This window comes from Desulfosporosinus meridiei DSM 13257 (genome assembly GCF_000231385.2).
GTDB lineage: Bacteria > Bacillota > Desulfitobacteriia > Desulfitobacteriales > Desulfitobacteriaceae > Desulfosporosinus > Desulfosporosinus meridiei.
On the sequence record NC_018515.1, the window covers coordinates 603,873 to 661,543 of the forward strand.

52 protein-coding genes and 2 riboswitches (1 of these 54 only partly in view) are annotated in these 57,671 nt (G+C 46.2%); of the genes, 40 read left to right on the forward strand and 12 right to left on the reverse strand.

The window, feature by feature from the left end; genetic code table 11:
* Positions 1 to 112: 112 nt before the first annotated feature.
* The 7 genes from DESMER_RS02815 (at position 113) to DESMER_RS02845 (ending at position 16,191) form a co-directional block, all read left to right on the forward strand.
* The gene (locus tag DESMER_RS02815; RefSeq protein ID WP_014901548.1) at positions 113 to 4,855 is read left to right on the forward strand and encodes an outer membrane protein assembly factor BamB family protein; all 4,743 of its coding nucleotides are present in this window, start codon (positions 113 to 115) and stop codon (positions 4,853 to 4,855) included.
* Between the two features lie 11 nt (positions 4,856 to 4,866).
* The gene (locus tag DESMER_RS02820) at positions 4,867 to 8,181 is read left to right on the forward strand and encodes an outer membrane protein assembly factor BamB family protein (RefSeq protein WP_014901549.1); all 3,315 of its coding nucleotides are present in this window, start codon (positions 4,867 to 4,869) and stop codon (positions 8,179 to 8,181) included.
* Positions 8,156 to 11,368, forward strand: coding sequence for a cell wall-binding repeat-containing protein (locus DESMER_RS02825; protein WP_014901550.1), 3,213 nt, complete (start codon positions 8,156 to 8,158; stop codon positions 11,366 to 11,368). The genes DESMER_RS02820 and DESMER_RS02825 overlap by 26 nt, the downstream gene beginning before the upstream one ends.
* A gap of 80 nt (positions 11,369 to 11,448) precedes the next feature.
* Entirely contained in the window at positions 11,449 to 13,461 is a 2,013-nt protein-coding gene (locus DESMER_RS02830; protein ID WP_014901551.1) for a cell wall-binding repeat-containing protein, read from the forward strand.
* Positions 13,462 to 13,545: 84 nt separating this feature from the next.
* Complete coding sequence (locus tag DESMER_RS02835; protein WP_242831039.1) at positions 13,546 to 14,382, forward strand: DUF4430 domain-containing protein; 837 nt, start codon at positions 13,546 to 13,548, stop codon at positions 14,380 to 14,382.
* Positions 14,383 to 14,456: 74 nt separating this feature from the next.
* Positions 14,457 to 15,182 (forward strand): ECF transporter S component, encoded by a 726-nt coding sequence (locus DESMER_RS02840; protein WP_014901553.1) that lies wholly within the window; start codon positions 14,457 to 14,459, stop codon positions 15,180 to 15,182.
* Between the two features lie 215 nt (positions 15,183 to 15,397).
* Positions 15,398 to 15,578, forward strand: a riboswitch (cobalamin riboswitch).
* A 193-nt stretch (positions 15,579 to 15,771) separates the two neighbouring features.
* Positions 15,772 to 16,191 carry a hypothetical protein gene (locus tag DESMER_RS02845; RefSeq protein WP_014901554.1) on the forward strand — a complete coding sequence of 140 codons (420 nt, stop codon included), beginning with the start codon at positions 15,772 to 15,774 and terminating at the stop codon, positions 16,189 to 16,191.
* Between the two features lie 45 nt (positions 16,192 to 16,236).
* Here the strand turns inward: DESMER_RS02845 and DESMER_RS02850 are convergent, their stop codons facing one another.
* Entirely contained in the window at positions 16,237 to 17,052 is an 816-nt protein-coding gene (locus DESMER_RS02850; protein ID WP_014901555.1) for a sugar phosphate isomerase/epimerase family protein, read from the reverse strand.
* A 282-nt stretch (positions 17,053 to 17,334) separates the two neighbouring features.
* On the opposite strand from DESMER_RS02850, the gene DESMER_RS02855 reads away from it, so the two are divergent.
* From DESMER_RS02855 to DESMER_RS02900, 10 genes are all read left to right on the forward strand, one after another.
* Complete coding sequence (locus tag DESMER_RS02855; RefSeq protein WP_014901556.1) at positions 17,335 to 17,517, forward strand: hypothetical protein; 183 nt, start codon at positions 17,335 to 17,337, stop codon at positions 17,515 to 17,517.
* Between the two features lie 182 nt (positions 17,518 to 17,699).
* Positions 17,700 to 18,824 (forward strand): iron ABC transporter substrate-binding protein, encoded by a 1,125-nt coding sequence (locus tag DESMER_RS02860; protein ID WP_014901557.1) that lies wholly within the window; start codon positions 17,700 to 17,702, stop codon positions 18,822 to 18,824.
* Between the two features lie 26 nt (positions 18,825 to 18,850).
* A complete protein-coding gene (locus DESMER_RS02865; RefSeq protein WP_014901558.1) occupies positions 18,851 to 19,933 on the forward strand; it encodes a FecCD family ABC transporter permease in 1,083 nt (360 codons plus the stop codon).
* Positions 19,930 to 20,682, forward strand: a complete 753-nt coding sequence (locus DESMER_RS02870) for an ABC transporter ATP-binding protein (protein ID WP_014901559.1) — start codon at positions 19,930 to 19,932, stop codon at positions 20,680 to 20,682. The genes DESMER_RS02865 and DESMER_RS02870 overlap by 4 nt, the downstream gene beginning before the upstream one ends.
* A gap of 1,104 nt (positions 20,683 to 21,786) precedes the next feature.
* The gene (locus DESMER_RS02875; RefSeq protein ID WP_014901560.1) at positions 21,787 to 22,839 is read left to right on the forward strand and encodes an energy-coupling factor ABC transporter permease; all 1,053 of its coding nucleotides are present in this window, start codon (positions 21,787 to 21,789) and stop codon (positions 22,837 to 22,839) included.
* A gap of 88 nt (positions 22,840 to 22,927) precedes the next feature.
* The gene (cbiQ, locus tag DESMER_RS02880) at positions 22,928 to 23,737 is read left to right on the forward strand and encodes a cobalt ECF transporter T component CbiQ (RefSeq protein ID WP_014901561.1); all 810 of its coding nucleotides are present in this window, start codon (positions 22,928 to 22,930) and stop codon (positions 23,735 to 23,737) included.
* A complete protein-coding gene (locus tag DESMER_RS02885) occupies positions 23,734 to 24,489 on the forward strand; it encodes an energy-coupling factor ABC transporter ATP-binding protein (RefSeq protein ID WP_014901562.1) in 756 nt (251 codons plus the stop codon). The genes cbiQ and DESMER_RS02885 overlap by 4 nt, the downstream gene beginning before the upstream one ends.
* 291 nt (positions 24,490 to 24,780) lie before the next feature.
* On the forward strand, positions 24,781 to 24,996 hold the full coding sequence (locus DESMER_RS02890; protein ID WP_014901563.1) for a tautomerase family protein: 216 nt from the start codon (positions 24,781 to 24,783) through the stop codon (positions 24,994 to 24,996).
* Between the two features lie 208 nt (positions 24,997 to 25,204).
* Positions 25,205 to 26,398, forward strand: a complete 1,194-nt coding sequence (locus DESMER_RS02895; RefSeq protein WP_014901564.1) for a DVU0298 family protein — start codon at positions 25,205 to 25,207, stop codon at positions 26,396 to 26,398.
* Positions 26,399 to 26,585: 187 nt separating this feature from the next.
* Positions 26,586 to 26,966, forward strand: coding sequence for a VOC family protein (locus DESMER_RS02900; RefSeq protein ID WP_014901565.1), 381 nt, complete (start codon positions 26,586 to 26,588; stop codon positions 26,964 to 26,966).
* On the opposite strand, the gene DESMER_RS02905 is transcribed toward DESMER_RS02900, so the two are convergent.
* Complete coding sequence (locus DESMER_RS02905; protein ID WP_014901566.1) at positions 26,957 to 27,952, reverse strand: D-cysteine desulfhydrase family protein; 996 nt, start codon at positions 27,950 to 27,952, stop codon at positions 26,957 to 26,959. The two genes, DESMER_RS02900 and DESMER_RS02905, sit on opposite strands and share 10 nt — an antisense overlap.
* A 428-nt stretch (positions 27,953 to 28,380) precedes the next feature.
* Between DESMER_RS02905 and mnmL the strand changes: the two genes are divergently transcribed.
* Positions 28,381 to 29,331 (forward strand): tRNA modification radical SAM protein MnmL/YtqA, encoded by a 951-nt coding sequence (gene mnmL / locus DESMER_RS02910; protein ID WP_014901567.1) that lies wholly within the window; start codon positions 28,381 to 28,383, stop codon positions 29,329 to 29,331.
* 26 nt (positions 29,332 to 29,357) lie between these two features.
* Here the strand turns inward: mnmL and DESMER_RS02915 are convergent, their stop codons facing one another.
* The gene (locus DESMER_RS02915) at positions 29,358 to 29,540 is read right to left on the reverse strand and encodes a hypothetical protein (protein ID WP_014901568.1); all 183 of its coding nucleotides are present in this window, start codon (positions 29,538 to 29,540) and stop codon (positions 29,358 to 29,360) included.
* A 25-nt stretch (positions 29,541 to 29,565) separates the two neighbouring features.
* Entirely contained in the window at positions 29,566 to 30,816 is a 1,251-nt protein-coding gene (eam, locus tag DESMER_RS02920) for a glutamate 2,3-aminomutase (protein WP_014901569.1), read from the reverse strand.
* 153 nt (positions 30,817 to 30,969) lie between these two features.
* Positions 30,970 to 31,100, reverse strand: a riboswitch (cyclic di-AMP (ydaO/yuaA leader).
* A gap of 138 nt (positions 31,101 to 31,238) precedes the next feature.
* Between eam and DESMER_RS02925 the strand changes: the two genes are divergently transcribed.
* From DESMER_RS02925 to DESMER_RS03025, 21 genes are all read left to right on the forward strand, one after another.
* Positions 31,239 to 31,838, forward strand: a complete 600-nt coding sequence (locus DESMER_RS02925) for a GntR family transcriptional regulator (protein ID WP_042333311.1) — start codon at positions 31,239 to 31,241, stop codon at positions 31,836 to 31,838.
* Positions 31,839 to 31,857: 19 nt separating this feature from the next.
* Complete coding sequence (gene acpS / locus DESMER_RS02930) at positions 31,858 to 32,214, forward strand: holo-ACP synthase (RefSeq protein WP_014901571.1); 357 nt, start codon at positions 31,858 to 31,860, stop codon at positions 32,212 to 32,214.
* Between the two features lie 25 nt (positions 32,215 to 32,239).
* Positions 32,240 to 33,826 carry an NAD(P)H-hydrate dehydratase gene (locus tag DESMER_RS02935; RefSeq protein WP_014901572.1) on the forward strand — a complete coding sequence of 529 codons (1,587 nt, stop codon included), beginning with the start codon at positions 32,240 to 32,242 and terminating at the stop codon, positions 33,824 to 33,826.
* A 4-nt stretch (positions 33,827 to 33,830) separates the two neighbouring features.
* Complete coding sequence (gene alr / locus DESMER_RS02940; protein WP_014901573.1) at positions 33,831 to 34,943, forward strand: alanine racemase; 1,113 nt, start codon at positions 33,831 to 33,833, stop codon at positions 34,941 to 34,943.
* 146 nt (positions 34,944 to 35,089) lie between these two features.
* On the forward strand, positions 35,090 to 35,347 hold the full coding sequence (locus tag DESMER_RS02945; protein ID WP_014901574.1) for a hypothetical protein: 258 nt from the start codon (positions 35,090 to 35,092) through the stop codon (positions 35,345 to 35,347).
* Positions 35,348 to 35,832: 485 nt separating this feature from the next.
* Complete coding sequence (locus DESMER_RS02950; protein ID WP_014901575.1) at positions 35,833 to 37,236, forward strand: MurT ligase domain-containing protein; 1,404 nt, start codon at positions 35,833 to 35,835, stop codon at positions 37,234 to 37,236.
* The gene (locus DESMER_RS02955) at positions 37,233 to 37,985 is read left to right on the forward strand and encodes a type 1 glutamine amidotransferase (protein ID WP_014901576.1); all 753 of its coding nucleotides are present in this window, start codon (positions 37,233 to 37,235) and stop codon (positions 37,983 to 37,985) included. The genes DESMER_RS02950 and DESMER_RS02955 overlap by 4 nt, the downstream gene beginning before the upstream one ends.
* 249 nt (positions 37,986 to 38,234) lie before the next feature.
* The gene (locus DESMER_RS02960; protein WP_014183054.1) at positions 38,235 to 38,513 is read left to right on the forward strand and encodes a CopG family ribbon-helix-helix protein; all 279 of its coding nucleotides are present in this window, start codon (positions 38,235 to 38,237) and stop codon (positions 38,511 to 38,513) included.
* Entirely contained in the window at positions 38,510 to 38,860 is a 351-nt protein-coding gene (locus DESMER_RS02965; protein ID WP_007778968.1) for a type II toxin-antitoxin system PemK/MazF family toxin, read from the forward strand. The genes DESMER_RS02960 and DESMER_RS02965 overlap by 4 nt, the downstream gene beginning before the upstream one ends.
* Positions 38,861 to 39,292: 432 nt before the next feature.
* A complete protein-coding gene (locus DESMER_RS02970; protein ID WP_014901577.1) occupies positions 39,293 to 40,018 on the forward strand; it encodes an amino acid ABC transporter ATP-binding protein in 726 nt (241 codons plus the stop codon).
* 88 nt (positions 40,019 to 40,106) lie between these two features.
* Positions 40,107 to 40,916: a transporter substrate-binding domain-containing protein gene (locus DESMER_RS02975; RefSeq protein WP_014901578.1), complete on the forward strand. Its 810-nt coding sequence runs from the start codon at positions 40,107 to 40,109 to the stop codon at positions 40,914 to 40,916.
* The gene (locus tag DESMER_RS02980; protein WP_014901579.1) at positions 40,916 to 41,587 is read left to right on the forward strand and encodes an amino acid ABC transporter permease; all 672 of its coding nucleotides are present in this window, start codon (positions 40,916 to 40,918) and stop codon (positions 41,585 to 41,587) included. Before DESMER_RS02975 ends, DESMER_RS02980 begins: the two co-directional genes overlap by 1 nt.
* Entirely contained in the window at positions 41,584 to 42,234 is a 651-nt protein-coding gene (locus DESMER_RS02985) for an amino acid ABC transporter permease (RefSeq protein WP_014901580.1), read from the forward strand. The genes DESMER_RS02980 and DESMER_RS02985 overlap by 4 nt, the downstream gene beginning before the upstream one ends.
* Positions 42,235 to 42,468: 234 nt before the next feature.
* Positions 42,469 to 43,053, forward strand: a complete 585-nt coding sequence (locus DESMER_RS02990; RefSeq protein ID WP_014901581.1) for an RsbRD N-terminal domain-containing protein — start codon at positions 42,469 to 42,471, stop codon at positions 43,051 to 43,053.
* Positions 43,054 to 43,171: 118 nt separating this feature from the next.
* Positions 43,172 to 43,828 (forward strand): Crp/Fnr family transcriptional regulator, encoded by a 657-nt coding sequence (locus DESMER_RS02995; protein WP_242831040.1) that lies wholly within the window; start codon positions 43,172 to 43,174, stop codon positions 43,826 to 43,828.
* Positions 43,829 to 44,069: 241 nt separating this feature from the next.
* Positions 44,070 to 45,563, forward strand: a complete 1,494-nt coding sequence (locus DESMER_RS03000) for an SLC13 family permease (RefSeq protein WP_014901583.1) — start codon at positions 44,070 to 44,072, stop codon at positions 45,561 to 45,563.
* A 21-nt stretch (positions 45,564 to 45,584) separates the two neighbouring features.
* The gene (locus tag DESMER_RS03005; RefSeq protein WP_014901584.1) at positions 45,585 to 47,345 is read left to right on the forward strand and encodes an adenylyl-sulfate reductase subunit alpha; all 1,761 of its coding nucleotides are present in this window, start codon (positions 45,585 to 45,587) and stop codon (positions 47,343 to 47,345) included.
* 17 nt (positions 47,346 to 47,362) lie between these two features.
* Positions 47,363 to 47,668, forward strand: coding sequence for a 4Fe-4S binding protein (locus DESMER_RS03010; RefSeq protein ID WP_014901585.1), 306 nt, complete (start codon positions 47,363 to 47,365; stop codon positions 47,666 to 47,668).
* Positions 47,669 to 47,967: 299 nt separating this feature from the next.
* Complete coding sequence (locus DESMER_RS03015) at positions 47,968 to 48,384, forward strand: hypothetical protein (protein ID WP_014901586.1); 417 nt, start codon at positions 47,968 to 47,970, stop codon at positions 48,382 to 48,384.
* Between the two features lie 15 nt (positions 48,385 to 48,399).
* Positions 48,400 to 48,627: an SHOCT domain-containing protein gene (locus DESMER_RS03020; RefSeq protein WP_014901587.1), complete on the forward strand. Its 228-nt coding sequence runs from the start codon at positions 48,400 to 48,402 to the stop codon at positions 48,625 to 48,627.
* 68 nt (positions 48,628 to 48,695) lie between these two features.
* Positions 48,696 to 48,980, forward strand: coding sequence for an SHOCT domain-containing protein (locus DESMER_RS03025; protein WP_014901588.1), 285 nt, complete (start codon positions 48,696 to 48,698; stop codon positions 48,978 to 48,980).
* Positions 48,981 to 49,023: 43 nt separating this feature from the next.
* On the opposite strand, the gene DESMER_RS03030 is transcribed toward DESMER_RS03025, so the two are convergent.
* The 8 genes from DESMER_RS03030 to DESMER_RS03065 all read right to left on the reverse strand — a co-directional run bounded on the left by DESMER_RS03030 (position 49,024) and on the right by DESMER_RS03065 (position 57,166).
* Positions 49,024 to 50,415 (reverse strand): sensor histidine kinase, encoded by a 1,392-nt coding sequence (locus DESMER_RS03030; protein WP_014901589.1) that lies wholly within the window; start codon positions 50,413 to 50,415, stop codon positions 49,024 to 49,026.
* Position 50,416: 1 nt separating this feature from the next.
* Positions 50,417 to 51,109, reverse strand: a complete 693-nt coding sequence (locus DESMER_RS03035; protein ID WP_014901590.1) for a response regulator transcription factor — start codon at positions 51,107 to 51,109, stop codon at positions 50,417 to 50,419.
* Positions 51,110 to 51,167: 58 nt separating this feature from the next.
* Positions 51,168 to 52,304 (reverse strand): ABC transporter permease, encoded by a 1,137-nt coding sequence (locus tag DESMER_RS03040; RefSeq protein ID WP_014901591.1) that lies wholly within the window; start codon positions 52,302 to 52,304, stop codon positions 51,168 to 51,170.
* 103 nt (positions 52,305 to 52,407) lie between these two features.
* Positions 52,408 to 53,571 carry an ABC transporter permease gene (locus DESMER_RS03045; RefSeq protein WP_014901592.1) on the reverse strand — a complete coding sequence of 388 codons (1,164 nt, stop codon included), beginning with the start codon at positions 53,569 to 53,571 and terminating at the stop codon, positions 52,408 to 52,410.
* A gap of 20 nt (positions 53,572 to 53,591) precedes the next feature.
* On the reverse strand, positions 53,592 to 54,266 hold the full coding sequence (locus tag DESMER_RS03050) for an ABC transporter ATP-binding protein (RefSeq protein WP_014901593.1): 675 nt from the start codon (positions 54,264 to 54,266) through the stop codon (positions 53,592 to 53,594).
* 94 nt (positions 54,267 to 54,360) lie between these two features.
* Complete coding sequence (locus tag DESMER_RS03055; protein ID WP_014901594.1) at positions 54,361 to 54,945, reverse strand: DUF2318 domain-containing protein; 585 nt, start codon at positions 54,943 to 54,945, stop codon at positions 54,361 to 54,363.
* Positions 54,946 to 55,144: 199 nt separating this feature from the next.
* Positions 55,145 to 56,512: a 4Fe-4S binding protein gene (locus DESMER_RS03060; protein WP_014901595.1), complete on the reverse strand. Its 1,368-nt coding sequence runs from the start codon at positions 56,510 to 56,512 to the stop codon at positions 55,145 to 55,147.
* A 3-nt stretch (positions 56,513 to 56,515) separates the two neighbouring features.
* Positions 56,516 to 57,166 carry a hypothetical protein gene (locus DESMER_RS03065; RefSeq protein WP_014901596.1) on the reverse strand — a complete coding sequence of 217 codons (651 nt, stop codon included), beginning with the start codon at positions 57,164 to 57,166 and terminating at the stop codon, positions 56,516 to 56,518.
* A gap of 324 nt (positions 57,167 to 57,490) precedes the next feature.
* On the opposite strand from DESMER_RS03065, the gene DESMER_RS03070 reads away from it, so the two are divergent.
* A protein-coding gene (locus DESMER_RS03070) for a sigma-54-dependent transcriptional regulator (protein ID WP_014901597.1) crosses the window boundary here: on the forward strand, positions 57,491 to 57,671 show its beginning. 1,175 nt of this gene lie beyond the right edge of the window; 181 of the gene's 1,356 nt are visible here — the first part of the coding sequence; its start codon is at positions 57,491 to 57,493; its stop codon lies beyond the right edge, outside the window.

Here is a 57,671-nt window from a genome sequence, read left to right on the forward strand (position 1 = left end):
AATTCTGCCGCTCAAGTCAGGAAGGGAATACCCCTTCCTGATTTAGGCGTTTAAAAAATTATCTATAAAAAGTAATTTTGGTTAAAATTACCAATTAACTGGGGGAGATAACATGAAGTTTGCCCACAAAGGGCTGAATTTGTTCTTAGTCCTTCTTTTAATAATCGGCTCCGTCTGCCTGCCGGCAGCCGCGGCCCCTTCCGGTTCGGAAGCAGGGGAGGCGGAGGCTTCTCTGACAAGTCAGAATGCCGGCCGAGTCTTAACAGTAGAGCCCAGCCGGGAAGCTTATCAAAGCGGGGAAACCCTTGTCCTGAAGGCCTATTTTGGTACAGCGGAAAACCCGGCCAACGGGGGGATTCAATGGTACTATGCTTTAGAATCCGGAGAGGAGCAGTCCTTAGAGGAGGACAGTGCCCAGCTCAGTTTTGTCGTCCCGGAAAATCCCGGAGAGAGTGAACTGGAGATCACCGTTTCCGCCCTCTGGGAAGGGGAGACCCAGCAGGCTGTTCTGCGAGTGTTGCCGGAGGAAGAAATCCCTGGGTTAAAGTCGGAGGCCCCCGAACTTATTCAGGAGAATACCGAGAACCAAGGAAATGAAGAAAACCCCGCCTTTCGGGAGCCCTTAACGCAAGAGACTCCCCAGGCTCAAGTGACTTTGGAGAGTCTTGGCGGACAAGAGCTTATCCTCTCTTCGCCGGACGAGCACAATCAGGTGCAGTTGGGCGGCACCTTGCCCTTGATAGTTCACGATCAGGCAGGCCATGAAGTAACCACCTCCTCGGCTCTGGTCTGGACCAGTCAGGTGCCGGAGATTGCTGCCGTGGGCAGCAGCGGGGCAGTCACCGGCAAGCTGGCCGGCATTGTCTATATCACCGCCGCTTTGCAAGAGAATCCGGAAGTCAGAGGCAGTCTGGCGGTTACAGTGGGAGACAGCCTCGACCCTGAGCCGGTGATTGTCGCCCGGATGCCCGCCAACAACCAGAACAACGTTTACCCGGGCTACAATCCCCGGGAAGTAAGCCTTACCTATAATCGGCCCATTGACGGCGAGGAAACGGTCGGAGCCTTTGCCCTTTATCTGAGCACCGGTTCCCTGATTAGCAGCTCCCTCCCTGTCGCCTGGGACCGGGATAATCCCAACAAACTGTCCGTCAATTTAAGTAAAACTCTTTGGAGTGAGGCCGAGCCCGGCTCTGTCACCCTGGCCTTCAACAAAACCTACCGGTTTGAGGCTGGGGCGGGAGCGGTTCCTATCGCCGGAAGCGGCAAGCAGTCCCCGGCTATTACGGGAACGGTTTCTTCTAATCCCAACGCCTGGTTTTTTAAAACAGGCAACCCCATCAGCCTTGCTCTTTCACCCAGCGGGTCCAATGCCAGGCCGGCTTCTCTGAAAGTCGGTCAGAAACTCACGCTGACGGCAACCATCAGCATTCCCAACCCTGTGCCCCCGGAAACGGAATTCCGCCTGGACTGGCAGTCGGAGAATCCTCAGGCTGTTCCTGCGGACGGGACTGAGCAGTATACTCCGTCAACCAACGCCCAAGGTCTGGTCAGCAAAATAACCGTCACCAAAGAGCTGACGGGTCAGGACCTGGGCAAGGTAAAGCTGACGGCCGCCCTCCGGGGAATGCCTGCTGTCTCCAAGGACTGGTATGTGGAAGTCCAGGCCAAGTATGATCAAAAGCTGGCCCCTCTTTGGACCTATTCTGTGCCAACGCCTTATCAGGGTTATGGCAAGCCGGCAGTGACAGCGGACGGTTCCAGCTATACTGTTTTAACTAACATCTATGACGTTAGTCAGGATGGTGATGGTAAGACCACTCAATACCTTCTGGCCCTTGACCCCGAGGGAAAGCCTAAAGAGGGCTTCACCTCCCCTACTCTCACCCAAATGTTCCCGGCTGTGATAGCCGAACAGGAGGGGCAGGAGTATGTGCTGGCTGTCCGGGAGAAAAGCCTCCTGGCTCTCGACCCGGACACCGGCTCCGTAGTCCGCCAGGTGGACCTGCCCTCCCCGATTATGGGTATGCCGGGCCTGGGGCCCCAGGGGCAGGTCTATCTAAGCTGCCGGAACAATGCCCTCTACAGCCTGGATTTGTCCGGCGGCCAGTGGACCTGGAGCTTTCCCGTGGTAGAGCCCATTGTCAATACGACCAATGGCATGCTCTATTCTTATTCCGCTCCTACGATAGATTTGGACAATCAGGTTTATCTGGTCCATGGCGATACCCTTTCCGTGCTAAAGGGCTTGAGCGGCGAGCTCCTTTGGGAATACAAAGCCCCTGCGGCCGCTTCTTTCAAGACTCAGGTTTCCGTAGACGAAGGGGGTCGGGTCTACCTGACGGACAGTGCCGATCAGATCTACTGCCTCAGTCCCCCGGACGGGGACTGGCCTGTCGGTTTAGTCTGGCGGAACAGCTCCTGCCATGATGTAATGGTCTTCCCTCCCCTGATCCTCCCCGATGGCCTGCTGGTCTCCAGTGACGGCAGACTGGCGGAGCTGGAGCTGGACACGGGAGAGCTTAAAGCCAAAAGCTACGCCATTGATTATTCCCTCTATGTTCTTTATCCCCAGACTGGACCTGATCCTCAGCTGGGAGCGGATGGGCTGATCTACACTACTAAAGGAATCTATGATTCCGACGGAACAGTGGTAGCCTATTATGCCGAGGCTAACCCGGCCTTTCCTACCTATGGTTACAGTATGTTTAAGTTGTCGGAAGACGGTACCTTGTACAGAGCCGTCGCGGACGCGTCGACTTACTATGCTCTGGAGAGGGCACGGCTTTACGATGTAACGGGAGCCGTTCCTGTTCGGCTGGTGAGCGGTCAGTCCCAGCTGACCCTCTATTCCGGGGAGACCGGGCGGATACAGACCCAGGTCCTGGACGGGGAAGGGGTCAGTCTCCCCGGTGTGACTCTGGAGTGGTCCAGTGCCGATTCCCAGGTAGCCTCGGTGAGCAGCGACGGGTTGATCACCGCCGCCCAGCGGGGAGCGGATCAGGAGCCAGTCACTACCGCTATAACGGTTAAGGTCAAGGACAGCACGGACCCTGCCCTCAGCCAGACCATTGAGGTCACGGTGCTCCCCCAAGCTGTTCCCGCAAGTATGGTTTTTGTCTTTGACGAAAATGTCTACACCGGCCGGACAGTGAGCGATTATGAGCCGGTGGGGGAAACCTTGTCCGAAGTCCAGGGGGAGGCCTTCCGGCCCATCCGGGTCTTTGTGGCGGACCAAAGCGGCTTCTTTGTGCCCAAGGAATTAATTAATTGGGAGCTGATCAAGGACGGGGATGAAACGGGAAACGTGGCCATGCTCAATTACCAGGGTGGCAGCGGCGATATGAATATCCGCTACAACGCCAACCTGACGGGCACGGCCCTGGGCACCCTTACCCTGAAAGCCAGTCTGATCAGCAATCCGGAGATTTACTGTAGGGTGAAGCTGGAGGTTCTGCCCGCCCCCTATGAGATTCTCTGGCAGATTCCCATCGGCGGCTCCTACGGCAAAAAAGTGGCTCAGTTGGCGGCGGGTCGTAACGGGGAGATCTTTTCCGTCAGCCAGAACCAGCTCCAGGCCGTGCGTCAGAGTGACGGAGCGCTTTTATGGACGGCCGATCCCGGCAGTTATTATGGAATCACCCTCAGTGCTCCTCAAGTGGACGAAGAGGGCAACGTCTTTCTTTATGCCTCCAATACCACGGCGGTTGTGGCTGTGGAGGGAACGAGCGGCCAGACTCTGTGGGGCTTCACGGCCCCGGGCAGCGACCCGGTGACCCGGCTGGTTTTGACCGAAGACAGGGTTCTGGCCCTCGCCCAAAGCGGACGGATCTATGAGCTGGACAAAGGGAAAGGCAGCCTGCTCCGGAGTCAGCCCTTTGCCGCCGGCGGGGAGGTCAGCGGCCTGGCTGCTGTCGGAGATAAGGTCTTCTACAGCCTGGGAGCGGAGGTTTACGAGATCGGTGACAATGGGGAAGGGCGTACGCTCTACAGTCAGAGCGGGTCGGTTCTGAAGCTGGAAGGCAGCTCACCTCAGGGAGCTTTAATCCTGCAGGAGCAGAAAGGCAGCCAGGTCAGTCTGCTTTCTCTGGACCCCGCTCAGGAAGACCCTCTGGAATGGACTTATCCCCTGGCTGAAGCGGTGACGGTCACCATCGCTGAAGATGGGATGATCTACGCCGTGTCCGCTCCTGCCGACAGGGAAGAGAAGCACCTCTACTTCCTCCGGTCCGACGGGACCCCTCAGGCCGACGGGGTGTTTCAGGCTGAGGACTGGGGGGACGGGGATCAGGGGCTCTACACCCCTGTTGCCGGCGGCGATGGCCGGCTGTACATTCCCCTGGTCGGCCTCTATGTCTTTAACCAGGATCTGAGCTGTGAAAAAGGGGATATCCTGACTCCTCTCTGGAAGGCGGAGATCAAGGATGAGTTTTCTGAGTGTATTCCCCGTTCCATGGCTGTCAGCGGCGAGGGCGTGGTCTATCTTTCCATGGGCGAAATGGGTTTGCTGGCCCTCCGGGGTACGGACCTTGCCGGCGGCGAGGGCCTGGAGCTGAAGGTCAGCCATGAGGCCCTGAAACCGGGCAGGCTGCAGGAGCTGAAGATTAAACTGATTAATCACGAAGGGGAGGCCTGCTCCCTGCGCCTGACCGTTACCCTCCTGGAAGGGGCGGAAGGGGAGCAGGTGCTCAGCTATTCCTCCCTTACGGATAGCCTGGACTCAGGGGCGGTTAAGGAATACCCGGGCAGCGTGAGGATTCCGGGGAGCGGGAGCTTCCGGATTAAAATTCAGGCAGCGGTGCCGGATCAGCCGGAAGCCCGGCAAACGATCCTGCTGCCGGTTCAGGCTCAGTGAGGAGGAGAAGCATGGTGATACAAATGAAAAAAATTCGGGCGGTTCTGGCCTGGTTTATGGTTCTTACCCTCCTGTGGAGCGTCCTGCCCGCCTCTGCCCTGGCGGCAGAGGGGGATATAAGCCCCGACTGGCTCCGCTCCTACTATAAGAATGTGGCGGATACTTACAGAAATGATGATCTGCCCACAGTGGACCGTCAGGGTCAGGTCTATACCGTGGATTCCCAGGGTTACATCTATTGCATCACCCCGGAGCGAACCCTGAAGTGGAAGGCGGACCTGGGACAGGCCGGGGCCTATTATGCCCTGGGCGGGGTCGGTCCGGTCATTGACGGGCAGGGGATCTGCTATATGGCTTCGGGGGACGGCCGGGTCTATGCCATTAACTCGGCAGGCCAGGTCCTCTGGACTGCGGCCATGGAGGGACAGGAGACAGTGGCCCCGGGAACGTCTCCCGCCTTATCCGCCGCCGGCGACACCCTCTATGTGGTCTCTGACAGGAGTCTCTATGCCCTGAACACGGCCGACGGCAGCCGGGCCTGGATGGCTTCCATCTCCCGGGGACTGAATACGCCGGTGGTTTCCCCTAAAGATGGGGTGATCTATGTAGCCGGCACCTCGGCTCTCAATGCCGTAAAACCCGACGGCACCCGGCTGTGGGTGAAGGTTCTCAATGACCTGCCGGATATCGAAGGCCGGGGGGATTACCCCATCTATGTGGGAAAAACCAACGAGCGGAACTCTCCTGAAAAGCGGATGGCCGTGGATGAAGAGGGAAGCGTCTACTTTATATCCTTAAATAACACTAAAAGCGCTTTGGGAAAGGTTCTGACTCAGAACAGACTCTGGGCCTTTAGTTCGGAGGGCGCTGTTAAGTGGTACCGGGATATCGACACGGTGGTCAGTTCCCCGGCTTATTACCAGGGGACGGTGTATTACCGGACCGCCCGCAACGAGGTCTATGCCCTCGGGTCGGCAAGGGGCGATCTCAAATGGAGCTATCAGGCCCCGGAAACCATGCCGGTTGCCACTCATGTAGACTTCAGGTCCGCTCCGGCCATTGGGCCGGACGGCACCCTCTATGTGCCGGTTTACGACAAGATCTACGCTTTTGCGGATGAGGGCGGGAGTGCCCGGCTGAAGTGGAAATCCCAGCCTGCCCAAGGGGATATCTACCTCAGCGCAGTGGCCGGCCCCGGACCTCAGGGGGAGCTCTATGCTCTGGTAGGGGGCGGGAGCTTTCTGGCCCGCTTCACGGACCCTGAGTTTACCCCCGTCCCCTGGCGGCTGGAAACAGAAGCCCCCCAGTGCCTCTTGTTTCCCGGGGGCAGCTATCAGATCCCCGTCTATCTCCTGGACACCTATGACCGGCGGCTGTCCTTAAGCAGTCTCAGCTGGACCAGCAGTGATCCTGCCGTCGTCGGGGCGGAGGAAGGGCTGTTAAAGGCAAAAGGAGCGGGGGAGGCCACCGTCACTGTCCGGCATCAGGACAATGACCCGGAGAATAACCGCCTGCAGGCGGAAATCCAGGTCCGGGTGGTGCCGGCGGAGTCGGGCTTCAGCCTTAGTCTGACCCCTGCCCAGCCCGTTGTCTTAACCGGCCAGAGTCTGCCTCTCCAGGCTCAGATCCTGAGCTCTGAGGGTGAAGTAGTGCAGGGGGAAAGCATCGAGTGGAAAAGCAGTTCCCCCTTGGCGGCGATTGACAGCCAGGGCTTGGTTACCGCCGGTCAGCAGGAAGGGACGGTCTTAATCAATGCCCGGGTGGCAGCCCATCCCCAATTGCAGGCGACGCTCAATCTAGAGGTCAAGGCTTACCAGGTAACCCCTGTGGACAGAAGCGGAATTGAAAGGGCGATCGCCCTGACCGCCGGCTATGTCAATGCCAATTCCCGGAGAGGAGAAGCCTTGTCGGACTGGGATGTCTTCGGGCTTAACGCCTGCGGGCCGGAGTGGCTGTCCGCCGCTGACCGGGATGGATATTTGTCTCAGCTGACAGTAAAGGTCAATGAAAGCGGCGTCGGCAGCCAGCTGACGGATTACGCCCGGGTTTCCCTGGGGGTCCTCTCAGCCGGCGGCGATCCCTATGATTTTGTGGGGGAAAACCTTCTTCAGAAAATCATGGACTATCCCAGCCTCAGCCAGGGGATTAATGCGGGCATCTGGGCCCTGATTGCCCTGGACGGGGCGGGAGCGATTGTGCCCTCCCAGGCCAAAAACAACCGGGAAGCTTTAATTCAGCATATTCTCGATCACCGGGTACAGGAAGGCTGGTCTTACAGCGGCGGGCTGCCCGAGGTGGATATGACGGGCATGGCTCTTTACGCTTTGGCCCCTTACCGGGATATGCCGGCGGTGAAGGCGGCGGGGGAAGAGGCTATCGGCTGGCTGAGTGAGAACCAGCTCAGCGACGGCAAATTCGGCTCCTGGGGTTCCGTTAACTGTGAATCCGCGGCTCAGGCTATTATGGGAATCACGGCCTGGGGAATTGACCCTCAGGGCCCGGCTTTTACCAAGAGCAAGGGCAACGCGGTAACCGCCTTATTAAGTTATCAGATGGCCTCCGGGGTCTTTAAGCATGTGGATACTATTGACGCTTATATGGCTACCCCTCAGGCGGTGGAAGCCTTGGCCGCCATTGCCGACTTTATGGATAACGGCCGTTCGGATATTTATTACAAAATCACGGCAGTCCCTCCGGCTCCCGAGGAAATCACCTCTTTGGAAATCACTCCCGCCGGGGCGGAGATCCCCGTGGGCAGAACCATCCAGTTAAAGGCCACGAACCAGGCCGGACAGACAGTGGGTCAGGACGAGGCGGGAGCATCCCTGGTAACCTGGAGTGTTTTAGGCGACTCAGGCTTGGTTGGGATTACGGAGGAAGGTCTGCTCACAGGTTTGCAGCCCGGAACCGTGGATATCCTGGGACAGCTGAAGAGCAATCCCAATATCAAGGCTCAGGCTCAGGTTAATGTTGTCGGCCGGCGTATTGAGTATACTTCGCCCACGGCTCCCGAGGAGCCGCTCATCGGAGTCAGCGGCAAGGAACTGGCCACTCAGGTCAGCAATCTTTCCGGAAAGACCCTCAGTGTTTTAGTGCATATTGTTCTCTATCAGAAGGACCAGGCTGAGGACGCTGCCGCCGGTTCCCAGGTCAAGAGCATAGTCCGGCAGTCCTATCTGGAGAAAACTCTCGCTCCCGGTGAAGTTTACAGTCTCAGCGGCGGATTTGTCTGGCCCGGGGATGACAAGGAGTATGAGGGCAAAGTAATGATTTGGAGCGGCTGGGAGGGGAAACCTCTCTGTGAACCTATCATTATTTCCCGGTAAATCCGGGCAGCAAGTAGTGCAAGGAGGAAAAGCAGTGCGATTATCAAAGGGATTTCTTAGAATTCTGGTTCTGCTGATGACCTTTGTCATGCTTTGCCCGGCAGGGGCTTTAGCTCAGAGCGGCGGTTCCGTGCCGGAAGGGTTTAACCGGCTGGTCGCCTATCAGGAGAACTTAACCTTGTCGGTCTATGCCGAGGGCAGGCAGGTTACGGTCAACGGTAAAACCACCCCTGAGACTCAGGTAAGTCTGGTGATTACCCGCAGCTTGGACGGAGATAGGTGTTATTTAGATCAAACCCTCTCCGATGCCAACGGACTGTACCAGTTTCTTGTGGACATGGACTCCGGTGATTATCAAGTCAACGTCACCAGCAACGGCATTTACCGCCAAGAAAGTCTGAAGGTCAATGATGCCCGTCAGGCTGCGGTAAGCGTCCGGGTGGAAGGCTTGAAGGAGACTCTTTTAGCCCCCAAAAACGTGGAAATTTACGATAGGGAAACAACCCTTCTGACAGCAGTCAGAAAGGCCCTGGATGACAATTCCGTTCCTTATGAAGTGGTTAACGGTATGATCAATTGGATCGGCAAGGATCAGGAGAAAGACTGGCAGTGGCTGGTTAACGGAACAGGCGGGATGGCTCTTCCCACCACTCCCCTGAAGCAAAATGATCAAATTGTCATGGTCAGCGGCCAGCTTTGGGACCCAACCCTTACCCGGCTCAGCCTGGAGGGAGAGGATTCGGTAAAAGTAGGCACAGAGATCAGTGTGACTTTGGAGAAATACACAAACGGTCGGTATCTGACCGCTGAGGATCAGAAGATCAGCTTTGCCGGCAGCACCCAAGGCTCTCAATATACGGATGGGAATGGGCAGGTCAGCTTCCGGGCCGATAAAGAAGGCACCTATGAAATTACGGCGCAGACGGACGGCAATCTGATTCGCCCGGTTCCGCTGGTGGTCGTGGTTTCCAAAGATGGGCCAGTGACGCCGCCGGTAGAAGATGTGGACACCTGTCAGGTTAGGATGCGGATTGAAGGCTACCGGGGAACCGTGTTTGACAGTAGTATCAGCTTTAAGCCCGAAGATTACAAGAATAAGACAAGCGGGAAGTACGAAATCACTGATCCCGATGGAAAAAAATACTCGTTTAGCTATCCCACGGTCTTAATGGCTACCATAGTAGCTTGGAATAAGAAAAATATCCGAGACAATAAGGTTACTTCCAACGACAATTATGTAGCCCGCATGGCAGGAGAAGAGGAATTCGATTTTCGAGGCCAGCACCCTACCTGCGGCTGGCTGGTTCGGGTCAATGATCGTTTGATTAATCAAGGGGTCGGAGTCTGGGAGATTGACGATGGGGATACGGTGGAATGGTTCTATGGGGATACTAAGAGTTCCTTCGGCTATCTCGATCTAAGCTCGACCTCCTTAAACACCGGAGACACCCTGGAGGTGGAAGTTACCGCCAAAAGCAACGAGGGCGTTGACGGGGGGAATTCCAGCACCCGGAAGGCCGTAAGCGGAGCAACGGTTCACGTGGGATCTCAGACCTATACTACGGATGGCAACGGCAAGGCAGAGATTACGATGAATAAAGCAGGCAGCTTCACAGTTTATGCCGACAAAGTCGATCCCGGTTCTTCTTATAAGGGGTATAACTTTCCCCTTGTGGCCCGCACAGAAAAAGCCTCGGTGACGGTGAAGGGGCCGGAGGTTGCGGTTCCTATTGAAGAAGTTATCCCGGTTACAGACTATACGGACTATAACCAAAAGGCTCTGGCTGCTCTGGAAAAGGTTACTCCCGAACAACTGGCAGGGGCCAGGCTGCCTGAAGACACACCGGCAGTCAATCCGGAGAATACTGAGCCGACAATTTTAAAAGCTAAGGATGGGGTGCAGCTGACCATACCCCCGGGTGCTCTCCGGCAGCAAAGTAGTCCCGTTCAGTTTTCCGTGGAGGTAGGACAGGTGACAGTTCCTCCCCGGGCTGAGCTGGGAGCGCTGGTGCTTGATCCTATCAAATACCAGCGTCAATTTGGTCTGGTGGGTCAGGGTCAGGAAGGCGTTGAGTTTGCTGCACCGGTGACCTTAACCTTCCCCATCAGCTCTGAAGATTTGCCTGAAGGAGTATCCACCCGTCAGCTGGCCATTTACTGGTGGAATTCAGCTAAGGGGGATTGGGCCAAACAGGGCGGTGTATACGATCCCCTTGCTAAGACCCTTTCCTTGACCATCTATCATTTTTCCACCTATGCAGTCATGGCGGACACGGCTCCTGCTCCGCGGCGGATTGCCGGACAAGAGCGCTTTGATACCGCCAATCTGGCAGCTGCTTACGGTTGGAAAGCCGGAGCGGATCAGGTGCTGCTGGCCAATGCTTTCGCCTATTCGGATGTCCTGGCAGCGGTACCTTTAGCCTATAAAAACCAGGCCCCGATTTTACTCACCGAGGCTACGGAGCTAACTCCTGCCACCTTTGAACAGCTCCAGAAGCTAAAGCCGAAAAAAGTGATCTTAATTGGAGGCACCAGCGTAATTTCTCAAGGAATCCAAGACCGGCTTAATCAGCTTTATGGAGCAGAAAACGTAGCTCGCTATGGCGGGAAGGATCTCTACGAGACAGCCGCTCTGATTGCCCAAGCTCTGGGAACCACAGGCCAGGCTGTGATCGCTAACGGCGGGCCCGCCAGCTATGCCGATGCCCTGGCGGTTTCCAGTTATGCCGGTTATCATGGTATCCCCATTCTCTTTACCGAACGAACCGCTCTGCCGGCTGCTACTCAGCAGGCACTGACGGAACAGAAAGTAACCAGGACTCTGGTTGTGGGAGGCAGCTTTGTTGTACCGGAAGAAATTGTTCAGCAATTGCCAGAGGCTGTGCGCTATGGCGGAAGGGATATCTATGAGACAGCCACTAAGATTGCTGAAGGATTAGAGCTTAATTCCAGCAAAGTCTATGTAGCTACCGGGTTAAACTTTGCGGATGCCCTGGCAGCAGGCAATCTGGCTGCCCGAACCCTTTCTCCTATTCTCTTAGTAGACACGGGAATACCCGGCGTCACCTCGGACTTCCTGCTGAAGCATCAAGCTGAGCAGCCGGAAATAATTATTTTTGGCGGAGAAGGAATTATCAGAGGGGATCAGGAGAGCAGCCTGCGCTCTGCTCTCACTCCCTCGCCCTAAAATAGTTCAATCAAGCCTTGGAGTCAGTCTTTTTAGCAGGGCTGGCTCCGGGTCCATAACTAGGTAAAGGAGATATAAAAATGAACAAGACAATAAAACAAGGACTGGGAGCTTTTTTGGTTTGCCTGCTCCTCTGGAGTGTGTTGCTTAACGGCCTCATCGCAGAAGCCCAAGCTCAGACTTCGGGCAATCAAGGAATAGCGAATCGTTCCCACGTAGATTCGGTAATTAAGGATTTGGAAAAATGGGAAAGAAGTTTTCTGAAAGCTACTTTTGAAAAAGCAGCTGAGCAGGAAATTGTCGAACCCACTGTCTATAATTGGCCGACAATCGGTTTGGCCAGACTGGAACGGTTAGATGGTCTTGATCTTTATCTGGCCGAAAACGAAAAATACCTGCAGCAAAACTGGAGTTCTACTCTGCGCAAGGTGACAGATTTGGCCAGAATCAGCTTGGCCGTCGGGGCAGCTCAGGGGAATCCGCGGGACTATGGCGGTCAGGACTTGATCGCTGAAATCTACAACTTTACTGATATTGAAGCTCAGGGTATCAACGGGCCGATCTTTGCCTTAATCGCCCTGGACAGCGGTGGGTATGATCTGCCTGAGAACGCCAAGTGGACGAGGGAAAAACTCTTAAGCATTATTTTGAGCAAGCAATTGGCCGATGGCGGATATTCTTTGGATGGAACGGGCAAGGGGGATGTAGATATAACCGCCATGGTCATCCAGGCCCTGGCCCCCTATTATCGGGCAGGGCAGCCTGAAGTGAAAGCTGTGGTGGACAGGGCCGTCGCTTATTTGGCTCAAGTTCAGGAAGCAGACGGAGGCTTTAAATCCTGGGGCGCTAAGAACAGTGAAAGTGTCTGCCAGACGATTATCGCTCTTTGTGCCATGGGGATCGACATCAATACAGACTCTCGCTTTATTAAGAATTCCAACACCCTGTTAAAGGATTTGCTGAAATTTCGGGCAGAGGATGGAGGCTTTAAGCATATTCTCGAGGGCAGCACCAACAATATGGCTTCCGAACAAGCCTTGATTGCTTTAGCAGCCTATGTAAGATTTCAAGACAATAAATCCAGCCTCTATAACTATCATCCTGAAAAGCAAACCCCTTCCTTGACCCTGCCTGCCGAAGAGTCGGACTCTTCGCCCTCAGTTTCAGGAATCCTGCGCATTGCCGGAGCAGACTGCTACGCTACAGCTGTGGAAATTGCTAAACAGAACTTTCCCCAAGGAGCAGAAACCGTTATCCTGGCCCGGGGGGACGTCTCGGCGGATGCTCTGCCCGCAGTGCCTTTAGCTAAGAAGTACCAGGCCCCCCTCATGTTAACTCCTTCGGATCAACTGCCTAAGCTAGTCTTTAATCAAATCCAAGCCTTGGGAGCCAAGAAAGTCCTGATCATGGGGGGAGAGGGGGCCATCAGTCAACAAGTGTCCGGGGCTTTAAGTCAAGCAGGAATCGAAGTTCAGAGAGTGTCCGGCCAAGATCACTACGCTACTGCCTATGAAATTGCCAAACTCCTGGGAAGTTCAGGTCAGGCTGTGATTGTCAGCGGGGATTATGTCCACAGCTTCCCCGATGCCCTCTCCATCTCCGCCTGGGCTGCTTATAACGGCGTACCCATTCTTTATGCCGATAACTCAGCCCAACTCCCCAAACCCACTGAGCAAGCTATTGCAGAATTGGGAATTAAGCAAACCCTGCTGATTGGCGGCAGGGCTGTACTCCCTCAGGAATTAGAGCAGATCCTGCCTGCTCCCAAGCGCTACAGCGGTCAGACTCTTTACGATACAAATGCAGCCGTGCTCAGTCAGCTTCAGCCTAACCCCACAAAACTCTTTGTGGCTACCGGAGGGGGTTTTGCCGATGCCTTGGCCGGGGCAGCTGTAGCCGGTCAGTCTAATGCCTGGATTCTGCTGACTGCAGGTGCATCCTCCGGCGAGGATGGTCTGACAGATGGGCAGGAACAGCTTCTTCGAAGTGCTGACAATCTCATCAAGGAGACCTATGTTTTAGGCGGTGCAGCCGTTGTATCAGATAATACCCTGCAGACTTTGAAACAGATACTGCCAAGCGGCACACCATGATAGCTTTAGCAAATTTGGTAAGCGAGCCCGAAGACAATGTCCTTCGCAGGAATTAGCTTTATCGTACAAAAGGAGGGAGTAAATGTGAGAAAACCTAAGTCAGTTGTACTTATCCTGGTTATACTCATGTCTCTTTTATTAACCGGATGTGGAGCTAAGACACCCACTGGGGATCTGCCGGCAGGGGCGAACACTGCAGGGGTTGCAGATTCAGGCCGAGAGACAGGTGAACTTAAACCTAGCGAGGAAAACGCAGATCAACAAGAACCTAGCAGCCAAGTTCCTGAGAATGCTCAGAATTCACAGGGGGCCAGCCCTTCCCAGAGTCAGCCACCGCAGCCCGACACAACTAATCAGGAAAGTAAGCCAACAATAGCTATCAGCTCAACCAGCCCCAACGGCTCAAGTTCAGGTACAAATGGATTAGCTGCTGTTCCGGCTCCTGCTCCGGCGGCCCCTGATTTAAACGTGAATCCTATCCCTCCTAGTCCCGATCCTAACCTCAATCCCAACCCCAAAAACATAGTAACCTTCTCAATTAATTGCCAAACTGCCGTTGATAAGGGACTTCATCAGGATAAAAAATATCAGGAGGTTGTGCCTGCTGATGGGATTATTCTGGCCCCCACTGTGGTGGAGTTCAAAGAAGGGGAAGTAGTATTTGATGTTTTGAAGCAGGTAGTACGCCAACATAAGATTCACATGGAGTATGAAGGGTCGAAAGGAACCCCCTATATCCAAGGAATCAATAATTTGTATGAGTTTGACGGAGGGCCCCTGAGCGGCTGGATGTATTGTGTCAACAAAGTATATCCTAATTATGGCTGCGGAGAATATAAGCTCAAACCGGGGGATATAATTGAGTGGAACTATACCTGTGATTTAGGCAAAGACTTAGGCCAAACTTGGCTGGGAGAGTAAAACGGAGCAACGGAACCAGACTCTCCCTTGGAGAAGGAAGAGTCTGGTGCTGGCAAAAGACAGGATGTGAAACAATGTTAAACCAGGTCGAGCCTAAGAACAAGGGCAGTCGAATCATCCACATACTCCGCTGGGCCATAATGTTTACAGTACCCTGCGCCTTAATTCTTTCGACGTTGCAGGGGGATAAGAACTATGGCTTATTAAGCGTGATCCTGATCATCTTGGCTATGGCTCCCTTTTTTCTAAGCTTTGAGAGACGCAGACCGGAAGCCAGGGAGTTGGTGGTTATTGCTGTGATGGCAGGGATTGCGGCTTTGGGCCGGGTAGCTTTCGCTCCCATTCCTCATTTTAAACCTACCTCAGCTGTTGTGATCATTACCGCCCTGACCTTTGGTCCGGAAGCCGGGTTTTTAACCGGTGCCGTAGCAGCTATTACCTCCAATTTGTTTTTCGGGCAAGGGCCCTGGACGCCCTGGCAGATGTTTTGCTGGGGTATGATCGGCTTAGTGGCCGGTATGCTGAGAAATGCCGGCTGGCTGAAAAGCAGGTTGAGTTTAGCAGTCTTTGGTTTTGCCACTGGCTTTGGCTTTGGCTGGGTCATGAATATATGGTATATCGTCGGTTTTATCAAGCCCATTACCTATCAGGCTATCATAGCAGCCTATATCTCCAGCTTTTGGTTTGACTTTACCCACGCTCTTTCGACCCTGATCTTTCTGGTGATCTTGGCGAAGCCTTGGATCAAAAAGCTGGAACGAATTAAGATCAAGTTTGGCTTGATGAATAATGAACAATGAATAATCAAGAATCAACAACGAACTTACTCAATCCACTGACAAAAAAATTTGCAAGATTTTTTTCGGGAGCAGGAATTTTAGAATCTACGTAGAAATGTAGGAATATTGAAAAAATTTAATCCGTGATTCGGACAGTATTTCCAAAACATTCCCAGAACACGATGATGACTTCTGGATTAGAAACTTAAATTTGTCTATTCGTCAAATACTCTCGAAAAACTAAATATGTAACGAGTGTACTTTTATAAAGAAAGTATTGACAGGGAAGTCAGTTAAGCTGACGCGGTCCCGCCACTGTAGTAGTGAGCGGCCTTATACAATGTCACTGGGCAACCGGGAAGACATAGGGCTGCAATGAACTTAAGCCAGGAGACCTGCTCGTTACAGATTACACAGGAACCTACGGAAGATAGGGGAGGTGCCGTTTACGCCGGAAAATCAGTGACATTATCCGGCTAGTGGAGTAACCATATCCCTTTACAGGTAGCTGTAGAGGGATTTTGCTTTTTTATGGTTTTCAAGTTACTCTAAGCGCAAATTTCTTGACCTCTAGTAGGGGACATTCATACCGATGGGAGGAGGATTATCTATGATTACGGCCACAGTGCATAGCTTAGAAGGAGCTGTCTCTAGACTGGGATTAGACCCCCTCATGGTGAATCGCTTTATGGAGGAGTGGCTACAAACTGCGCGAGAGGTCTCCTTTGAGGAAGCTAATGAGGTAGCTTGTATATTAAATAAAATGAAAAGATCCATCAAATATTATCTGGCGCCAGACCCTACCAGAGAAGGTTACCAAGTCGTGCTTATCGTGAGGAAGAATCGAGTGGTTACGATACTTACTCAGTTAACCAATTCTTTCTACGGGGTGCCGGAAGCCCAGACGGTGAATGGGACACGCATGATTAAGACTTTGGGGGGAGAAATGTACGAAGACAAAGGGAATTGGGTCAGACAACTCAGACAAAAGCACGAAAAAGTTCATTTCCGGAAAAAGCTGCGACCTTAGGAGCCAAGCAATTACTTCCTGATCAAATCATCAGTAGCTGCAACTCTATTTAGGCAAGCTTTCCCGCTCTAATAAACTGTGGAGAGTTTTTAATCTTTGCAGAGCTTTTTTAAGAAATAACTGGGGTGGGCTTTCCCGCTCCTCCGCCGTCGGATAGGCCTCCAAAGTTAAGCATCCCCGATAAGCGGTTGGAAAGTGCCGGGCTACTTGGGCCCAATCAATAATACCCTCTTCAGGCAGCCAATGCCGATCCTCCAGACCGTCATTATCCGACAGATGAGTTGTGACAAGTCGTCGGCCAAAATTCTTAAGAAGATGGAAGTCCGGTTTATCCGTTAGAAAGTAATGAGAGCTATCAAAACAAAAGCCCAAAGAGCCGGATGGAATTTTAGAAAGCAAATAGGGGACATTATCATTGCGGCGGGTGTTTTCGATAGCGATGGTCACCCCCAGGTTCTCAGCAACCCTTACGAGTTCAAACATGCTTTCGGCACCAAAATCGTTGGGCTTTGGCGTGATCTGGCCCTCCGTCAAATGCATTACCAGCATGGGAATTTCGTAGTCTGCGCAATCCTCCAGCCAGCGGATATGTCTTTGGATAAATCCCGAGCGCAGGGATTTGTTCTCTGACCACATTTCGCTGGATTCATTATAAGGTACATGCAGGTTTTCTAAGATAAGCCCCATATCTTTGACCAACTCAGGCATGCTCTCCTTCTTCATCGGCCAGGGGATGTCCTCATCCTCCCACCAGATAGAGGTAGCCTCAAATCCGGCTTCCTTAATTAATCTAAGTCGTTCCGGAAAAGGAAGTACGTAACCGAACCAGGAAAAAATACCCAGAGGATAGGAAGTTGTCATCTAAGTGCCCCCCTTTAAAAAAGTAACTCTCAACTACTCAAGTCACCAGACCCCGTATAGAAAATAATCTCCACTTGTGCTTCATAGGTTATAGATTTCAATATTCTCTAAACAGGTTAAGGAATCCTTGCAACTTTGTTGAGAAGGCAGGAATTTCTTGATTTCTATAGAACTAATAATATTGTGAATATATGACCATGGAGGTCTGACTTCAAAGGAAGTCACCTTTATGGTCTTATTTTTTTGCAGTAAGAGTATTTTATTACATTAGGAGGGCGATAAATGAGTCACTTAGATAAGCTTCTGGAGATAGAAAAGCGGCGGAAAGTACTACAGAATGCCCGAGAGGAAATCTTAGGGAAACTTATATCAGAAAGGGAACAGCGCTCTCAGTGGCTTATTAAGCTTATAGATATTGATGACGAGCTCGAAGAATTATCCAGACAAAGCAAAGCACTTACCTGAGATGTTCTTAGACATTTTCATAAGAAAATTATTTATTTGTCAAAAAATGAAAAGGAATTTTTGGCTTAATGTAGAAACAATAAACAAAATATTTTTAAAATAAGACCATGGAGGTCTGGCTTCCCTAGGAAGTCAGCTTCGTGGTCTTATTTTTTATGAAACTAAAGGAGAGGATGCATTTAATGAGAAAACTGACGGTACAATTCTTGCTTCTAATGATGTCCTTATTACTTTTAACGGGATGTGGAGGAACTGAAAGTAAGCAGGAAGGGGGCACAGTTCCCACAACAGCCCAGGTTCAAAAACAAAAGATTACGGATCTAGTCGGCAGGGAAGTTGAGTTTTCGGTTCCGGCGCAAAGGGTCGTGGCCATCGGGCCGGGGGCATTACGGTTAGTGACTTATATCGAAGGAGCAGCCATGATGGTTGGGATCGAAGAGGTTGAGAAGAAATCAAACCCGGGAAGATCCTACATGATGGCTTATCCTGACTTAAAGAAGCTGCCCAGTATTGGTCAGGGAGGACCGGATACTGCACCCAACGAGGAAAGTTTGGTTAGTGTCAAGCCGGACGTGATTTTTGTCTGTACTCTTGTCGATAAAGAAAAGGCTGATCAATTGCAAGCCAAAACAGGTATTCCCGTAGTCGCTTTAAGCTATGGGGACTTAGCGACCTTTGGTGATAATCTATATCGTTCTCTTAATTTAATCGGTTCGATCATAGGCCGGGAGAAGCGGGCCCAAGAGGTGGTTGCTTATCTTAAACAAAATGAAAATGATTTGGGAGAACGGACGAAAGGTCTTGCCGAAGGGGACAGAGCAAAAGTTTATGTAGGTGCTGTGAGCATGAAAGGAGCACGTGGGATTGAAAGCACTCAAGCACAATACCCGCCATTTAAGTACATTGGGGCAAAAAATGTTGCTGATGAAACAGGCAAAAACGGAACCGTTATGATCGATAAGGAAAAACTCATCAGCTGGAATCCGGATTTTCTGTTTCTTGATGCCGGGGGGTATGCCCTGGTTACAGAAGACTATCAGAAAAACCCTGCTTTCTACCAGTCCTTGCAGGCCATGAAAAATGACCGGGTATATAATTTGATTCCCTTTAACAACTATAACCCTAATATCGACACGGCATTTGCCGACGCCTATTACGCAGGAAAAGTAATCTTTCCGGAACAGTTTAAAGACATCGATCCGATTAAGAAAAGTGATGAAATTTATCAGTTCCTGCTGGGCAAGCCCCTGTATGCAGAAATGGCCAAAGATTTAGGCGGATTTAAAAAGCTGGAACTGGGAAAGTGATTAGAGTAACTTAGAGGTGATTAGAGTTGGTTCATAATGAAAGTGTACTGGATAGCGGGACTACAAACCATTATTTGAACTATACTTGGAAGAAAAAATTAATCTTCTTGAGTCTGGCGGCTATGACAGGAGTCCTCGCTCTCTATGCCATCAGCGCCGGCTCAGCAGAGCTCTCCCCCTGGCAAGTCTTATTAACCTTACTCGGTCAAACAGAGGGGCAGTCTCAAATTATTATCTGGTCAATCCGCCTGCCTCGTGTGCTGTCAGCCATGGTCGCCGGCATAGGTTTGGCAACTGCTGGTTCTGTGATGCAAACAATCCTCAGAAATCCCTTAGCATCTCCCAGTACTCTGGGCATTGCACAAGGCGCAGCCTTTGGGGCGGCTCTGGCCATCATAGGTCTGGGAGCAGGCAGTACTCCAAGTACCGGCGGTGGAGCCCTGCTCATAAATAACCCCTATATTGTCACGATTTCTGCCTTTATAGCAGCAATGCTCACGACATTGATTATTCTGTTTTTGGCTCAATATAAGGGAGTGTCACCAGAATCAATGGTCTTGGCCGGAGTTGCCCTGGGATCTCTTTTTTCGGCGGCCACCATGCTCCTGCAGTATTTTACTAATGATGTCAATGTGGCCGCGGTGGTTTTTTGGACCTTCGGGGATATCGGGCGGGCCGCCTGGGGAGAGTTAGGGATTATGACCTGTGTGGTCTGCGGATCCTTAATCTTTTTCCTCTTTAACCGCTGGAATTACAATGCCTTGGACAGTGGGGCAGAGACTGCCAAGGGTCTAGGCGTCAACGTAGAGAAAACGAGACAGTGGGGGATGTTCTTTGCCTCTTTGATTACAGCTACCGTCGTGTCCTTTTTAGGAATTATCGCCTTCATAGGTCTCGTGGCTCCCCACCTGGTGAAGCGCTTGATTGGCGGAGATAATCGCTTTCTGATACCGGCCTCTGGAATTATGGGGGCCTTGTTGCTGCTGGCAGCAGATACTTTGGCCAGAAGGATCATCGCCCCTGTGGTTTTGCCTGTAGGGGCAGTAACTTCTTTTCTCGGCGCACCCCTTTTCCTTTATCTGCTGGTGAGGGGGGCTAAACTGCGATGATCTTAGCTGTTAACGGGGTAGAATTTAGCTACAGCTCCCGCATAATCCTGGATAAGGTGGGCTTTTCTGTGCAAAAAGGGGAGTTTCTCTCCATTTTAGGGAACAATGGTGCAGGCAAATCCACCCTGCTCAAGACTTTGAACAGAATTTTACTGCCCCAAAAAGGCAGTATCTTATTGGACAACCAAGAGGTGTCTAAGCTGAGTCGCTTGGCTATAGCGCTAAAGATGGCCTACGTCTCCCAGCACTACGAGAGCAATCGGCAAACTGTCTTTGATGCAGTCTTATTAGGCCGCAAGCCTCATATAAAGTGGGAGGCCGCAGCCTCAGATTTGGCTTTGGTCCAAGGGGTATTGGCCAAAACCGGACTGGAAGAGTATGCTCTTCGCTACTTAGATGAACTGAGCGGAGGGGAACTGCAGAAGGTGATTATTGCCAGGGCCTTGGCTCAAGAACCTGAGGTACTGTTATTAGATGAGCCTACCAGCAACTTGGATTTAAGGAATCAAATCGAAGTGTTGAGAACCATTCAAACTGCCGCTAAGGAAAAAAATATTGCGGTAGTTGCTGTAATGCACGATTTAAATCTGGCTTTACGCTTCTCAGATAAGTTTCTGTTATTGCAGAACACCCAGGTCTTTGCCGCCGGAGGCCCGGAAGTGATGACGGCAGCAAATATCTCTCAGGCTTATGGAGTTCCGGTAAGTGTGGAGCGGGTACAGAATCAGATGGTCGTGATTCCAACTTAAGGTACATATCAGATCGTCTTCTGAAGTTATAAAGAAAAATTTCGAGCTGCAAAGATAAAAAGGTTGACTCCTCAAAAATAAGGAGTCAACTTTTATATTAAAAAGGAGGGTTTCAGTTCCGTCAGACCCAGTAACATTGTGACGGTCAGATCAAAATATTCTTAAGTCTGAATAGCGATATTCCCGATGAAGAGGAACTTTTTAAGCTTTGCAGGTGGATATATATGCACGTAAGATGCAGGCAGAAAAATTATGGAAGGTAGACTTAAGGTCATCTTAAATTAGTTAGTATCTATTAGACACCTCCTTGTAAATGAAAAAAACCCTGGAAGATATAACCAGACTTAGCGTCTAGTCAAGACCTCCATGGTCATTACATTTAGGATTTATAACTATAGTCATTATATTCTACATAAATAGGATTATTCCTTCTAGAAAGAAAAGAAATTTTTGAATTTTATAATAAGCAGCAAATTGTAAAGAAAAAAATTATATTGACAATTATACATTATAAACAAAACCATCCAAAATATAGATAATATGACGGATCATAAAGATCCTGCCAAATCCATGAAGGTCTGGAAACCATGGAGGTTTGACTTGAGAAAGTCGACTCTGTGGTTTTTTTGTTTAACAGAAAGCCTAACTGGGATTCTGACAGAGGGGTGATAGTTGGAAAAAATTGATTAAGCAGTTTATTGAGTCTCATAAAAACGTCAGCAACAAGCAGGATTCCGGTATTATAATGAAGTTTACTTCTATAAATAATAATCGAAGAGAGATATTCTTTAGCCTAGGCCAATAGGTCGGCCTATTCTGGTTCAGAAAATCAGCGTAGAATTTAATTTCTAAAATCTCGAGTATCTTGGCAGGAGAATTAAGCAGGATTGTAGAATAGTCAGTAAAACTTATATTGCTAAGCAAGACCATGAAGGTGTTTGCAGAAACCATGGAGGTTTGACTCATTAGGGTCAACTTTGTGGTTTTTTTGTTTATTTGAGGGAGGGTGAGAGCGAAAATTATCTCAAAATATTAAACTATTTAAAAATATTTACTCGACGGACAAAGAATATGATATGATTTAGAATAATTGGAGGGGATATTATGCATATGGCAGATGCTTTGATTTCACCGGTTGTGGGTGGAGCCATGTGGGCAGCAACTGCAGGAGTTGCCGCCTATTCCATTAAGAAAGTACAAACCGAGATGGACGAAAAAAAGATTCCTTTAATGGGGGTCATGGGAGCTTTTATTTTTGCTTCTCAGATGATTAATTTCACCATCCCGGCAACCGGCTCCAGCGGTCATATTGGAGGAGGACTTATTCTAGCAATCTTATTAGGACCTTATGCCGGTTTTCTGACTATAGCCTCGGTGCTGGCCATACAAGCCTTGTTTTTTGCCGATGGAGGCTTGCTGGCCTATGGGTGTAATGTGTTCAATATGGGCTTTTTCTCATGTTTTATAGCTTACCCTCTAATTTATAAAGTCTTAATGAAAAAGGAGTATTCCACAACGCGCATATTTTTGGCCTCGGTTCTAACGGCAGTTATCGGTCTGCAGTTGGGGGCCTTCGGAGTTGTTTTAGAAACCCTCTTTTCGGGAAAAACTGAGCTGCCTTTTGGAACCTTTGTTTTATTAATGCAGCCAATTCATTTGGCAATTGGTGTGGTAGAGGGTCTTGTCACGGCGGCTATCGTAACCTATATTTGGAACGCCCGGCCGGAAATTATTGAAAAGGCTTCCTCAGGAGAAGCTATCGGGAATATCTCTATTAAAAAGGTTGTTGCTGGTTTGGTAGCGGCTGCTGTGGTTACAGGAGCAGGATTATCCTGGTTCGCTTCTTCTAACCCGGATGGTCTAGAATGGGCTATGATTAAGACAGCGGGAACAGCCGAGCTGGAAGCAACCGATGGTCTTCATCAGCAATTGTCGGACTTACAGTCTAAAACAGCATTTCTGCCGGATTATTCTTTTAAGGCTAGTGAAGATGAGCCTGAACCAAGTGGGGGAGAAGGGGAAGAAGCTTGGCCTGCTGTTAGCGGAGGAACCAGCACTTCCGGCTTAGTAGGCGGAAGTCTGACCTTGATTTTAGCTGCTCTTATTGGTGGAGGCATTAGTTTAATGAAACGTAGAAGGTATAGAATAAACTCATAAAAGTCTCCTCAACACTTAAGCAAGTTAAGGCACACCTACGTAGAGAAGTAGTTGTCTTGGAATTGAAGATTAGGATAGGATAGTTGATATGGCAAACATCGCAGATTCAATCTACAACATGCGCTTGCTTGATGATCTGGCTCGGCAGGAAACCGTGATCCACAAGCTGCATCCTTTAATAAAATTATTAACCACAGTTAGTTATTTAACTGTGGTTGTCTCCTTTGGCCGATATGAGGTTGCCGGCTTGCTGCCCTTGTTCTTTTATCCGGTGATGGTTTTGGCTTTAGCTGAACTACCGGTTAGGCCTATTTTGTTAAGGATCTTGCTGGTCTCTCCCTTTATTATAGGTATAGGAATACTTAACCCCGTCTTTGACCAGCAGACCTTTGAGTTGGCTGGAAGAGAGTTTTCCAGGGGATGGGTTACTTTTCTTTCTATTTTGTTAAAAAGTGGTCTAACCGTAACAGCTGCTTTGCTGCTCATTGCCACTACGGGAATGGATCGACTTGCCGGGGCCTTAAGAATTCTGAAAGTACCTCGTATATTTGTACTCCAACTTCTTTTAACCTATCGCTATATCTCCGTGCTGATGGAGGAGGTGGCTCGCACCTTAAGAGCCTACTCACTGCGGGCACCGAAACAAAAAGGTGTACATAGAAGTGCTTGGGGTTCCCTGGCCGGTCAGCTGCTTTTGCGCACCTTTGACAGAGCACAGCGTATTTACGAAGCCATGTGTTTAAGAGGGTTTGCCGGGGAGTACCATAGTGGGGAAATTAATAAAATTTGTGGCTGGGATTGGGCTTATTTAGGGGGATGGGTTGGGTTCTTTGTACTGGCGAGAATTTATAATATCCCCCTGTTAATAGGTTCATTGCTAACAGGAGTGATTAGATGAGTCATCATAAACTTGAGGTCAAAAATCTCCATTTCAATTATCCTGATGGACATAATGCCGTTAAGGGAATGTCTTTCAGCATTCATCACGGAGAGTCTGTGGGAATCATAGGAGCCAATGGGGCAGGAAAATCGACACTTTTAATGTTGCTTATGGGGGTTCTCTTTCCAAGTCAGGGCGAGGTTTGTGTGGGAGATGTTCAGGTTACCAAAAAGACCTTGCCAATGATTCGGCAAAGGCTGGGAATGGTCTTTCAGGATCCGGATGACCAGCTGTTTATGAACACCGTCTACGATGACGTTGCTTTTGGGCCTCGGAACTATAAGCTTAATGAAAAGGAAGTTGAGAAGCGTGTCCTTAATGCTTTAGAGGTAGTTGGGATACTTCACTTGAAGGATCGAGCGCCTTTTAAATTATCCGGCGGAGAAAAGCGAGCTGCCGCTATAGCTTCAGTACTTTCCATGCAGCCTGATATTTTAGTGATGGATGAACCGTCAGCGGCCCTGGATCCTAAATCCAGACGAAGGGTGATGGAGCTGCTGAGAAGCTTCAAGCACACAAAAATTGTCACCAGCCATGATCTGGACATGATTTATGAGATGTGTGACCGAACCATTGTCATCAAAAATGGGGCGATTGCCGCTGATGGAGTTACTTCTGAAGTTCTGGTGAATGCCGAATTGATGGATGCCTGTGGACTTGAGGTACCCTTGGCCCTGCAAAACTGTCCCGTTTGCGGATCAAAGAAATAAAGTGTTGTGGAAAGTGTTGTGGAAGTGTTGTGGGGACGGTCCTTTTAACACATTATATGTGCTTTAAAAGGACTGTCCCTTTTTCCTTTGATTGAGACCCCTCATCCAATGATAATATTAAGCCCATAGATGAGAGCCTAATTCCCCAGATGCTATTATAAAATAAAAGGATATTTCTAACAAATAAGGTAATATAAATCTTTTACTAATAAACCCTGGTTTACATTTTTTTAAGCTTAATCGGGAATTTTAAACAAGAGCAAAAATGAATTTGTGGAGGTGCTTTGTTAAATGCCAATGATTAATTTTGATGGACCCGTTCTTACTATTGATCAGAAACGAAGTCTTATTCATGGAATGAGTCAGGCTGCTTCTCAAGCTTTAGGAATTCCAATGGCAGCTTTTACTGTAACTCTGGATGAACACGAATACAGTAATATGGGTATTGGTGGGGAAGTGCTAACCGAAACCGCTTATTGGGATAAGTACAAAGAAATTAGAGACTAATCATAGTTTATTTTATGCAGGCGGCCTTTTGGGGCCGCTTATATGATTTCTAGACTCTTTTTAGAAAATAACTATTACCTCATAAGTAGTTTAATAATGCTTTTTTTAATATACACTTTCCTGAAATTGTGATAATATTATTAATAAAGAATTGTTAAAAATAATGAATATAAAAGAGGAAATACTATAAAGAGAGAAGGGGTATCTAATGCCTACGAAGAAAGAAGTAGAACAGGTTTTAGAGAACCGGGATTGGGATACACTCAAGCATTGGGCTAGCGAACATAGAAATGTCTATCGTCAGTTGATGACCCGGATCTATGTTAAAGATGGGCTTATCTTTTGGAGAGCTGTAGAAGGGCTGGGATTTTTAGTTCGTGAAATCGAAAAGCTTAAACCCGCCTTTGCTGTGGAGCTTGTTAGGAGATATTTTTGGATGCTTAATGATGAATCCGGAGGGACAGCTTGGAATGCATCGGAGGCCATCGGGAGCCTCTTAGCCTATAATCCCAAGACTTGCGGGCATTTTAATTGGATGCTTTCCGGTTTGCTGGTTGATGAGAGTTTAAAGGATGGGGCTTTATGGGGATTGGCTCAATTAGCCCAAACTGCGCCGCACTTGGTTGATCCTCTGGAGGAACGCATAAGCCCCTTATTAGAGGACGAGGAACCCTTCGTTAGGGGGTTGGCTGCGCTGATTTATTCATTACTGAGGAATCCTCATGATGACTTTGCCCTTTATCGCGAGCAGGGCCCGAAATGGCGGGTTTCTGCTGAGCTGGATCAACGTCTAAAAAACGATCAAGCTAAGCTGGAAATCTATCAAGGCGGAAAATTTGTCAGTTATTCCGTTCAGGAACTTTGGCAGGTTCCAACCCTTGCCTATTGGTCAGAACAGGTGACAATCAATGACCTGGAGGTTGAAATAACAGCTGCTTCCAGTGCTAAAGGACTATGTTGGTTAGGAATCGAACCAATAGCTACAGAGGAAGAGTCTTTACGGGCCTGGGCATCACGCCGGTTCCCAAAATGGTTTCTCATCAAAAAACGAGAACCTAATGTGGTAGTTTTTCGTCAGTTAACAGAGTATCTCGCCGGCAAGCGACAGGAGTTTACAATCCCCCTTCATCAGATAGGGACCCCTTTTCAACTTCAGGTATGGGAAGAGCTGCTGCGGATACCCTATGGAGAGACACGCAGCTATGGGGATATAGCTGCAAAGGTGGGTAACCCAAAAGGTTCGAGAGCAGTGGGCATGGCCAATAATCAAAATCCCCTTGGAATTGTGGTTCCCTGTCATCGAGTGATTGGTAAGAACGGAAGTTTGACTGGATATGCAGGGGGCTTAAATGTCAAAGCAAAGCTTTTGGAACTGGAAGGTGCCAACAGATCCAGGCCTTAAAGAAAAAGCGGCAGACGCTTAGCTTTAAGCATCCCCCACTTCTAAGTTAAACAGAACAACTATTTTGGTCGAATAAATTATCGTCCGAATCTCTGAGGATAGACAAAGAATACCGTCAGTTCTAAACAATTATTTTCCGAAGAGCAGAAGATTTGGATAACCTAATCTAAAAAGGTGGGTGAGCAGTATGGAAAAAGAATCTCTTTTTACCGGAATAGAACACATAGGAATTAAGGCCTTAGACCTGGAGAAGGCCGTTAGCTTTTACCAAGAGGTGCTTGGCTTTAAATACTTAAGACGGATTAAACCGGGCCAGGTTCAATTGGTTTTCTTAGAATTAGGGGGCACAGTAATAGAGCTTGTGGAGGTCATTGAGAGCTATCGGTTTGAAGATGGAGTTGTCAATCACTTAGCTATTCAAGTATCCGACATATTCAAGGCAATTGAACACTTAAAAGATCAGCAGGTAGAAATGGATAGTTTTGAGCCCATGCCAATAGGGGAAGGGCGATATAACTTCTTCTTCAGGGGGCCGAGTGGAGAGAGATTAGAACTGTATCAGGTATAGTTAAGAAGATCAGTGTAATAATGTTGATCAAAGATGGCTGGCCCGCCTCCAGTATGCCAAAAAACAATCTCCTCCGGAAGTTCTCTGCTTTTCTGCTGCATGAGGTTTTTGACTGCTGCGACTCCTTTGGCAGTATAGACGGGATCAAAGAGGATACCGTCAGTTCGAAAACACTCAATTATGACCTCAGAAGAGGGGGGCGTGGGTAAGCCATATCCTGCTCCAATAAAGTCGGAGGTAATCTCAAAAGTGGGTAGAGGACAAGAGGTTTGGAGCAAGTCCAAGATTTCAGAGGCTAGCTGTTGTACCCGAGAATATAATTGATCCGAAATCGATATGACGTTGACTCCTATGAGACGAAGAGGTTGAGGCAAAAGGGTATTGGCGGCAACTAACCCAGCCAGAGTCCCTGCGCTGCCAACGGAGCAGACAAGAGTCTTAGGAGTCCAGCCTTGTTCTTTTGCTTGCTCCATAAGCTCGAAAAAAGCAAGGAAATACCCCATGGACCCAAGGGCATTTGAGCCACCGAGGGGAATTATATAAGGATGGCGGCCTTGGAAGCTCCTTTCAGAAGAAATACGTTCCACTGCTTCAGCAAGAGGTTCTTCACCGCAGGCAATGATTTCGGCGCCGGCTAAGCGATCTAAGAGGAGGTTGCCGCCCCATTCGGAGGGCATCTCTCCTGGGATAACTATGATGGACGAGAGGTTTAGCATTGCTGAAATTACAGCAGTGAGTCGGGCGTGATTGGACTGGGGTGCTCCGGATGTGATAATGAGATCTGCCTTGTGATTTAAAGCATCGGCCAATAAAAATTCTAATTTGCGCAGTTTGTTTCCTCCAAGGCCAAAGGGTGTCAGGTCATCCCGCTTCCAATGTAAGGAATCCTTGCCCCAGGCAAGGCGACTTTTTTGAAGGGGGGTAGGAGAATTCATTAAAGAGATTCGAGCTGGAAGAGGCAATTTTGCTAATTGCAATTTATTCATAGGGCACCTCCTAGGGCTATCATTGCTATATCCTTCTATAAAAGTTAGGGAATCCCTTTTAAGTTGCTTATTATAGAGGGAATCAATCTTGCAAAGAACAATTCATGTGGTAATATTATCCTAGAGATACGAGGAATTGATGAACATCTACCTGAAGCAAAGTAGCAGTAATACCTTTACATTGGGTGGAAGTCTAGAAGACTGGTAAAGTGGGAGGCGAAGACCAGATGTATATACAGAGGACGATAAAGTTAAAGTATCGATTTTCCCTGATCTATTCATCAATCTAAAACCTATATTCGACAGAATTGATTTATGATGCAAAGGCATTTTTCAACAGAGAAATGTAACTTAAACAGGTTATATCAACAGAAACTTACAAAATTGACCCTTTATATAGAAGTAGAGGTCTTGAAGGCTGGATGACAATGCAGAGAAAAAGGTACCACACTTTTAATGAGCACTTACGTAATCGTTTCCAAGAGAAGATCTTTAAGGTTTCCTTAGACGCCGGATTTACCTGCCCAAACCGGGATGGAACCCTAGGGCGGAATGGGTGCGTCTATTGCAGCGAGCGCGGCTCCGGAGATTTTGCCGGAGATCAGAGGTTGACGTTGCATGAACAATTTATTGAAGTGCGAGAACGGATGAGGAAGAAATGGCCTAATGCAAAATACATAGCCTATTTTCAAGCCTATACTAATACCTATGCCTCTCTTGCACGATTACGGGAGGTCTATGAGGAAGCCTTGGCAGAAGAGAATGTTCTGGGGCTTTCAATTTCAACCAGGCCGGATTGTTTACCGGAGGATGTGCTGGATTACCTGGCAGAATTAAATCAGCGTACTTATTTATGGATAGAACTAGGCTTGCAAAGTAGTCATGACCGCACGATGGAATGGATCCGTCGGGGACACAATTATGAGCAATTCCTACTGGGAGTTAAGGAATTACGCCAACGAAGGATACAGGTTTGCGCACATATAATTTTAGGGTTGCCTGGCGAATCAAGGACTGAAATGCTGGAAACTGCCCGAGCAGTTGCCAGCTTGCCTATTCAAGGGATAAAAATTCATCTTTTACATGTTTTAAAAGGAACTCCTTTGGCTGATATTTATCAAAGAGAGCCGTTTGAACTGATGACTAAAGAGGACTACGTTACCTTGGTTGTTGATATTCTGGAAATCTTGCCTTCCGAGATGGTAATTCACCGTTTGACCGGAGATGGCCCTCCAGAGGATCTCATTGGACCACTCTGGAGTCGTAAAAAATGGGAAGTTCTCAATGCCATTGATGCTGAGTTAGTGCGGCGGGATACCTGGCAAGGGAAGAAAGCTGAGCGGGAGGTAAAGAAAATAGCGACCCATAAAGGTCGCTAATGGAGAAGGAGAAAGATTAAACAATATTAAGGATTAAGTTTGGGCCGTGGAAACATGGCCTGAGACATAGGGTTATTATAGCAAGAGTTTACCGGTTTCGGGTGGGGCGGCGTTAGTTTAACACCAGGCGCTAAATTCAAGTAGCGTTTGATATCTGAATTTGCATCGAGAATCTTTTGTGCTATTTGGTCGTTATTGAGACGTTCCATATTGCACTCACCCCTTTCACTTTAATTATGGTGTCTCGTAATGGACGAGTTTTCCTTCCCAAGTTCGTAAAACGGCGTGCTGTTCATCAAGGGATACCAGGTATTGTGGTAATATGGGTGTCTTGCCACCGCCCTTAGGGGCATTTATAATATAAGTTGGGACTGCAAGTCCTGAGGTGTATCCTCGCAGCTGGTCCATAACCTTGAGCCCGTCTTGAATTCGAGGAACGAAGTGACGAGTCCCCTTGACATTTTTGGCGTGGAAAATATAGTAAGGGCGAACCCTAATTTTGAGTAATTCGTGGTTGAGTTTTTTCATAACCTCTGGTTCGTGATTAATCCCTTTGAGTAAAACTGCCTGGTTACCTAAGACAACCCCGGCTGAAATTAGTTTATCAGCCGCTTTTTTAGCGTCTTTCGTAACTTCCTTGGGGTGATTAAACTGAGTGTTAATATAAAGGGGTGGGTATTTAGCGAGTATTGAACATAGTTCATCCGTTATGCGCATTGGCAAAGTCACAGGTGCTCTTGTGCCTAGACGCTTAATCTCTACGTGAGGAATAGCATGGAGTTCTCCCAGCAGCCAGTCCAGGGTGAGGTCGTTAAGCAGTAAGGCGTCTCCGCCGGTTACTAGGACATCTCGAATCTCGGGATTAGCACGGATATAATCCAGGGCAGCTTTAAGTTGGGTTCGAGGAGAATGTGTATCGTTTTCGCCAATATTACGTCTGCGCTGGCAGTGTCTGCAGTACATAGCACACATATTAGTGACGTTTATAATTAAACGATCCGGATAACGTCTGGTGATACAGGGAGCGGGGGAGGTAATTCCTTCGCCCATAGGATCATCTTCTCCAAAGTCTTCGGCAAGTTCAGGCAGAGTGGGCAATCCTTGCAGCCTGATTGGATCTAGGGGATCAGTATCACTCATTAAACTAAGATAATAAGGAGATACTGCCCAACGGTAAGTTTTTCCCACCCGCTCAATTTCCTCACATTGATCCATAGTTAATCCCGGAAGAAGAGCGTTCAGGACATGAGCCTCAGTGATTCTGTGAGCCATTTGCCAGTGCCAATTTTCCCAGTCTTCCAGTGTGGCGTTGAAATAGCTTAAAATATTTCCACGGCGGGATTCGTAGGCGTCTGAAAGTAAAAATCCCGTAGGTACTTTTGGGGAATTATTTATGAATGGAAGTATCATTTGTTTAAGCTCATCCGCACGCTTAAGTGCATATTGTCGAAATGTACCGGAACGTTCTTGGAGTTCGACAGCCATGAGATATCCCTCCTCTATTTGTTTTCCAAAATTATGCTGCGTATCCATCTGTGCTTTCATTAGTGCGAGAGTCTTTAAGAAGTGTGATGAAAACAAAAAGAGAACCAATCAAATTTTGTCGGCTCCCAAAAGAAATAAACGCAAATATCACGAATATCGTGTCTTTCAACGCTTACGAGGTTAGCTGTCGGGTTCGAGCTGAAAAACTGCTCTACGCCATTAGGCGATTCACCCCAAGAATTGGTTCCCCCGTTTTCCTTTTGGAAATTCAGCAAATGGATTAATTATTTATTTTACTGACAACCTTATCTTATCACAAGGGTTGTTACCTGTCAAGAGCATGATGTCACCAAGATTTGGCTATGTTATAATAGGAAGATATTTATAGGGTTAATAGCCCAATGGGTAAGGGGTTGAATAGATTGGAAAAGGCTCGGTATCAGGAAATTGCCATTGATATAGCTCACGCAATCATGATGGGAGAATATCATGAGGGAGTAAAAATTCACGGCCGTTCAACATTAGCAGGGCGGTATAATGTTTCGCCAGAAACCATACGCCGGGCCATAGCAGTTTTACAAAATGTTGGGGTGGTTGTGGTCAGTCAGGGTGTGGGAATAACTGTTACTTCAAAGGCTATGGCTGAAAAGTTTGTTAAGTCCTTTGATCAAAAAGGAGAAATTCAAGTCTTTGTTGAAGATCTTAAGAAGCTTATGGATCAAAGGCGTGAAATTGATATTAAGATTGAAAGCCATTTAAATAAATTCCTGGGTTATACCGATCGCCTAATGTCACGGTGGTTAGATGTTGGAGAAATCGAAATCGGGAAGGAATCTCCTGCTATCGGCAAGACTCTGCAGGAATTGAAAATTCGAGAGCGGACAGGGGCCACGATTGTTGCGGTGGTTCGCGACGGGGTGGAACAATTTTCTCCGGACGCTAGTTTTGTCCTGCGAGGAGAGGATGTCTTATTGGCTGCAGGCTCGGCTGAAGGACAACTGAAATTGAGGGCAATTCTATAATTTGGATGGAGTAATGTATATGTATCCTGGAATTGATATTATTGAAATTGAACGAGTAGCCCAAGCTTTGAAACGTCAACCAAGGTTATTTGAGCGTCTTTTCACAAATCGGGAAAGAGAGTCTTTGCAGGGCAAAGGGATTCAAAGCTATGCAGCCCGTTTTGCAGGAAAAGAGGCAGTTTTAAAGACTTTAGGCACGGGCTTGCAGGGATTGTCCTGGCATGATGTAGAAATTATAAGTAATCCAGAAGGAGAGCCAATAGTATATCTTAGTCCGGGAGCCATGAATCACGTAAGTACTAGAGGAGGATCTCAAGTGCGAGTAAGTCTAGCACATAACCGAACTCAGGCCATGGCCTTCGCAATCTTGAGCTGAGTTAGAGAAATTGGGGTGGGAAAAAATGCGTGTGGTCAATGCAGAACAGATGCGGCAGATTGAAGAGAAAGCCATTTATCATTATGGTATTCCAAGTTTGCTCCTTATGGAAAATGCGGCCTGGGCAGTGGTCGAAGAAATTCGGCGCAATATCCCCAATGGCAAAGAAGGTCTAAACCGCCGAAAAGCGGTTATCCTGGTTGGAAAAGGAAATAACGGTGGGGATGGCTTAGCGGTTGCCCGGCACTTAGTCTTTCAAGGGATGGATGTTACCGTCTTATTATTTGCTGCTCAAAAGGAATTTAGAGGAGATGCAGCGTTAAATTTGCGTCTTTTTCAAGGTACCACCGGGAAACTATTTGTCGTTGAAGGGGAGAAGCAACGGCGTTTGATACGCTTAGCTTTAGCCCAGGCCGATGTTGTTATTGATGCCTTGTTTGGAATTGGAATGCGGGGAGCTTTGCCAAGTTTGATTGAGGAATATGTGGATGAAGTAAACGTTGCTCCCGGATGGGTGGTATCCATTGATATTCCTAGTGGTGTTGAGGCTAATACCGGCAAAGTTTATCGAACTGCAGTCCGAGCTCAGACGACAGTTACCTTTGGACTCCCCAAATGGGGACTTTTTCTCGGCGAAGGCCCTGAATATTGTGGTCGAGTTGTTGTAGATCCTATTTCCATCCCGGAATCCTACTTAATGGAGGAAGGGATTTCAACATTTGTGCTGATGGATGCAGACGTACGTGATATAATTCCTATTCGGCAGCTTAAAGGGCATAAGGGAACCCATGGCAAGGGTATTCTTGTGGCAGGTTCTAAAGGGATGAGCGGGGCGGCGGTGCTGGCGGGACAAGGTGCCTTGCGGAGCGGCATAGGGCTGTTGCAAATCGTGACTCCTCTAGGAATAGCCGGAGAAGTAGATGCTGGTATCACTGAGGCAACAGTCTGGTCAGCACCCGGCGCAGATTCTCTTAATGAAGAAGCTTGGCCTGTGATCTTAAAACAAGCTGAGAAGGCTAAAGCCCTGGCTGTAGGCCCGGGGCTGTCTCAGAATATTGACTTTGTTTCTGTTTTGGAAGAAATACTAAAGAATATTAGCTGCCCTGTTATCTTGGATGCCGATGCTCTCAATCTTATAGGATTGGATTCAAGCTTGTTAGCTTTGCGAAGTGGTCGAGGAGACTTAATACTTACCCCACATCCGGGTGAAATGGCCCGACTTTGTCAGTGCAGCATCGAAGATATTGAGCGAAACCGGCTGGAAATTGCTGTCGCTAAAGCAGTCGAGTGGGAAGCTGTAGTGGTTTTAAAGGGATCAGTAACCATTATAGCCTCCCCTGATGGGCGTGCATTTTTTAACCCAACCGGGAATCCCGGACTTGGTACCGGCGGGACAGGGGATGTCCTTACCGGGAGTATTCTTGGCTGGTTAGCTCAAGGGGTTCCGCCCCTTGAGGCAGCTTGTCTGGGAGTGTATTTACACGGAAAGGCGGCGGATGCCTTAGCGGGGGAATTTGGCTGGTCAGGATTTACGGCTTCGGAAGTAGCAAATCAACTCCCCAAAGTTCGACGTGCTTTAGAACTTAAGGGTTTAGAGGGAAAGAGAGGATGAGATTATGGGAGGGAGACAGGTTTGGGCTGAGGTAGACTTGCAAGCGCTTAAAGACAATTTCTTTAAGCTTCAGTCATATACAAAGAGTGAAATAATGCCGATTGTAAAAGCAGATGCTTACGGCCATGGCGCGCTTCCCGTGGTGAAGACTCTTATTGCCTGTGGTGCTAAGCGCTTTGGTGTTGCCCTCTTAGAAGAGGCTCTGGAAATCAAAACCGTATTTCCTCAGGTGACGGTTATGGTCATTGGGGCAACTGAGGAAAATGATTCGGAAACTCTGGTTAGAGAAGATATCATTCCTACGATTTTTCAATTAAATCAGGCGCAAGCACTCTCTGAGGCAGCTGTACGGCTCAAGCGGAGTGTTAGATTGCACATAAAAGTTGATACAGGAATGGGACGAATCGGATTTCGCGCGACAGAGATTGCAGAGATCCTAAAGATCGCTGAATTGCCCAATCTTATTATAGAAGGAATTTTTACCCATTTTGCCACTGCAGATCAGAAGGATTTGTCATTTGCTAAAAAACAGCTAAAGTCTTTTCAAACAGTTTATGATCAACTTAAGGTTGCCGGACTTACTATTCCAATTCGCCATACCGCAAATAGTGCTGGGATTATCCAATTTCCGGATTCCCATTTTGAGATAGTCCGTCTGGGGATTAGTTTATATGGGCTTCAGCCATCTGCTCAGATCAGTGAAAACATCGGTCTGCAGCCGGTTTTGTCCTGGAAAGCAAAAGTATCCCATGTAAAAACCATTGAGACTGGCGAAACTGTAAGCTATGGGCGCACTTTTCAAGCGGCTTATCCTACTCGTGTCGCTACTGTTCCGGTGGGTTATGCCGATGGGCTGCGTAGAGCCCTGTCTAATCAAGGTGAAATGCTGATTCGGGGAAGACGGTCGACGATAATAGGGCGGATCTGTATGGATCAAACTATGTTAGATGTGACAAAAATCTCAAATGTTCAGGTGGGAGATGTGGTGACTATTCTCGGTAAAGATGGTAATGAACATTTAACAGCGACAGAAATGGCAGATTGGATGAGTACTATTAGCTATGAAGTGGTTTGTGGAGTTTCCAAAAGAGTTCCGCGCCTTTATAAAGAGGCCTAGGGATGGTGTATTCTCCAATCTTCTGTAATTTAAAGCGGTTTGTTGACTACTCTTTACAGTTATGAACCTTGTTTCTGCAAAAGAATATGCTGCTTAAAGAATAAAACCCTTTGCCGTCTCATAAATTGTGGCAAGGGGGGAGTGCTATGGCCATATTAGATTTAACGACGGGATTGAGTTATGCCTTTTTTGTAATTTGCCTGGTGCTCGGTTGGGGCGCTGCCGGGGCCTTGGATTATGAGGGCATATTGCGTCGTTCTACATCCCGTTGGGGTAGTCTTCTCCTTAGAATAGGTGTAGCTTTAGTCTTAGCAGAAGGGTTCCGTCTTTTCTTAAGCTTTGCGGTAGGGCCCATTCTTGACTTAGTTGTCAATAAAAGTATCAACGGATTTAAAGCTTTTTAAGATAAGATCTTTTATAGTAGTACTCCTAAGACCGATATTTTTTCTTTCTAATGGATTATGTTCACCGCTTGATACAACAATGGTAGTTTGATGTTATACGATAGTGCCAAGAATTCAAGGCCCCCTTCAGCTTTCCTGGAGGGGGTTGTCAAATTTTACTGGAAAGCTTCAATTAGGACGGTAAGAAGAAAACCATAGAGTAATATGTTTCGTCTGGGTTAACACTTATGAGATACTACTATTTTTCATTTTGTAAACGGATTAAATAAATTTTGAGGATATCTGTTAATTAAGAACCAATAACTACGAGATTGACAGTATAAAAATCTTAGTTACTCGTGGTAAGATAAGTGTATGAAAAATAATAAAGTCCCGAGAATCTAACTCTTTAGAAGAGGTATAAAGATAGGTTTGTTTTGAGCCGATTTTGGTTGATAATACATATGAGTGCTAAAATAGATTAGATAAGTTTTGAAGGAGTAGACATGAAGCGAACATGGCGTTTTTGGCTGGCCCTATGGGCAGGTAAAATAATTACAACGGGTTTGTTAGCAACGGGGAAAAAGGGGACAACCCTCCCTGGAAAGATTTCAAATTGGTTTGATCCCCAGATCATGAAACATTTAAGTGAGTCTTATACAGATGGGATTATAATGGTTACCGGAACCAATGGAAAGACAACAACTGCCAATCTTTTGGCAAGTATTTTGCGAGAGGCCGGAAAAGACTTCGCCTTTAATCAAGCAGGAGCCAACCTAGTTACCGGTATTACAGGGGCATTAATCCAAAATACGAGTTGGAGAGGCTCATCGAGAGCCAGGATGGCATTATTGGAAGTTGATGAAGCAACTGTGCCAAAGTTTTGTAAGCAGGTGACTCCTAATTTAGCGATTGTAACAAACTTTTTTCGCGATCAACTTGATCGCTATGGAGAATTAGATACAACAGTTCGCATGGTTAAAGAATCGTTGCCAAAGGAAACCATTCTGATCTTAAATGCAGACGATCCCTTAGTCGCTCAGTTTGGCACGAATCTTACTAAAGCTATCTATTATGGGGTGGAACGTACTCCGGATAGTCGTGAAGAGAGTCAAGAGACCCGGGAAGCCAGATTTTGCCCTAGATGTGGAACAGCCTTGGAATATTCCCTGTTTCACTATGGGCAATTAGGGGTTTTTAAATGTTCGGGCTGCGGGTTTCAGCGTCCAGAGCCGAAGATACTTGCCCAAGATATTCATCAAAATGAAGGAGCTTTGCTATTTCAGGTTGCTGAAGTTACTTATCGAATCGCCTTGCAAGGATACTATAATCTATACAATGCCCTAGCGGCTTTTACAGCAGCTCGTGAGTTAGGCTTCGAAGATGAAACAATTGCCAGAGGATTGCGAGTCTTCATCCCTCAAGCGGGACGTATGGAACGGTTTTATTTGTCTGAAGGGGAAGTCACCTTAACTCTCGTTAAAAATCCGACCGGTTTTGATCAAGTCATTCAGACAATGATCGGGGTTAATAAACCTCTGGGGATATTGATTGGAATTAATGACCTGGCAGCAGATGGCAGAGATATTTCCTGGCTTTGGGATGTAAACTTTGAACGATTAGGTGAGCAGGACAGAAGAATAAAGAATGTTGTTTGTACAGGTCTGCGAGCAGAAGACATTGCCTTACGGCTTAAATATGCCGGTGTATCTGTTGAGAAGCTCATTTTGGAACACAGTTTAGAGGGAGCCTTGGATCACCTGAAAAAAACTCGGGCCGAGGACGAGGCTTGGTTTGTCTTACCGACCTATACACTACTCTTTCCCTTCCGAGGCATCTTAGAAAATCTCCAAAATAGCGCCGGATTAACTAACTCGGAAGCTAAGGGTGGAAAGGAGGCCAGAGCATGAACTTGAAAATTTGCCATCTTTATCCGGATTTGCTGGATCTTTACGGTGATCGGGGGAACATTTTGACTCTGGCTGCCCGCTGCCGTTGGCGGGGAATTGAGCCGGATATTCAACAAGCCTCCTTAGGCGAAGACTTAGATTTCATGAGTATGGATATTCTATTCATTGGCGGCGGTTCCGACCGGGAACAAGGTTTATTGGTTCAGGATCTGATGCGGCGGGAAGATGAACTCAGAAAAGCAATCGAGAATGGTCTGGTAGTGCTTGCCATTTGTGGCGGTTATCAAATGCTGGGAAAATACTATCAAATGGCTAACGGAGAAAGAATTGATGGGCTGGGAATTCTTGATGTTTGGACAATTGCCGGCACAAAGCGTTTGATTGGGAATGTGGTTGTAGAACTTAATCAAACAATTTTGGAGGGAGATTCACAAAGGCTCAAAACATTAGTGGGGTTTGAGAATCACTCAGGCAAAACTCATTTAGGTGAAGGAGTCAGCCCTTTAGGGAAAGTCGTATTTGGGAATGGAAACAATGGAGAGGACAGTGAGGAAGGGGTTCGGTACTTGAATGTCTTTGGTACTTATCTGCATGGGCCGCTTCTGCCCAAGAACCCTCATCTGGCTGATTTATTGTTGGAATTAGCTCTTAAAAGACGAGGAATAGATACTCTTTTGCTGAATCTGGATGATCGCTTGGAAGAACTGGCCCATAAGGTTATGGTCAAAAGATTGTTGAAGCAAGCCTAGTTTCAAAGCTCTGTTTGTTTATGAACAAAAATCAGTATATCATGAGTGATATACTGATATACTATCATTATTAAACAATTCCGCTATTTAGTTCTTTTAAGATGCTGGTCTCTTACCATAATTTACATGGCGAAAAGACCTTGTTTTACCAGGGTTTTGGTTTATTTGCCATTCGAATTCGTTGACACATTTTTAGGTTACTGTCTATAATAGAGTATAGCTTTAGCTAAATGACTTGGGGGTGCTAATGTGGCAGAAAGTAAGCGAATTATGATAAGTTTGCCGGAAAGTTTGCTTGCGGAGGTTGATGGGATCGTCACAGTTGAAAAGCGTAATCGCAGCGAATTTATTCGAGAAGCATTGAATAGCATCCTTCACGAGCGCCGGAAAAAGGGTATCCATGAGCAAATGCGTAAGGGCTACCAAGAGATGGCGCAACTGAATTTATCCATAGCTAGGGAATTGTTTTCCACAGAGCAAGAGGTTTTAGAGTATTATGAAGAAACGATGGTGGCATATCAGAGATGATGATAAAACGCGGGGAAATCTATTACGCTGAGCTTAACCCCGTTGTTGGCTCAGAACAGGGAGGAACTCGTCCCGTCCTCGTGATCCAAAACGACATAGGAAATCAATTTAGCCCTACAACAATTATTGCAGCGATCACTTCCCAAATTGCCAAGGCCAAATTACCTACTCATGTGGAAGTAAGAGCTAAACGAAGTGGATTAGAGCGGGATTCAGTCATTCTTACAGAACAAATTCGAACCATTGATAAAAGTCGACTAAAGGAAAAAGTGGCTGTGTTGGATGAAGAGGTTATGTTAAGGGTAGATCAGGCCATTGAAATTAGTCTGGGGCTAGCGGATATTTGATATAATTTACGAAGAGGCAGCGTATCGGGAGATGAAAAATACCGACGCTGTTTTGTTTGTTGTCTTATTACTTTTATGCTTTAAAAGTATGTACCTGTAAATTACTTGCAACAAAAAAGAGACAACTATTGTTGTCCCTTCTCTGTACGGGCTCACCTGCACAACATGCCAGCAAAGATAGGTATCTTTGTAACGTGAAGTTCCATAGCAGATGGTATTCCGATTTAGTCGCGCTCATTAGCGCGAACTCAATGTCAGCTCGCCTTAAGTTTAGAGCAAGGGTAACTTTTTGTCAACCTAGCAATGTGTATACATTATTCTTTATTACATAAAAGAGGAATTTTTGTGTTTTTCGACGAATAATGAATCTGGAATAATAAATTTTGGGTGCTAAATATGGTAAAAAATAGAATAATTGGAAGGAGAAACCGCTTGATTCAATTAGAAGGGGTAAACAAACATTTTGGTCATTTGCACGTCTTGAAAAATATCGATTTAACAGTTAAAACGGGAGAAAAATTGGTGGTCATTGGCCCCAGCGGATCAGGCAAGAGTACACTAATTCGATGTATGAACCTTTTAGAGAAGCCGAGTTCTGGTAAGGTTACAGTGGATGGTGTTGAAATTACTGCTCACAAGGCATTAGTGGCTAAGGTTCGTCAATCAGTTGCGATGGTCTTTCAACAATTTAATCTCTATCCGCACAAAACGGTATTAGAAAATTTAACTCTTGCCCCAATACTTATCAAAAAAGTGTCCCCGGCTGAGGCCGCCGAGGCTGGTTTAGCCTATCTTGAACGCGTAGGGCTGAAAGAAAAGGCTAATGTCTATCCCTCTCAACTTTCTGGGGGACAGCAGCAACGTGTGGCGATTGCCAGAGCTTTGGCAATGCGTCCAAAAATCATGCTCTTTGATGAGCCAACATCAGCCTTAGATCCTGAGATGATTCAGGAAGTTCTCGACGTTATGGTTGATTTAGCCCACGAGGGAATTACGATGGTCGTAGTTACCCATGAAATGGGTTTTGCTAAAACCGTCGCAGATCGCGTTATTTTCATGGATGACGGACAGATTGTAGAAGAAAATACTCCTAAATGCTTTTTTGAAAACCCTACCCACGAACGAACTAAATCGTTCCTAAGCCGAATTTTGCGCTAGTTTGAAATTCGGTGCTATAGGTGTACTGAAGTTAGTGCCAAGATACAGGTATCTTGAGCCGAAGAAAGTTTAAAGAGGGGGATAAAACATGAAAAAATTCGGTATGGTTTTGACAAGTCTATTGTTAGTTGCCGGTCTGGTAACAGGATGTGGATCAACTCCAGCGGCTCCTGAGAAAAGCGGCGGCGGACTGCCGGCAGATGTTCAGGCTATTAAAGACAGGGGAGTTCTTAAAGTAGGGGTAAAAGTTGATGTTCCTAAATTTGGCTATAAGGATCCTAAGTCTGACGTAGTTGATGGTTATGAGATTGACTTAGCTAAAGCTATCTCTAAAAAAATATTGGGAACTGAGAAAATCGAAACCACTGCAGTAACAGCAAAGACACGTGGCCCATTAGTGGATAGCGGGGACGTAGACTTGGTCATAGCAACTTTCACAGTTACCGAAGAGCGCAAAAAGAGCTATAACTTCTCTGATTCGTATTTTACAGATGGTGTAAAATTGATGGTTAAAAAGGATTCCGGTATTAAGGGTCTCAAAGATTTAAATGGCAAAAAGATTGGTGTTGCTCAAAGTGCAACCAGTAAGAAAGCCATTCAAGAGGCTGCAGATAAAATTGGATCGAAAATCACTTTCTTAGAGTTCAGCACCTATCCGGAAATTAAGACTGCCTTGGATTCCGGCCGGGTTGACTGTTTCTCCGTAGATGGTTCTATCCTATTTGGATATTTAGATGACTCAACGGTTATCTTGGACGATAGTTTCAGTCCTCAAGACTATGGCGTTGCTTCCAAGAAAGGAAATGACGGCTTAGCAAAAACCGTTAATGATACCATTGCCGAGCTGAAAGCATCCGGTGAACTCGATAAAATGATTCAAAAGTGGGGGCTTAAATAGTGGTTGGTCCTTTTGCTTGGTTTAAATGGGAAGCGCTTTTCCGTGATTGGACGGTACTTGCTGAGGGGTTTAAAACTACAATCATGGTAGCCATCCTTTCACTTGCATTAGCCTTGATCCTGGGGATAGTGTTTGGGGTGTTAGGCACTTCTCAGTGGACACTAGCAAAGCTAGTAAGTCGCGTCTATGTGGAATTTATTCAAAACACGCCTCTGGTTATTCAGGTTTTCTTTCTTTATCATGGGCTGCCGCATATGGGCGTTATGCTGCCTGTGTTTACCGTGGGGGTTCTAGGTGTCGGGGTTTATCATGGGGCCTATATCGCCGAAGTGGTCAGGGCCGGAATCAACTCGATTCACAAAGGACAGATGGAAGCAGCTTTATCGCAGGGATTTAGTTTTTGGGGAGCAATGCGGCATGTTATCTTGCCGCAAGCTTCTCGAGTAGTTTTGCCACCCCTTACTAATCAAGCAGTTAACTTGATCAAAAACACATCGGTAATGGCTATGGTAGCCGGTGGAGATCTGATGTATCGTGCGGACTCCTGGTCAAGCGATAATCTATATTATGGGCCTGCCTATGTTGCAGTAGGGCTGCTCTATCTCCTGCTTTGTTTACCTTTAGCAACGCTGACACGCCGCTTCGAAGGTAAAACGGGGGTATCTGCATGATTCAAGAAGTATTTAAACCTGAACTAATTCGCTTTCTTGGTCAAGGACTTATGACGACCTTGTATATTGCTGTCATGGCAATACTGATCAGTTTTGTCTTTGGAACCCTGCTGGGAATAGCTCGTTACTCTAAACAGCCTATTCTGGGCAGAATTGCTGCCTTGTATATTGAATGTGTTCGAAACATTCCCATGTTGCTTTTTATTTTGGTTTTTCGCTTTATGACTACGATGAAGCCGATTAATTCGGGAATTGTGGCAATTGCAGTCTTCACATCAGCGATCATTGCTGAGATAGTTCGAGGGGGGTTAACCTCCATTGACAAAGGGCAGTGGGAAGCTGCCAAGTCCCAGGGCTTTTCTTATCGCCAAACCTTGATGCATATTATCCTACCGCAAGCCATGCACAAGATGATACCGCCTTTAGTATCTCAGTTTATAACAGTTATTAAGGATACATCTTTCGTATGGGTTGTAGGGGTTGAAGATCTTACTGGCAAGGGCATGATTATTTTGGGCCAATACGGAACAACCGGTCAAGTCTTTACAGTATTTGGAATGATTGCTTCAACGTACTTCGTTTTGAATTATTCACTTTCAATTTTAGCTCGTCGGCAACAATTAAAAATGATTCATCAAAGCTATTAATTTGTAACTAGTCGCGACCCTATTAATGGGGTCGCCTTTTTATTACCAGTAAGAGAGTACTTATTGCTAGTATTTTTTTATACTCCAAAGGGTTCTTATATTTTGGCAAATCTCCGTGTTGCAAATATGATTACATAATTAAATTGGATCCACAAATAATAGGTTAAGGCCATAATTAGAACGGGTATTAAAAAGGTTTAAGGGCATGCGTTTATAAATAAGGAGCGTAAATAAATGGATATGATGATAAAAGACCTCATTGAAGAAAAGAAACCAGCTATCTTGCAGCAGTGGTTTGATGCAATCATGGCGACATATCCCACAGATACCTCGGGCTTTTTGAAGGATCAGAAAGATAGGTTTAGAAATCCGGTTGGTCATACGTTTACTGAGGGAATGGACAAAATTCTGGAAGCATTAATTGCCGGAGAGGGACTTGAGGAGGAGCTGCCCTTCATTGATGATATAATAAGAGTTAGGGCTATCCAAGATCTCACCCCGGCCAAAGCCTTGAGCTTTGTTTTTTCTCTTAAAGGAGTGGTTCGTAAAGAACTAGAACAGGATATAAAAAAGCATCAAATATATGGTGAGCTCATGAAGTTTGAATCAGAAATTGACAGGCTTGCTCTTAATGCTTTCAATATCTATGTAAGATGCAGGGAACAGCTGTACGAACTTAGGACAGATGAACTAAAAAGAATGACATTTACTTTGCTTAAGAAGGCAAATTTAATGTCTGAGCTCCCAGTGGAAGAATTCGGACATAGAGATAGTCCCTCTATCAACCCTAATAATGGTTCCGACAAGACAAAAGAGTAATAACCACAAATGATAGAACTTTATTAGCTGGCGGTTAAAAATGATATAATGGGTAAGAGATTTAAAGTCGGTAATATACCGGCTTTTTCAATATTAATTGTCTTGTAAGAGGGGGAAGATGATGTTAGAGATAGCCGAAGAAGAACTGAACTACTTAAATCAAATAGCTTCAGAAATTAAATATCCCAAAGGGCAGATAATTTTTTCCACCAGCCAAAAAGCCAACGAAGTTTATTATATTAAATCTGGTTTAGTGAAAATATATCGCACCACCTCGGACGGTCGTCAGGTGTCTGTGGCACTTCGTTATCCCGGGGACTTCATTGGTCTGGCTGAAGTGCTTAGCAATATCAATGAGAGAGAATATAGTGCAGAAGCTATGGATAATGTCTCTATTCTGATTATATGGAAAGATGGTTTTAAAAAGATGATGGCCGAGCTGCCAATGTTTTCTGAGAAAATAGTCAGATTGATGAGTGATAGGTTGAGGGAAGCTCAAAATACTATCTATGATTTTATCATGAACCCCATCCAAGGGAGGCTGGCGATTTTTTTGTTAGCTATGGCTGAACGTTCCGGGGACAAAGGGGCAGACGGTATTATTCATGTGCGCTTGCGGGTTACTCAGGAAGAACTGGCCTGTGTGATAGGTTCAGCAAGGCAAACAATTTCGTCGCTGCTCAACTTGTTTAAGGAAGATGGAAGCATCCAATATGAAGGTAGAGAGATTGTTGGTGTAAATCCCAACAAGCTAAAAACCTGGATTCAAGAATAGTAAAATAGCTCATCAGAAAGAATGTAATCCAGCCGACAAAATAAAGGTCGTTTGCCCGACCTTTATTTTGTCGGCTGGATTTCTTTGTCGTTAAAATGACATAAAAATGTCTTCAGTCTGGTTTTAACAATCAATTTGTGTTGTTAAAATCTTCACATACAAAAGAATAGGACGGAGGGTTGTACTTAACTGTTCAAAGAGAGATTGTTTATTTAACTATATGACGAAATGGGGGGTACCAATGTCGGATCATGTTTTACAGCCCAAAACACAGAATTCAGGTACTAAGGTGATTTCCAATAAAACGGGCAAAAGTAAGAATGCCTTACTGGGTTTCATTATTTCTTGGTTAGTTTTTGCCGCAATTCTACTATTCATTCCTACTTCTGAGAGTCTTACAGTAGGCGGACGGGCAGCCTTGGCTGTGATGGGCTGGGCCACAATCATCTGGTTGAGTGATGGCTTGCCTTTAGCAGTTTCAGGGCTAATGATTCCGGTCTTATTATCGCTGACTGGCGCAGCTAAGAAACTCCCGGATGCCTTTAGTGGCTTTACCAGTAATGTTACGTTCCTGATTCTTGGTTGTTTTATTTTAGCGGCTGTTATGCAGACCACTGGCTTAGACAAGAGAATTGCCCTGAGTATTGTCTCAAGGGTCAAACCCACGGTTGGGAGTGTTCTAAAAGGTATAATTGGGGCTCATTTGGTTACGGCAGTACTGGTTCCGGCCACGAATGCCAGGGGAGCACTTTTCCTGCCGATTATTCAAGGTTTAAACAGCTTGTTTGAAAAAACTGGCGAAGGCGCCAGAGCAAGAAAGGTATTCACGATGGTGGGCATCGGTTTTGCTTCATTGGCAAGCGGTACTATCCTGATGCATAGCCATATGTCCAATGTTATTGTAGCTCAAACTATTAATCAGGCAATTGAAAAAGACGTGATCAATTGGGGAACCTGGGGTTGGATGAATTGGCCATTACTTGGAATTTTGGTAATCATGTATTACTGGGTCAACTGGATTATGAAAACTAAAAATATTGAAGTCCCCGGGGGTATCACAGAAATCAGCCGTCAAAAAGAAGCCATGGGTAAAATGACTAGTACAGAGTGGATAGTTTTGGTTACCTTTGGAATTGCAATCTCTTTATGGGCAACTGAACAAATACACGGATACCAAATGGCCTTGGTTGCTCTGATAGCCGTGATGGTACTATTCATTCCGGGGCTTACTGACTTTTCCTGGAAAAAAGTGCAATCTAACACGATCTTTGGTACATGGTTGTTGCTCTGCGGTTCCCTGTCCTTGGTATCTGCCTTTGAAAAAACAGGTGTGGACAAATGGATTGCTTCTCACCTGGTTGGTTTAGCACCAGCCTGGGGTTGGATTGGGGTTAGCATCTTTATCTGTGTAGTAGTACAAATCAGCCGCTTGGGTATTGTAAGCAATGTTGCAGCTGTAACTCTGCTGGCGCCCATTGTTGCAGCAATGGCGCCTATGCTTAAGTTGAACACGGTAGCCTTTACCATGATGGTATTGAATGTAGATAGTTACGCGTTTGTATTGCCTATCTCGGTAACCGCCTGTCTAATCGCCTATGGAACTGAGGAGTTTACCTTTGGTGAATTCGTTAAAGTTGGTGCCCCATTAACATTGATGGTTATTCTCTATATGGTCTTTATCATGGTGCCCTGGTATGCCTTCACTGGCTACCCTATCTGGGTACCCACTCCATAACTTTTAAAGGAGGAAAATATGATGTCAAGAGCAAAAATGCCCAGTTCCCTAGAGAAAATTGAAGAGGTTCGCATTGATACCGATATTCTGATTATCGGAGCTGGAAATGCCGGTTGTTTTGCTGCTATCGAGGCCAAGCGTCTCAACCCAGATTTGCAAGTTACTTTAATGGAGAAAGCCCACATTGATCGCAGTGGTTGCCTAGCTGGTGGTATGGATGCGATTAATACCTACATTAAGAAGGATCGTACCATCGAAGATTTTGTGCGCTGGAGCCGTTCTCAGGCGGGGGGTCTGCTCCGGGAAGATTTGACAATTTCCATGGCAGAGGTTTTAAACAAGCCCATCGAAGAATGGGAAGAGTGGGGTATGCCCATTAAGTATGAAGCAGACGGGGATGAATACAAAACTCGAGGTAAATGGGATATCACCATCAGTGGTTCTGAGATGAAAGTTATTCTAGCCGAAAAAACCCGTGAGACGGGTTGCGAAATTATTAACAGAGTGGTAGCAACCAATTACCTAATGGAGGGTAATAAAGTAATCGGTGCTATTGGTTTTGGGGTAAGGGACGGTAAAGTATATGTGATACGAGCCAAGGCAACCATTATAGCAACAGGCGGGGCAGCGGGTTTGTATAAGCCTTACCAAAACGACGGCAACGACAGTCACCATCAGCTCTGGTATGCTCCCTTTAACGTAGGTACTGGTTTTGCCATCGGTATCCGTCAGGGTGCCGAAATGACCACCTTTGAAATGCGTTGGTGTGCCACCCGTACTAAAGATTTTAATGGCCCTATCGATACTATCTCAGTAGGATATAAAACCCCTATGATTAATTGCAAGGGCGAGCAAATATTGAAAACCCGGTACGCTCATCTGGGCGGAGATGCAGCTCCCCGTTATATTCGGGCCAACCTGCCTATGGACGAGTGGCGTGAAGGTCGCGGTCCCTGCTATGTAGATACCACCCACATGACTCCCGACCAAATTCATGATATGAAATACGACTACCTAAACGAGCGTCCCAGTTATGTCTTATTCCTGGCCAGCCGAGCTCAAGATTTAAATAAAGAACCCATCGAAATTTATGGGTCTGACCCCTATATTGTGGGTGGACACACAGCCAGCGGATACTGGGTCGATGTAAAAAGAGCAACAACTTTGCCCGGATTGTATGCCTGTGGTGATGTGGCCGGTGGAACACCCAACAAATTTGTGGGTGGTTGTGCTGCTGAGGGAATTTTATCCGCCCGAGCTGCCGTTGAATATGTGGCCGATATCCAACAGGGGATCATCAACGAGGAACAAATTCTCATAGAGAAGGAGAGGATTTTTGCTCCCGGTTTCCGGCATATTTCCGTGGGGGATGGAGTTAAGCCTCGAGAAATGGAAGAGAGACTACAGCGCCTGATGGATGAATATGCTGGAGGCGTGCATCAGTTTTTTAGAATGAATAAGGAAGGTTTGGAATATGCTCTGCGCAATCTCAAGATTTTGAAGGATCAGGTCAAATATCTGATCGCTTCCGATCTTCATGAGCTGATGGATGCTCATGAAGTTATTGACAGATTAGACGTAGCCCAGGTTTTGGTACACCACCTAATGTTCCGTGAAGAGACCAGATGGCCAGGTTGGCAGTCCCGTGCAGATTTTCCGGAAAAGAATGATCAAAAATATGATTGCTTTGTGAACTCTCGTTATAATCCTGAAACCAAAGAAGTGGAAATGTTTACTCGCCCCTATGAACAAATCATCTCGGGTGATCGTTTAAAAGCTTAAGATAGGAGGGTGAAGAGATGCCGCCAGTAGTTTATCAAGATAAATGTCAAGGGTGCGGAAAATGTGAAGAGATCTGTCCGGGGGATTTAATGGAACTAAATGAGAAAAAGAAGGCCTTTTGTCGGGCAAAAAGGGATTGCTGGGATTGCATGGCCTGTGTAAAAGCCTGCCGATTCGAAGCACTTGAAACGCGGATCCCCTATCAATTAGGGTACTATCCGGCTAGGCTTATTCCTAAGGTTAGGGAAAAGGAAATTGAGTGGACATGCATCGATATTAATGGAAAAGTAGATAAATTTTTGGTAAAAACCCACAATAAATAACCCATAACGGAACGACATCAAATATGACAAATAGCTAGCATGACTTAAGAATCCTTGGAGGCCAAAAAATCGGCATCTCCAAGGATTTGTTTTTTTGGTAACTTAAACCCCCACCCCGCTGCACGGTGCTATTGATGAAAATTGCGATTCAACATAACAGTTATTTCTTGTCCTTATTCATCAGAAATTCACAACTTTTTCATGAGTAAATCGTATCAGAGAGTTAGACTAAGGACATAGAAGAACAGCAAAACAATCGGGAGCAAACACAAATTAGAATTGATTGAGGAGGAATTTTCATGAAAAGAATCAGTACAAGAATTACAGCAATCCTAGGAACAACAACCTTAGCCCTAGGGCTCTTGACCTTGCCTGCCTTAGCTGAAACAGCTAACCAACCGGAAAACTCATGGTTTGGAAAAATGCATGGATATATGCAAAGAACTTTTTCACCTGAACAACACCAAACGCTTATGAATTCCCCGGAAATGCAAAATCTTCATAATTCAGAGGGCATGCAGAGTGCAATGCAAACTGGAGATATTGAGAAAATGCAAGAACTTATGAATTCAGATCCAACAGTTAGAGCTCATATGGGGGAGAATCTAGATAGAATGAATGAGATTATGAACAATTATGGAGCAAACATGATGAATAGCCAAAGGGCAATGGGAGGCTCTTATGGTTCGATGATGAATGGGAGAGCAAATAATTAAAGGGGGCGAACTTAAATGATGATGCTCGGTTTCATTCTCTTAGTTGTTGTTTTGTATTGTTGGAACAGTTCAGCGAATTCCGGAGGTTCAAGCTGCATTAACTATCGATTTGGTGCGAATACTTCGCTGGAAATCTTAAATGAACGATATGCCCGGGGTGAAATCCAACGAGAGGATTACCTTGAAAGGAAACAAGAGCTCTATATCCAAAAGCAGCCCATATCCCTTAAAAAGGATAAATAATGTTTGTAATTATGCTCAAAGGGAATATTTAAAACTAGTTTTTAAAATTGTCTAAAGGAGGAATTAATATGATGGGCGGTTGGGGTAATATGATGGGTGGCTGGGGACATGGTGGTTACGGAAGCGGGGGCTACGGAATGATGGGAATGGCCGGTATGGGATTGCACTTTATCTTTTGGGTTGGGATAATTATCCTAGGAATCTATCTGTTTCGTCGTCGCAATGCCTTACAGGGGTATAACCTTGCAATCGGGAAGCCTACTGCAATAGACATCCTGCGTGAACGATATGCCCGTGGGGAGATTGATTCTGAAGAGTTTCAAAGTAGAAAACGTGATTTAGAGGCTAAATGAATTTGACAAGGAAATGAGTCCAAAGACTAACAGTGGCTGGGAATTATTCCTCAGCCACTGTTAGTTTTTTAGGAAGTTTAATGATGAATTCCGTTGAACAGCCGATTTTACTCTGAACGGCGATGGTTCCTTGATGAAGTTGAGTGATCTGCCGAACCAACGCTAGCCCGATACCCGTCCCTCCTGTTTCCCGGGTTCTGGATTTATCCCCACGATAAAAGCGTTCGAAGATTAAGGGAAGATCCTCTTCCGAGATGCCCATACCTGTATTGCTTATTTTGATTTCTACAGAGTCTAAAGTCTGAGTAAGAGTAAGGTCTATTTGTCCACCCGGGTCTGAATATCTGTAGGCATTGTGAATTATATTGTAGAAGAGCCTGGTAAGAAGGCGCTCATCACCTAATATCCCCAGGCTTTCATTTGGAGGCTGCCAATTCAGAGCTAAATTCTTTTCCCGGAAAAGGGGATAAAGGCCATGAATTATTTTCTGAATAAGGTGATTTAGATCTACAGATTTCAGATTGAGCTGTATTCCACCTATCTCAGCAACATTTAAATCTTTAAGATCACTTGACAAGTCAACAAGCCGGTTAATTTCCTCATGAATAGAAGATAAGTTTTCCTGATCAGCGAGCAGGACTCCATCTTGAAAGGCTTCAATATAACTTTTAATTGAGGTTAAGGGAGTTCGCAATTCATGAGCAATATCTGCAGTAAATTGCTTGCGCAGGGTCTCTTGACGGTCTAAATTGTCGGCCATGGAGTTAAATGCTTTAGCCAGTTGTCCTACCTCGTCCCGGGAGCTGACTGAAACTCGTTCACTTAGGTAACCATGACCAATGCGGTCTGCGGCTTTAATTAATCGTTTGAGGGGAGCGACGAGTTGACGACTTGTAAAGTAACTAAGAAGTATGCCAAAGAGCAGAGCTAATCCTCCAGCGAAAAGCAATGAACGAAAGACTGCGGATTGGAATTGGACATCTTGAGGATTGAGAATTTGGGCTGTTGCTGGGTAGCGTACCTCTGCAGTGGCTAATGTCCCCAAAGGTCCAGACACTGTTAGGGTCTTTGTTTTCCACTGCGTAGTGGAAGAGGTGGACATATTCATTCCCATGCCCATTCCCTTTTGGCTGTGCATCATAGTTCCCATGGGGTTGTTTAAGGTGGCAATTAATTTGCCATTGGGATCAGTCAGAGTAACAACGGCACCAGTCGGGAGAGAATGACTTAATTCCGCCAGAGCCGTTGAGTCCCATAAGCCTTTAGCTTGATACAGTTCGCTTAGGCGAGTGGGTAATTGTTCTAAGGTGGCTTCATTTAACTGTGTTAAGTAATCGCTAAACTGTTGTTTAAAGACATAATTTACTGAAATAATGCTGAATGCTAAGGTAATAAGCGCAACGATGAGAGTGGAAAGAAACAATTTGGTACGCATTTTATTCCCTCGCATTCGGATTGAATTTATAGCCGATGCCATATACTGTGAGAACTATTTGCGGGTTACTCGGAGTGGTTTCAATCTTTTGACGAATTTTCTTAATATGGGCATCGATGACCCGGTCATCCCCCCCAAAGTCATGCCCTTGAACAATTTCGACTAGCTGCCCTCGAGATAATACCCGGCCGGGATGCTTGGCTAAGGCACCCAGAATTTTAAATTCAGTAGGAGTTAAAGAGATTTCTTGATCATCCAACCTGACCTCATACTGTAGGTTATTAATGGTTAGACCATTGTCATAAGAAATTATGTCTGCCAGAGGAGCAGTTTCATTACTGGAACGGCGTAATACAGCTCGCACACGGGCCACCACTTCCCGAGGGCTAAAAGGCTTCGTAATATAATCATCTGCCCCCATACTTAGCCCTTGGATACGGTCTTCTTCTTCAACTTTTGCTGTGAGCATAATGATTGGTACGGAAGATATTTTTCGGATTTCCCGGCAAATTTCGGTTCCCGACATGCCAGGCAGCATTAAATCCAGAATGAGCAAGTCAAAAGGATTTTCTTTAAACATGGTCAGTGCGGCAAGGCCATTAATAGCAGTGCTGACTTGGTAACCTTCTTGTTGGAGGTAGGCTTTGAGCACTGTTGTTATTTTTTTCTCATCATCAACTAGTAAAATCCTCATTGCTGACTGACTCCTTTATGCGAAATTGGGTTAGAAAGATATATCTTAATAAGCTGTTTTAAATCGAAGATAACGCTTCTACAGGGTCTATATTAATGGCCAGCCAAGCTGGGAAAAGAATTGAGACTATTCCTATTATGACAGAAGCGCTGATTGCGGTCAAAGCAATGACAGGATGAAAGGCAAAACTCATGGATTTTTGTAAAACCATGGGGGCAATCAAAGCCGAGGTCAAGATTCCGAGAAAATATCCAATAATTCCTCCGGCAAGACTTACCAAAAGTATTTCACGCATAAAAATGGCCAAGATATGTTGACGCCGAAAACCGATAGCTCGAAAGATACCAATTTCGGTAATACGATCGTTGATATTACCTGTAGTAGTAACGAATATAATCAAAATAGCGATAAGCCCTAATATGAGAGAACTAAGCAGGGAAAAGCTTGTAAACCGATCAATATTTTCTTGGGTTCCCTGGACTAACTGAGAGATTTCTGCAACCTTAGCGTCCGGTAGAACTTTACTTAGGAGAGCTGCAGTATTAGCCGGTTGAGCAGTATTGAGTTCGATCATAGACCAAGAATCGATTCCGGTAATCCATCGAGCGGTACTGAAATCAGTAAATACTCCATTGTCTTCTGAGCCGCCTGTTGACTGCATGATCCCCACAATGGAATAGATCTGACGGTTGAGTTCCAGAGTATCCCCAATTGCTAAGTTTTCTTGCTTAGCCAGATCTGAGCCGATAAGAACCTCTTGCTCAAGGGGAAATCGGCCCTCAATATGCCACCAGGGTTTCATTTTTACTTCACTGGGAAAATCAACGCCAATAATTAGATAGCGATTGTTAGTGCTGGAGGCTGAGCCAATAATTTTGGGGGCAATGCTGTTTAACATCAGATCAGGATAACTTTTTAATTGGGTTAAGGTTTCGGCGCTTAAATGCTTAACTTCGTAATTAACTCCGGGAACTGAGAGCCCTCCGTAGCTAAGGGTAAATTGTTCGGACTTGGGAGTTATAACGACGTTGGCTCCATATTGAGTTAAGCTTTTTCGTAGATCCACTTGCATGTTCTTAGCTAATGAATTCAATGTAACAGAAATGGCCACTACTAAAATAAACGTAAGCAGTAAGAAAAGAGTTTTTCCCTTCCGACGGCGTAAATTTTGGATCGCAATATCTGTTAAAGTCATGGTTTCCTCCGAAATTGAAAGTTTATTCCATTAAGACTGAAGTTTGCATGAGAAATATGCTGAAGTGTGTTAAAAGGACCGTCCCCTTTACACGTTTACACGCTTACAGATAGCGCAATGATTCGGTTGGGTCAAGCTTGGCGGCTCTCCAAGCGGGGGGCAGGCCGGCGAGCAGGCCAATTAGCAGTGAGGAACAAAGGGTATAGAGCAGTAAATCTGATTGCCAGGAAATAGGGACTTGAGATTTCATGAGCTTTGCAGCAAAATTTACGGCCATGCTCATGCCAAGACTATAACCTATTAATCCGCCCAGAAAGCTCAAAGAGCCTGCCTCAGCGAGGATGATTTTTATGATATGACGTTTTCTAAAGCCAATTGCTCTAAAGATGCCGATTTCTCTGGTTCGTTCTTCGACAGAAGCTTTCATGGTCATTGTAATTACTAAACTGCTGGTAACCACAATAATCACAGCGACACTCTGGGCAAAGAGGTTAAACTTGTTAAAGGTATCTTCTCGAGATTCTAAGCTGGACATTAAAGCAGTGACCTTAGTGCCGGGCAGTTTATCCCTTAATTGTTGAGTAACCTCTTCAATAGGACAGGTATAACATAAGGCGGCTGCTTCAATGAGACTTATCATATTAGGGCGGTCAGCTAATTTTTGTAGTACTGATAAATCCATAAATACTGCTTGATCATTCTCGATAGAACCTGTGGGCTGGATAACACCGGCTATTTTAAAGGGCTGCCCTAGGATGGTTATAGTTTGATTGGAGGCAAGCCCGAGAGAAAGGGCCAGATCCCTCCCTAATAACACCTCACCGGAGTTTGGAATTTGCTTTTTCTCCAGGCCATCTACTTTCCACCATTTCTTCAGCCGCAATTCCTGAGGGAAATCTACACCTAACAACAAAATATCTCGATCATTAAGGTTAGTAGTTACCAAAAGTTTTGGGGCAATGGTAGCCAGGGTCTCTTTATTCTTGATGGTTTGCATAAGCGGAATATAGGACATATCCAACTCTTTGATTTGAGAGGGAGCTTCCACAGTAATGCCGCCAAAGGTTAAGGATTGACCTGTTTCAGGGAGAATGAGGATATTGGAACCAAATTGATCAAGCTTGTTGGCGATATCTTCTTTCATGGCTTGGGTCGTTGTATAGAGAAAAATTATTGAAGCCACTCCAATAATGACGCTAAGCATTAATAGTACTGAGCGTGTTTTGCGGCGGCGAATATTTTGCAACGCTATGTTTGTAAGACGCATTTCAAGTCCTCCAGAATGCTTTATGGGATTTGAGCCAAAAATCCGTCACGGATATAAATAGCGCGGGAGACCCAGGCTAGGTTTTCTTCATTATGAGTTACCATAATAATAGTTAGACCATCCTTGTTCAGGGCTTGGAACAATTCTAAAAGTTCTTTTGCTGTTTTTGAGTCCAAACTTCCAGTGGGTTCATCTGCAAAAATAATTGCCGGACGATTGACAATGGCTCGAGCAATGGCCACTCGGTTTTGCTCCCCGCCGGATAATTGACTGGGGAGACGAAGGGATTTGGAGCGAAGACCAACTTTGTCTAAAACTTCTAAGGCCATCTCACGTTGTTCTTTTCCGGGGCGGGAGGTTATGGCCAGCGGGAGCATTACATTCTCTAAGGCAGTCAGGTAAGGAATTAATTGATATTGCTGAAAAACGAATCCCACGTATTCATGACGGAAATCTGCTAATCGTTCCGAGTCTAAGGCATAGACATCAATATCATCGATCAGGAGTGTGCCGGAGGTCGGGGGGGTCAATCCTCCTATAATACTTAATAGCGTGCTTTTGCCGGAACCTGAAGGGCCCATCAAAGCTAAAAATTCCCCTTGGTTAATCTCTAGATTGATATTGCTTAAGGCTTCGACGAGTTTGTCTCCATCGCCATAGGATTTGCTAACCTCACACACTTTAATTAAAGACATTTAGCGTTTCCTCCTAAGTTGCAGCAAGTAAAGTTATATAGCGCCCCGGTTAGAGTTAACGCACCCGTAAAACGAGTGCGTTAAGAAAGACTTTTTAAACCCTGGGTTCCCAAGCATCAAGTACTGCTTGAGGGATTTCAAGATTGTCGCCATTTAAAGAGTAAGTGAGTGCTTCCGGGGGATAGTCTTGACAACCACCGCTTAACCCCTTAAGTGTCTGAAGATCCCAGGTAGTCCCACAGACATTGCAAACTATTTGATTTCCAGTAATGTGGAAAGTTTCGCCTTTACAGGGTTCGCAAAAGCTGACTGCTACCATCACTTTTCCGTCGGGTTGGACAAAAGCTGTTAAGGGAATCCTTTTTCCGTTTTCTTTATACTCTGTCCAAATAAATTTCTTTTCCTTCACTGTACTGAGGGTGGTAACAATGGCCTTTCCGTTTTCGATTTTGCTTTCTGCTTTCGTCTGCTCAAGTTTTTCGCTAGGGCTGTAACTCATTGTTTGTCCAATATCTGCAGCTGCAGTAACCGAAGGATTAGGTTTGTTGCTGTTCGATACAAAGAAATAGGTTCCTATCATAATAACAACAGTTAAGATACCTGCAATAGTGTAAAGCAAGGTATTGTTCTTCTGAGGCTGGGTGAATTTTTGTTTTTTTTCCGTAAGGTTGTTATTCATCTCTGGTCCTCCTTAGTATTTTAAAGTTTTGTGAATGTAAAATAATCTGTCAGGTGGAGCGTTGGCTCCACCTGAGTAACCATTTTGATTTAGCTGAATGAAGCGCGTTAAACTATTATAAGGTTCTCCTTAAAGTTTATAAAGATGAAAATCTTGGTTTATGGATATCAGTCTGCAATCTAAACACTATACACGGGCATTACATTCTCATATCCATTCTGACCACGAAGGTTAGAAAGTTCAGTACACCGAAGATCAAGATGACAACTAAATAAGGCATCGCTACAGATAGAGCTTTCTTAGTTCCATAGTTCTTCTTCGAGATTCTATAAGCTGTATAAAGTGATCCTAATGTTCCGGAAATGACTAGGGCGTATTGCATAATTTGGATGGTTGGGTCAGAGACGAAGGAAGTTGGTCCCTCAATGTGTTTACCGAATAGGCCCATGAAGGTGTAGTAAATGGATTTCCCTTCTGCCAGAAGATGAAACAAGTTGTGGGCCATATGGGCGGCTAGATCAAGAGGAATAACTGCGTAACCAAAACGAGCGAAGGCAGTCCGCAGTGTTTCGCCAGTGAATCGTTTAGATATTGCAGTTGCTACGAATAGTAATAGTACCGGAGTCGTCATTGCAATGACAAAGAGAATGGTAAAGGCGATATCCCTGTCGGCAATTCCTAGGGAAAGTTCTGCCCACTTCAAGTAGGTCGGGTAAAACTCCAGCATGGTGATATTTTGGACAAAGACAATGCCGACGATGACAATTGCTAAGAAGGATTCTTCGAAACGTGCTCGGGTCATCCCCCAAAACTCGCTGGTTGGCTTGCGGGGAGTTAAGCGAATTGAATCATGAGGGCAGCTTTTAATACAGTTGCCGCAAAGATTACAATTAGCGTTGTTTTCCATAGCCATGGGAAATTCGAACATAGGACAGCCGGATGCTTTAGAGTTACCTTTGTAACAATCTCTAGTCGTGCAAGTTTTGCAGACTTCTTTGTCAGCTCGTAATTCCAGCATGCCGGTACGAGAGTAGTTTCCTGATAAGCTGCCTAGAAAGCATAGATATCGGCACCAGGTACGTCGTTCGAAGAGCATAGCTGTGACCATAACACCGCCAAGGATGAGCAGCAGGAGAGTCCCTGAACCTCGAGGAGATTCAACAACTCCCCAAATGTGGTCAGACCAAGTGATGAATATAAAGGTGATATCAATAATCCAGAGACCATATTTTCTTAAAAAGTTTGGAGCTTTACGATTAGCGCCAAAAAACCGCTGTGTCAAATCACTCACCCAGGCAAAGGGACAGACGGCACACCAGAATCGGCCGAATAGAAAGAAGAAAAGAGGGAGGAGCGGCCACCAGAGAACCCAAGTTGCGGCAGTGCCGAAGTTATCATGGGCATTTGTAGGCCCTGCTAGGGTTTCTACCATAATGACTGCGAAAATAATCACAGCCGGCCATTGAAAAATAGCGGGATACAGTGAACTTTGCATAAATCTTTTCAGAGGTTTAAACTTAAGAAAGTTTTTAGTTTGAGAGGAGTTAGGTTGGTTTTTTTGACTCATTTATTACTGAACCTCCTTGACACTGGACTGCTTTTGTTTGAGGAATTGGGCCATAATACCTGCTAGTACTACTATACCTCCAACACTTCCGATGAGGAGCCAGTTAGGACCGGTTTTGGAAACAGTAAGTGGCACCGTGAGGGTGGTTTCCCCCTGAGTAGGAGAGCTGATCTGAATGTCCTGGCTCCATTCCCCTTGTTTTGTTGGTGTGAGAGTAACCGCATACATTCCGGGTTCCATGTTGTCAAGGGTTGCTTGTCCTTTGATAGTAGTGTCTGAGTCCATACTCATTCCAGTCATGTTGCTGTGTGAACTACTGTCCATGAGCATCATACCAACATTCACGGAGGCATCCAGAACAGGCTCTTGGGTAGATTGATTTTTTATGGAAATCATAATAGTGACAGGTTTGTTCGGGACAGGTTTCTCAGGGGAAGTCTGTACACTCACTTCGAACTCTTCATCCTTAGCGACTGTGATTTCTGTTGCTTGGGATTCATTGTGGGCAGCTTCAGAAGAAGAATGGCCTGACATATTTTGATCGGACATGGTGCTAGATGGAGCAGGTTTGGTATCGGCCATCACTGGAAGTGCAAATAGTAAGTTTGAAGCTAAAGTCAATAATATAAGTGATGATTTAAAGTTCTTAGACATGAAGCACACTCCTATAAAGTAGATTTTGATTTAGGATATATGCAAAAAGTGTGCCAAGTTGGCAGGTTTGATATTTTATTTTTAAAATGAAGTTCAAAGTATAATCGTAAAGCTCGTTTAGCGAAGGCAAATGAGTAAAAAGGGCTTGTTTTTTGAGAATAAATACTTGTGGCTTGTGGCCAAATATTGAATATAAGATAGATTCTTTAATGGCTACAGTTCTGAAGTTAAACAAGAGTTGGCAGTGGAAGACAGGTTTAATAAAAAAACTGTGGGATTTCCCACACTGTGATGTTGGAAATCCCACAATTGAGGAGAATTACTATGCGAAGGATTCTAATCGCAGATGATGAAGCGAATATGCGCTGGGTGTTGGAAAGGGCTTTAAGTAGGGAAGGCTATGAGGTGGAAGTTGTTGAGGACGGGCAACTGGCTGTAGATAGGGCCATAGCAGAGCGGCCAAATCTAGTTCTGTTAGATTTAAAAATGCCAAAAATGGATGGGT

What these genes read in the sequence shown, in the direction of transcription:
- DESMER_RS02915 (WP_014901568.1), bottom strand. Translation starts at nt 29,540, where the DNA reads ATGGAACGTCTCAATAACGACCAAATAGCACAAAAGATTCTCGATGCA.
- acpS (WP_014901571.1), top strand. Translation starts at nt 31,858, where the DNA reads ATGTATCCTGGAATTGATATTATTGAAATTGAACGAGTAGCCCAAGCT.
- DESMER_RS02895 (WP_014901564.1), top strand. Translation starts at nt 25,205, where the DNA reads ATGCCTACGAAGAAAGAAGTAGAACAGGTTTTAGAGAACCGGGATTGG.
- DESMER_RS02850 (WP_014901555.1), bottom strand. Translation starts at nt 17,052, where the DNA reads ATGACAACTTCCTATCCTCTGGGTATTTTTTCCTGGTTCGGTTACGTA.
- DESMER_RS03015 (WP_014901586.1), top strand. Translation starts at nt 47,968, where the DNA reads ATGAAAAGAATCAGTACAAGAATTACAGCAATCCTAGGAACAACAACC.
- DESMER_RS02840 (WP_014901553.1), top strand. Translation starts at nt 14,457, where the DNA reads ATGTTAAACCAGGTCGAGCCTAAGAACAAGGGCAGTCGAATCATCCAC.
- DESMER_RS03035 (WP_014901590.1), bottom strand. Translation starts at nt 51,109, where the DNA reads ATGAGGATTTTACTAGTTGATGATGAGAAAAAAATAACAACAGTGCTC.
- DESMER_RS03060 (WP_014901595.1), bottom strand. Translation starts at nt 56,512, where the DNA reads ATGAGTCAAAAAAACCAACCTAACTCCTCTCAAACTAAAAACTTTCTT.
- DESMER_RS02950 (WP_014901575.1), top strand. Translation starts at nt 35,833, where the DNA reads ATGAAGCGAACATGGCGTTTTTGGCTGGCCCTATGGGCAGGTAAAATA.
- DESMER_RS02990 (WP_014901581.1), top strand. Translation starts at nt 42,469, where the DNA reads ATGGATATGATGATAAAAGACCTCATTGAAGAAAAGAAACCAGCTATC.
- eam (WP_014901569.1), bottom strand. Translation starts at nt 30,816, where the DNA reads ATGGCTGTCGAACTCCAAGAACGTTCCGGTACATTTCGACAATATGCA.
- DESMER_RS02820 (WP_014901549.1), top strand. Translation starts at nt 4,867, where the DNA reads ATGGTGATACAAATGAAAAAAATTCGGGCGGTTCTGGCCTGGTTTATG.
- DESMER_RS03050 (WP_014901593.1), bottom strand. Translation starts at nt 54,266, where the DNA reads ATGTCTTTAATTAAAGTGTGTGAGGTTAGCAAATCCTATGGCGATGGA.
- DESMER_RS02985 (WP_014901580.1), top strand. Translation starts at nt 41,584, where the DNA reads ATGATTCAAGAAGTATTTAAACCTGAACTAATTCGCTTTCTTGGTCAA.
- DESMER_RS02900 (WP_014901565.1), top strand. Translation starts at nt 26,586, where the DNA reads ATGGAAAAAGAATCTCTTTTTACCGGAATAGAACACATAGGAATTAAG.
- DESMER_RS03040 (WP_014901591.1), bottom strand. Translation starts at nt 52,304, where the DNA reads ATGACTTTAACAGATATTGCGATCCAAAATTTACGCCGTCGGAAGGGA.
- cbiQ (WP_014901561.1), top strand. Translation starts at nt 22,928, where the DNA reads ATGGCAAACATCGCAGATTCAATCTACAACATGCGCTTGCTTGATGAT.
- DESMER_RS02830 (WP_014901551.1), top strand. Translation starts at nt 11,449, where the DNA reads ATGAACAAGACAATAAAACAAGGACTGGGAGCTTTTTTGGTTTGCCTG.
- DESMER_RS03020 (WP_014901587.1), top strand. Translation starts at nt 48,400, where the DNA reads ATGATGATGCTCGGTTTCATTCTCTTAGTTGTTGTTTTGTATTGTTGG.
- DESMER_RS03030 (WP_014901589.1), bottom strand. Translation starts at nt 50,415, where the DNA reads ATGCGTACCAAATTGTTTCTTTCCACTCTCATCGTTGCGCTTATTACC.
- DESMER_RS02885 (WP_014901562.1), top strand. Translation starts at nt 23,734, where the DNA reads ATGAGTCATCATAAACTTGAGGTCAAAAATCTCCATTTCAATTATCCT.
- DESMER_RS02815 (WP_014901548.1), top strand. Translation starts at nt 113, where the DNA reads ATGAAGTTTGCCCACAAAGGGCTGAATTTGTTCTTAGTCCTTCTTTTA.
- DESMER_RS02855 (WP_014901556.1), top strand. Translation starts at nt 17,335, where the DNA reads ATGAGTCACTTAGATAAGCTTCTGGAGATAGAAAAGCGGCGGAAAGTA.
- DESMER_RS03045 (WP_014901592.1), bottom strand. Translation starts at nt 53,571, where the DNA reads ATGCGTCTTACAAACATAGCGTTGCAAAATATTCGCCGCCGCAAAACA.
- alr (WP_014901573.1), top strand. Translation starts at nt 33,831, where the DNA reads ATGGGAGGGAGACAGGTTTGGGCTGAGGTAGACTTGCAAGCGCTTAAA.
- DESMER_RS02945 (WP_014901574.1), top strand. Translation starts at nt 35,090, where the DNA reads ATGGCCATATTAGATTTAACGACGGGATTGAGTTATGCCTTTTTTGTA.
- DESMER_RS02935 (WP_014901572.1), top strand. Translation starts at nt 32,240, where the DNA reads ATGCGTGTGGTCAATGCAGAACAGATGCGGCAGATTGAAGAGAAAGCC.
- DESMER_RS02955 (WP_014901576.1), top strand. Translation starts at nt 37,233, where the DNA reads ATGAACTTGAAAATTTGCCATCTTTATCCGGATTTGCTGGATCTTTAC.
- DESMER_RS02890 (WP_014901563.1), top strand. Translation starts at nt 24,781, where the DNA reads ATGCCAATGATTAATTTTGATGGACCCGTTCTTACTATTGATCAGAAA.
- DESMER_RS02905 (WP_014901566.1), bottom strand. Translation starts at nt 27,952, where the DNA reads ATGAATAAATTGCAATTAGCAAAATTGCCTCTTCCAGCTCGAATCTCT.
- DESMER_RS02860 (WP_014901557.1), top strand. Translation starts at nt 17,700, where the DNA reads ATGAGAAAACTGACGGTACAATTCTTGCTTCTAATGATGTCCTTATTA.
- DESMER_RS02845 (WP_014901554.1), top strand. Translation starts at nt 15,772, where the DNA reads ATGATTACGGCCACAGTGCATAGCTTAGAAGGAGCTGTCTCTAGACTG.
- DESMER_RS02870 (WP_014901559.1), top strand. Translation starts at nt 19,930, where the DNA reads ATGATCTTAGCTGTTAACGGGGTAGAATTTAGCTACAGCTCCCGCATA.
- DESMER_RS03010 (WP_014901585.1), top strand. Translation starts at nt 47,363, where the DNA reads ATGCCGCCAGTAGTTTATCAAGATAAATGTCAAGGGTGCGGAAAATGT.
- DESMER_RS03065 (WP_014901596.1), bottom strand. Translation starts at nt 57,166, where the DNA reads ATGTCTAAGAACTTTAAATCATCACTTATATTATTGACTTTAGCTTCA.
- DESMER_RS02995 (WP_242831040.1), top strand. Translation starts at nt 43,172, where the DNA reads ATGATGTTAGAGATAGCCGAAGAAGAACTGAACTACTTAAATCAAATA.
- DESMER_RS03055 (WP_014901594.1), bottom strand. Translation starts at nt 54,945, where the DNA reads ATGAATAACAACCTTACGGAAAAAAAACAAAAATTCACCCAGCCTCAG.
- DESMER_RS03025 (WP_014901588.1), top strand. Translation starts at nt 48,696, where the DNA reads ATGATGGGCGGTTGGGGTAATATGATGGGTGGCTGGGGACATGGTGGT.
- DESMER_RS03005 (WP_014901584.1), top strand. Translation starts at nt 45,585, where the DNA reads ATGTCAAGAGCAAAAATGCCCAGTTCCCTAGAGAAAATTGAAGAGGTT.
- DESMER_RS02875 (WP_014901560.1), top strand. Translation starts at nt 21,787, where the DNA reads ATGCATATGGCAGATGCTTTGATTTCACCGGTTGTGGGTGGAGCCATG.
- DESMER_RS03000 (WP_014901583.1), top strand. Translation starts at nt 44,070, where the DNA reads ATGTCGGATCATGTTTTACAGCCCAAAACACAGAATTCAGGTACTAAG.
- DESMER_RS02975 (WP_014901578.1), top strand. Translation starts at nt 40,107, where the DNA reads ATGAAAAAATTCGGTATGGTTTTGACAAGTCTATTGTTAGTTGCCGGT.
- mnmL (WP_014901567.1), top strand. Translation starts at nt 28,381, where the DNA reads ATGCAGAGAAAAAGGTACCACACTTTTAATGAGCACTTACGTAATCGT.
- DESMER_RS02965 (WP_007778968.1), top strand. Translation starts at nt 38,510, where the DNA reads ATGATGATAAAACGCGGGGAAATCTATTACGCTGAGCTTAACCCCGTT.